This window comes from Actinoplanes sp. NPDC026619 (assembly GCF_040638295.1).
GTDB lineage: Bacteria > Actinomycetota > Actinomycetes > Mycobacteriales > Micromonosporaceae > Actinoplanes.
This window is the reverse complement of sequence record NZ_JBEZYA010000015.1, coordinates 1-53836: the sequence shown is the minus strand read 5'-3', so window position 1 is coordinate 53836 and position 53836 is coordinate 1. Positions and strand designations below refer to the sequence as shown.

The following is a 53836-nucleotide window of genomic DNA, read 5'->3' as shown; positions in this document are numbered from 1 at the left end:
CGACCGTCGCGGGCCTGGCCGGCGCCCCGCCCGGCCTCGACATGGTGGTGTCCGCCCCGCCGGCGCTCTTCGGCCCGCTGCACGACATCCTGGTGGAGCTGGACGCCTCCGGTGGCGCCTAGGCCGTGTTTCAAAAAGCCTAGGAGTTCTCGTCCTTCTTCTTGACCGCCGGCTTGATGCAGGAGCCCGGCGGCAGGGTCGGCTCGCCCACCTCGACCAGCGACTGGTTGACCTCGGTGGTGGTGGCGAGCTGCCGGAACTGGCTGCCGATCACGATGTCGATCAGCGTGCCCTTGCGCTTGGCGTTGTACTCCATCTTCGACTGGGCCAGGAAGTACGCCCGGAGCAGCTGAGCGCGGCCGACGCTGTCCGGACCGAACCGGATGAGTGCCACACCCTTGAACTTCGTCTTGCTCTCCGCCGGCTTCTGTACGGTGAAGCGCCGGTTCTTGAACTCGTTCGTGACACTGTCGGCCAGCCCGGCGGTGTTCGTGCCGTTGTACACCTTGACGGTGACCTCGGCCGGATCATCCGGCAGAGTCACGTCAGCGAGCGCGGAGCCGGCCGGGCAGTCCTCGCCGCTTGCCGCGCCACCCTGGGAGTCGCGAACCAAGGCGGTGATCACGAAGACGATTGCGGCCACGGCGAGCACGCCGACGACGACGAGCGCTCGGACGCGGGCAAAGCTCATGGGACTGGCTCCAGATCAGGTGGCGGGCTTGTCGAGAGGTTAGCGTCTGTGCGCCAGGCATGCGGAAACAGGGAATCGTTCCGGCGCGCCGACGATGATCCAGAGCGTTGTGCCCCTACCTTGATGTCGCCTCGGTCACATCGGGAACAATGGGCCGCCTGTACGCGTACAAGCATGCCGCTACGGCGGTATGGTTCCGCGCTCGCCGGGGGAGTTTCGTCAGGTCAGCACAAGTGTCAGAAATCGTCCGGCGGAAGCGGGAACCGAAACCTCGTCACAGGCGTTACTAACGCCAAGTGACTCATCGATACAGGAGAGTGAAAACCGATGGCCACCGACTACGACGCCCCGCGTCGCGATGAGGTCGACCTCGGCGAGGACAGCCTCGAGGAGCTCAAGGCCCGTCGCGCCGATTCGCAGTCGGGCTCAGTGGACGTCGACGAGGTTGAGGTGGCGGAAAGCTTCGAGCTGCCCGGCGCCGACCTGGCCGACGAGGAACTGACCGTCAAGGTGCTGCCTATGCAGTCCGACGAGTTCCGCTGCGCCCGATGCTTCCTGGTGCACCACCGCAGCCAGCTGGCTGCGGAACGCAACGGGGATCTGATCTGCCGCGAGTGTGCCTGACCGGGCGCTCGCGCGCAGATGCGCCACCACCCGGCCGCACGTGCGGTCGGGCGTGCCGGCGTTCCCTGAGTTTGGGAAGGGGACACCACCGGGCATCAGGCATCGGAATCTGATGCCCCGCACGACGGGAGGACGACAATGAGCCACCCGGACCATCTCGAGGCGGAAAACGGCGACGAGACACCCGAGCAGACCGCCGCCGACGTCGAGCTGAGCCGCACGGTCGCCGCACTGACGGCCGACGATCTGGAACCGGCCGGCCGTCGTAAGCTGCTCGGCCGGCTGGTCGGCGACATCCGCCGGCGCGGGCTCGGCCAGCTGTTCCGCCCACGTGCCGCGCTGCGCTGGATGGCGGACGTGGTCGCCGACGTGGCGCCGCACGTCCCGATCCGGGACAAGGCGACGCTGCACCGGCATTTTCCCGGCCTGGACGACGACGAGCTGGCCGAGCGCCTGATCCGCAACGCCGCCCGCTCCACTACCGGGGTCGGCGCGGTCGGCGGCAGCGTGGCCGCGGTCGAGTGGATCGCTCCGCCCACCCTGCTGTCCGCACCCATCCTGCTGGCCGCCGAGACGGTCGCGGTGGTGGCGATCGAGCTCAAGCTGGTGGGCGAGCTGCACGAGGTCTACGGGCGGCCGGTCACCGGCAGCCAGGGCCAGCGCGCCCTCGCCCTGATCCAGGCGTGGTCCGAGCAGCGCGGCATCAACCCGCTGCTGCCCGGCGTGGGCGTCGCCACGGTGCTGGGCACGGCCGCACGCCGTGACCTGCAGAAGACGCTGCTACGCCGGTTCGGCCGCAGCCTGAGCACGATGGGTCCGCTGCTGACCGGCGCCGCGGTGGCCGGTTACCTCAACCGGCGGGCCACCCGGAGCCTGGCCGAGCATGTGCGCAGGGACCTGAAGCGCTCCCGCCCCAAGGTCATCGAGGGTTAGCCGCGTCCAGCAGCGCGGTGGCCAGCTCCACCGGTCGCCGCGTGCTGATCACCCAGAACGGCGTCGGGTCGGCCGGGTCGTCGAGCACGATCTGCACCGCCGGGCCGATCCACGGCCGCTGGATGATGAAGGCGAGCGGGTGCGAGCCCACCCCGAGCGCCTCGCGCTTGCCCGCCGCGTCCAGCGCCACCACGCCGGAGATGGCCGACAGCGGCAACCGGGCGTCGTCGATCAGGAACTCGTCGGCGGTCACCGTGACCCGCATCCGGCCCGCCCAGAGCAGCACCGCGGCGGTCAGCGGCAACAGGACGGCGAACGGCAGCCAGGCCGGCATGTCGTCGACGCTCAGCAACACCTCGAAGCCCACGATCAGATCGACCGCCAGCGCGGCCGGCCACGCCCACACGGATGTCCGCAGCCACTCGGTGTAGATGGCCGGTGCCGTCGTGCGTGCGGGAGACTCCGGTGTCACCCTTGGAAGGGTACGGCGCGCCTCCGTGGCCGGGCACGGCAGGATGGCAGGGTTGGTTCCCGCCCCGCCGACGCATCAGTGAGGAAGTTCGCCTTGCCAGACGTAGTCATCCCGATCCGCCGCCTCGACCCGGACCTGCCACTCCCGGCGTACTCGCACCCCGGGGACGCGGGCGCCGACCTGGTCGCGGCCGAGGATGCCGAGCTGGTCCCGGGCGGCCGGGTCGCGGTGCGCACCGGCATCGCGGTGGCCATCCCGGACGGCTATGTCGGGCTGGTTCACCCGCGCTCCGGGCTCGCCGCTCGCCTGGGCGTGACCGTCCTGAACGCTCCCGGTACGGTCGACGCCGGCTACCGCGGCGAAATTCTGGTCATCCTGGTCAACCACGACCGGGCGAAGACCGTCAAGATCTCTCGCGGCGACCGCATCGCCCAGCTGGTGGTCCAGCGGGTGGAGCGAGCCGAGTTCCAGGTGGTCGACGAGCTCGACGACACCGCGCGCGGTGCCGGCGGGACCGGCTCGACCGGCGGGCACCACGCGCTGCCGCCGCGGCAGACGCAAGACTGAAACGGAAGGTGGCAGTGATGTTCTCCCGTAAGCGCGGCGGCCCGAAACACGTGCGAGCGACGGACGCTCCGCCGTCGGAGGCCCTCGAGCGCAGCCTCGCGGCCGACGACGAGCCCGCGGCGCCTGAGCACGGCCCGTGGGACGCCAAGCATGCCCCCGAGGGCGTGCAGCGTCTCGACCTCGGCAGCCTGCAGATCCCCGCGATCGAGGGGGTCGAGGTCCGGGTGCAGGCCAACCCCGAAGGTGGCGTCGAGCAGGTCGTGCTGGTCGACGGCGAGAGCGCGCTCCAGCTCGGCGTCTTCGCCGCCCCCCGCTCCGAGGGCATCTGGGGCGAGGTGCGCGCCGAGATCGCCGAGGCGATGACCTCCGACGGCGTGGACGCGCGCGAGGTCCAGGGGACGTACGGCATCGAGCTGATCGCGCGGGTCAACACCCCCGACGGCCCGGCCGACGTGCGGTTCGTCGGCATCGACGGCCCGCGCTGGATGGTGCGGGCGCTCTACCAGGGCGCGGCCGCGGCCGACCCGGGCCGGGAGGGCGCGCTCGGCGAGGTGCTCTCCGGTCTCGTGGTGATCCGCGACAACGAGGCCCGCCCGGTGCGGGAGGCGCTGCCGCTGCAACTGCCCAAGGAGATGACCGAGCAGGCGCAGGCGCAGGCGGAAGCCGAGGCGGAGCAGCAGCCCGGAACCAACGGCCGGTGACAGAGGTCACCACGGGCACTTCCGGCGTACCGTGGGGGGACGGCACCTGCGCACACTGTGCCGTCCATCCCGGCGGGGTCTAGGAGCAGTCATGACGACCGATGAGCACACCGGTCTTCGCAAGTTCTTCAAACAGCTGACCGCCACCGACTCCGAGCTCGACGCCGAGCACCTGCAGCGGGAGAGCGCCAAGTGCGGCGCCATGCCGGCCGGTCAGTGCAGCCGCGGTCAGGTCGTCTCGGTGTCGGGTCGGTTGCGCACGGTGGCGTACACTCCTCGAACCAACCTGCCGACGCTGGAGGCCGACCTCTACGACGGCAGCGATGTGGTCACGCTCGTCTTCCTGGGCCGCCGGTCGATCGCCGGCATCGAACCGGGGCGGCAGCTCACCGCGCGTGGCCGGATAGCGATCCGGGACGACCGCAAGGTCATCTACAACCCGTACTACGAGCTGGAGGCGCCCCGGTGACACCCGGCAATGAGCCGCGTCACGCCGCGCACGAAACCGTGGAGGAACGGCTCGCCGAGGAGGTCGTCGAAGGACTCGATCTCCACGAGGTCGAGGAACCCCTTCCCTCGATGAGCGAGCAGATCGCCGAGCAGCTCGGCGGTGTGCGCGGCCTCATCGAGTCGAGTCTGCCAGTTCTGGCGTTCGTCCTGCTCAACGTCCTGCTCGGCGATGCCGTGGCGGGCCTGGAGAAGCAGCATGCGCTCTACTGGGCGATCGCCGGCTCGGTGGCGTCCGCGATCGGCATCGGGGTCTACCGGCTGATCCGCAAGGAGCCGGTCCGGCACGCGATCAACGGACTGTTCGGCATCGCGGTCGGCGCCTACCTGGCCTGGCGCACCGGCGATGCCAAGAATTTCTATCTGCCCGGCATCCTGCTGACCTTCGGTCAGGCCGCGGTGCTGCTGGTCTCGATCTTCGTCCGCAAACCCCTGATCGGTTACGCGTGGGGGATCATGGCGAACAAGGGGCACCAGGACTGGTTCGGCAACGCGCGCCTCTTCCGCACCTTCCAGTGGCTCACGCTGGTCTGGGTGGTGTCGCTGTGCGCCCGCGCCGGGATCCAATATTATTTGTGGGCCCTCGGCGAGGCGAACGCGCTCGGCATCGTCCGCATCCTGATCAGCTGGCCGATCTACGCTGCCACGTTCGCCTACACCGCCTGGGCCATCCACCGGGTGACCAGCACCCCAGAGGCGTCAGCCGCCTAGTTCGCGGCCCTCGCTGCCGAGGATGACGGCGCGAATCTGATCTTCGACCTCGGTCGTGCAGACGAAGATCAGCTCGTCGCCGGCCTCCAGCGGGTCGTCCGGTGACGGCACCACGACCCGCTTCCCGCGCAGGATCGCCACCAGGGCGGCGTCGCGCGGCAGCGGCACGTTGCGGACCGGCTCGCCCTCGTAGGGCGCGTGCCGGGGCAGCGTGATCTCGACCAGGTTGGCCTCGCCCTGCCGGAACGTCATCAGCCGGACCAGGTCGCCGACCGTGACCGCCTCCTCGACCAGGGCGGCCATCAGGCGTGGCTTGCTGACCGCGACGTCGACGCCCCACTGCTCGGTGAACAGCCACTCGTTCTCGGCCCGGTTGACCCGGGCCACCACCCGCGCCACCGCGAACTCGGTCTTGGCGAGCAGCGACAGCACCAGGTTGGCCTTGTCGTCGCCGGTGGCGGCCACCACGACGTCGCAGCCGGCCACGTCGGCCTCCTCGAGGCTGGACAGCTCACAGGCGTCGGCGAGCACCCACTCGGCCTCCGGCACCCGCTCCGGCCGCAGCTTGCGAGGCTCCCGCTCGATCAGCATGACCCGGTGGCCGTTGCCGATCAGCTCCTGCGCGATCGACCGGCCCACGTTGCCGGCCCCGGCGATGGCGATCCGCATGGTCAGTGCCCTTCCCTCGGCTGTGAGCCCGCGGCGATGTCCAGCACATCGGACACGATGTCGTCGGAGACCAGCATGAAGACCTGGTCGCCGTCCTGGATGACGGTGGACGGCGTGCCCAGCGTCCCCATCCCGAAGCGCATCAGGTAGGCCACCCGGGCGCCGGTCTCCTCCTCGAGGGACTTGAGCGTGCGGCCCACCCAGTCGCGGTGCAGCGGCACCTCGACGATGGCGACCACGCTGGTCGGGTCGCGGAAGACCTCGACCGTGCCCTCGGGCACCAGGTGCCGGAACATCCGGTCGGCGGCCCACCGGATGGTGGCCACCGTCGGAATGCCGAGCCGCTCGTAGACCTGGGCGCGGCGGGCGTCGTAGATGCGGGCCACCACCCGGGAGACGCCGAACGTCTCGCGGGCCAGCCGGGCCGAGATGATGTTGGAGTTGTCGCCGCTGGAGACGGCCGCGAACGCGTCGGCCCGCTCGATGCCGGCGGCGCGCAACACGTCCCGGTCGAAGCCGATGCCGGTCACCGTGATGCCGCTGAAGTCGGAGCCGAGCCGGCGGAAGGCGTCCGAATTCTGGTCGATGACCGCGAGCGAATGGCCGCGTTCTTCGAGCTTCTGGGCGAGCGTGGAGCCGAGCCGGCCACACCCCATGATCACCACGTGCACGTGTCGCGCCCTTCCGGATCAATGCTCACCGGATGAGCGTGCCATGCGTCCGCGACCGGCGACGCCCGGGGCGGCATACACAACAACTGACACGCCCGTACGCTTGGCACTCGTGGCAAGTTCGACGTCCCTCGCCAAGCGGCTGCTGCTGGGCAGACCGTTCCGCTCCGACCGGTTGCAGCACACGCTGCTGCCCAAGCGGATCGCACTCCCCGTCTTCGCCAGCGACGCGCTGTCGAGCGTGGCGTACGCGCCCGATGAGATCCTTCTGACCCTCTCGATCGCCGGTGCGGGCGCCTTCGTCATCTCGCCGTGGATCACCCTCGCCGTCGCGGTCGTGATGATCACTGTGGTGGCGAGTTACCGGCAGAACGTGCACGCCTACCCGTCCGGCGGCGGCGACTACGAGGTGGCCACGGTCAACCTCGGGCCGCGGGCCGGGCTGGGGGTGGCCAGCGCGCTGCTCGTCGACTACATCCTGACCGTCGCGGTGTCGACCTCGTCCGGGGTCAACAACCTCGGCTCGGTGGTGCCGTTCGTGGCCGATCACAAGGTGCCGTTCGCGGTCGCCGCGATCGCCATCCTGACCGCGCTCAACCTGCGCGGCCTGCGGGAGTCGGGCACCGCGTTCGCGGTACCGACGTACGCGTTCATCGTGGTGATGGTCGGGATGATCCTGACCGGGCTGTTCCGGGTCTTCGTGCTCGGCCAGGACCTGCAGGCGCCGAGCGCCGGCCTGGTGATCACCGCCGAGCATGATCATCTGACCAGCTTCGCGTTCGCCTACCTGATGTTGCGGACGTTCTCCTCCGGCTGTGCGGCCCTGACCGGCGTCGAGGCCATCTCCAACGGCGTGCCCGCCTTCAAGCCGCCGAAGAGCAAGAACGCCGCCACCACGCTGATGCTGCTGGGCGGCATCGCGATCGTCATGCTGATCGGCATGGTCTGGCTGGCCCGGCTGACCCACCTGCAGTTCGTCGAGGACCAGGCCACCCAGATCGTCTCCGGGCCGCCCGGTTACGACCAGAAGACGGTCACGGCTCAGCTGGCCGAGACGGTCTTCGGGGCCGGGTCGGTGCTGCTCTACGTGACCGGCGCGGTCACCGCCCTGATCCTGTTCCTGGCCGCGAACACCGCCTTCAACGGCTTCCCGGTGCTCGGCTCGATCCTCGCCCAGGACCGCTGGCTGCCCCGCCAGCTGCACACCCGCGGCGACCGGCTGGCCTTCTCCAACGGCATCATCCTGCTGGCGTTCGCCGCGATCGTGCTGGTGGTGGCGTTCCAGGCGGAGACGACCCGGCTCATCCAGCTCTACATCGTGGGCGTGTTCGTGTCGTTCACGCTCTCCCAGGGCGGCATGATCCGGCACTGGAACCGGCTGCTGCGCACCCAGCGTGACCCGGTCCGCCGGCACCGGATGAAACGCTCCCGGGCGATCAACGCGTTCGGCATGGGCCTCACCGGCGCCGTGCTGATCGTCGTGCTGGTCACGAAGTTCCTGCTCGGAGCGTGGATCGCGATCGCCGCGATGGTGGCGCTCTACATGCTGATGCTGGGTATCCGCAAGCACTACACCCGGGTGGCGCGGGAGCTGGAGCCGACCGAGGAGCGGCCGATCCTGCCCAGCCGCAACCACGCGGTGGTGCTGGTCAGCAAGGTGCACCAGCCCACCCTGCGAGCCCTCGCCTACGCCCAGGCCACCCGGCCGGACACGCTCACCGCGGTCACCGTCAACGTCGACGACAAGGACACCCGCAACATTCAGGCCGAGTGGGAGCGCCGGCAGATCCCGGTGCAGCTCACCGTGGTCGACTCGCCCTACCGCGAGATCACCCGGCCGATCATCGACTTCGTGAAGGGCGTCCGGCGCGGCTCCCCGCGCGACGTGGTCACCGTCTTCGTGCCGGAGTACGTGGTCGGCCGCTGGTGGGAAAACCTGCTGCACAACCAGAGCGCGCTGCGGATCAAGGGCCGGTTGCTGTTCGAGCCGGGCGTGATGGTGACCAGCGTGCCGTGGCAGCTGCAGTCCAGCCAGGACCGCGACCTCGAGCGCTACGACAGCGCCCTCGCCCGGGTGCCGAGGCGCGGCCCGCGCACCCGTGCCGCCGAGGTGGAGCCGCCGCCCGCCGACGACCAGGAAGCCGGTAAATGATCTCCGACCCCAGCCTTGACCTGGTCGAGGGCGACCGCATCGAGCTGACCGTGGGCGCGCCCGCGCACGGCGGCCACTGCGTGGCGCGCCTGGACAACCGGGTCTTCTTCGTGCGGCACGCGCTGCCCGGTGAGCGGGTCACCGCCGAGATCACCGAGCGGCACAAGGCCTACCTGCGGGCCGACGCCGTCGAGATCCACGACGCTTCGCCGGACCGGGTCGAGCCACCGTGTCCCTTCGCTCACCCGGGCGGCTGCGGCGGCTGCGACCTGCAGCACGTCGCCAGCGACGCGCAGCTGCGGTGGAAAGGCGACGTCGTTCGCGAACAGCTTCGGCGGATGGCCGGCCTGCCCGATTTTCCGGTACGCGTGGAGCCGTTGCCAACCGCAGGGTCGCGAACCGAGCTTCTCGGCAACGGCGGGCTGCTCGGCTGGCGTAGCCGGGTGCGTTACGCCGTCGACGCCGCCAACCGGCCCGGCCTGCGTAAGCACCGCTCGCACGAGATCGTCCCGATCGACCGGTGCCGCATCGCCCACCCCGCCATCCAGGAGCTGGATGTGCTGAAGCTCGAGTGGCCGGACGCCGCCGCGATCGAGGCGACCGCGTCCACCGGCGGCGACGTGGCGGTGCTGGCCACCCCGACCGGCGCCGGCGTGCCCGACGACGACCCCACCGGCAACCCCGCCCCGGGTGGCCGGCAGCGGCTGTCCGGCCCGGCCGAGGTGGTCGAGGTGGCGGCGGGCCGGGAGTGGCGCGTACCGCCGGAGGGTTTCTGGCAGATCCACCCGGCCGCCGCCGAGACGCTCGCCGCAACCGTCGTCGAGCTGCTCCGACCGGCCGAAGGCGAGGTCGCCTGGGATCTTTACGGCGGCGCCGGCCTGTTCGCCGCGGCCCTCGCCATCCGCACCGGAGCCCGCACCACGGTGGTCGAGTCGGCCCCGCTGGGCTGCGCCGCGGCCCGCGCCAACCTGGCCGACCTGCCGACGGTCGAGGTCGTCGAGGCACGGGTGGAGACCGCCCTGCAACGACGCCGCGTCGCCGGCCCGGTCGACCTGGTCGTCCTCGACCCGCCACGCTCCGGCGCGGGCGCCCAGGTGGTCCGCGGCATCGCTGCCGCCCGCCCGCGAGCCGTCGCCTACGTGGCCTGCGACCCGGCCGCCCTGGCCCGCGACGTGCAGACGTTCCGCGACCTGGGCTTCCAGCTCACCACGCTGCGCGCCTTCGACTGCTTCCCGATGACCCAGCATGTCGAGTGCGTAGCCCTGCTCGAGCCGGTCTAGGGCTCGGGGTAGCGCGGGAGGCGTAGCCGCCAGGCGAAGATCGCCCAGGTGCCGCCCGCGCAGATCAGCCAGGTCAGCGCGGCGTGCGCGAGGCCGCGCCACAGGTCGCCGGGCCCGGTCGCGTCGATCACGTAGGTGCCGATCTCGCGCGCCGACCAGAACGGCATGAGCTTGGCCGCGAGCCCGGCCGGGTCGGCGAGCATCTGCACCGCGCACACGCTGAGCAGGGCCAGCGCGCCCTCCAACTCGCGCGGCAGGAGCGCGGCGACCAGGCCGCCGAGCGGGGCCGCCACGGCCGCGGTGAGCGCCATCATCAGCGCCGCCGCGCCCGGCCGGTCCAGGCCCTGGTCGAGGACGGCGAGCACCCAGTAGCCGCCGGCGAGCGCGACCCCGCCGGCCGTCATGGCGAGCAGCCGGCCGCCGATCACCTCGGCCGTGGAGGCGCCGCTGAGCCGCAGGCGGGGGTCGACGCCGCGGGAGGCGTTCACCACGAAGAGGGTGAGCGTGGAGACCGCCCAGCCGATGCCGAGCGTCAGCATCCGCACCGACTGCCCGGAGAGGTCGCGCCGCACCAGGTAGAACCAGAGCGGCAGGGTGATCACCAGGACCAGGGCGGTGCGCCGCCGGCTGACCTCGCGGGCCGAGAGCGCCGCGATGACCAGGGCGGTCATGCTGTGCCTCCCTTTGGCATGCCCTTCTGGCCCTCGCCTGCGGACTTGGCGCGCAGCTTGCGGCAGTGCCGCTCGGTGCAGGCGGTCATGCCCTGGCTCCGAGGTCGAAGACCTGGTCGACGTGCTGCAGGTCGTGCAGCAGGTGGGTGACCACCACGATCGCGCGGCCGGCGTCGCGCCAGGCTCGCACCTGCTGCCAGAAGTCCAGGTAGGTGCCTTGGTCGAAGCCCTGGTAGGGCTCGTCGAGCAACAGCAGGTCAGGGGAGTGCAGCTCGCCGAGCACCAGGTTGAGCTTCTGCCGGGTGCCGCCGGAGAGGTGCTGGGTGAGCTGCTCGCCGCCGGGCCGCCAGGCGAGGCGGGACGCCAGGTGCTCGCCGGTCGAGCGGGCCCGCCGCGGCGCCATCCCGGCCGCCGCGCCGAACAGCGTGAAGTGCTCGTCGGCGGTGAGCCAACCGGCCGTCCCGGCGTCCTGCGGCACGAAGCCGACCCGGCGGACCCGCTGGACGGTGCCGTGGCTGGGCCGGGTGAGGCCGGCGCAGATGCGCAGCAGGGTCGACTTGCCGCAGCCGTTCGCGCCGACGATCGCGGCGACCTCGCCGCTCCGGACGGTCAGGTCGACGTGATCGAAGACGGTGCGGCGCCGGTAGCGTTTGCCGACTCCGGCGAGGCGTAGTCGTACCGGCCCGGTCGTCTGTTCGAGCGGCAGCGAGGGGGTCTTGAGCTCGGAGAGCAAGTGCCGGGCGTAGAGATGGGCCGGGCCGAAGAGGTGGTCCGGCTCGGCCGAGCATTCGGCCGCCTGCTGGGCGGTCTCATCGGTGAGCTGCCGCGCCCGGCCCGGCTGCACGCCGAGCCTGACCAGCTCGGCCTCGAACCTCCCGGTCCATCCGCTCATCGCGCGACACCCGCCGCGACCAGCAAGTCGACGCCGTCGCGGAATCGCTGCCAGCCGGCCACCTGGGCGTCCAGCTCGGCCCGGCCGATGTCGGTGATCGCGTAGTACTTGCGGCGCGGGCCGGACTCGGACGGACCCCAGCTGGGCGAGGCCAGGCCCTGCTGCTCGAGACGCAGCAGGGCCGGGTAGAGCGTGCCGCCCGGAACGTCCGCGACACCCGCCGTGGCCAGGCGCTGGGCCAGGCCGTACCCGTAATCGGGTCGTTCTCTCAGCAGTGCGAGCAGGCACAGATCGAGGAAGCCATGCAACATGGCTAGGTAGATTACCTACTAACTAGGCTCTCTGACTAGTTGGCTCGCTCGGCCGCCTCGATCACGTTGCGGAAGAGCATCGCGACCGTGGTCGGGCCGACGCCGCCGACCCGCGGGGTGATCGCGCCGGCCACCTCGGCGCAGGACTCGTCGACGTCGGGAAGCAGGCGGCGGCCCTCGTAACGGACGCCCGCGCCGATCACCACGCCGCCCGGCCGGACGTGTTCGGGCTGGATGATGCCGGGAACGCCGGCCGCGGCGATCAGGATCTCGGCGCGCTGGGTGTAGCGCGCCCAGTCCTTGACGCCGGTGTGCACCACCGTGACGGCCGCGTTCGCGGTCGGGCGCTTCTGGGCCAGCAGCATGGCCAGCGGGCGGCCCAGCGTGGCGCCGCGGCCCAGGATGACCACCTCCCGGCCGGAGACCGGGATCTCGTGGTGGGCGAGCAGCGCCTCGATGCCGGCCGGGGTGCAGGGCAGTGGGCCGGGCATGCCGACCGCGAGCCGGCCCATGTTCAGCGGGTGCATGCCGTCGACGTCCTTGTCGGGGTCGAGGGTCTGCAGCGCGGCGTCGTAGTCGAGGTGGCCGGGGATCGGATATTGGATCAGGACGCCGTGCACGGACTTGTCCGCGTTGAAGTCGGCGATCACCGCGTGCAACTGCTCCTGCGTGATGTCCGCGGGCAAGTGCTGGTGCGGCGAGTCGAAGCCGAGCTCGGTGGCCTGCTTCTGCTTGATCCGGATGTAGCCGGCGCTGGCGTCGTCGTCGCCGACCAGGATGGTGGCGAGGCTCGGCGTGACGCCGCGCTCGCGGAGCCGGGTGGCACGGGCGGTGACGTCGGCGAGCACGGCCGCGGCGACCGGGGCGCCGGGAAGAAGACGAGCGGTCATAGCCGCAAGGATGCCTTACGGTCCGGTCTCAGCCTTGTGCAGGTTGTGTGTAGGAGGTCGCACTGGCCGTTCGCGTGGCATGCGCCCTGCTGCCGCGCCGATAGACTTCGTATTCATGAGCGAAAGCCTGCTGGCGTCCATCACCTGTCCGGGTGACCTCAAGCGCCTCACCACCGAACAGTTGACCCAGCTGGCCGCCGAGATCCGCGATTTCCTGGTGGCCAAGGTGTCGCGCACCGGCGGCCACCTCGGGCCCAACCTCGGCGTCGTGGAGACCACCCTGGCCCTGCACCGGGTGTTCGAGTCGCCCCGGGACCGGATCCTGTTCGACACCGGCCACCAGGCGTACGTGCACAAGATCGTGACCGGCCGCCAGGACGGCTTCGACCTGCTCCGCCAGCGTGGCGGCCTCTCCGGTTACCCGTCCCGGGCGGAGAGCGAGCACGACCTGATCGAGAACTCGCACGCGTCCACCGCCCTGTCGTATGCGGACGGCCTGTCCAAGGCGTTCGCGCTGCGTGGTGAGGACCGCCACACGGTGGCCGTGGTCGGCGACGGCGCGCTCACCGGCGGCATGTGCTGGGAGGCGCTCAACAACATCGCCGCGGCGAAGAACCGCCTGGTCATCGTCGTGAACGACAACGGCCGGTCCTATGCGCCGACCATCGGCGGCCTGGCCGACCACCTGTCGACGCTGCGCCTCAACCCGGGCTACGAGCGGGTGCTCGACCTGGTGAAAAATGCGCTCGGCTCGACCCCGCTGGTGGGCAAGCCGGCCTACGAGGTGCTGCACGCGGTCAAGAAGGGCATCAAGGACGCGGTCAGCCCGCAGCCGATGTTCGAAGACCTCGGCATCAAATACATCGGCCCGATCGACGGCCACGACCTCGTCGCCATGGAGTCGGCGCTGCGCCGGGCCAAGGGCTACAACGCGCCGGTCATCGTGCACGCGGTGACCCGCAAGGGCTTCGGTTACAGCCCGGCCGAGCAGGATGACGCCGACCGCTTCCATGGCCCGGGCGCGTTCGATGCGCAGACCGGAAAGCTGCTGGCCAAGCCGTCGGTGAAGTGGACGCACGTCTTCGCCGACGAGCTCGTGAAGATCGCCGACGAGCGGGTCGACGTGGTCGGCATCACCGCGGCGATGGCTGAGCCGACCGGCATCGCGGAACTCGCCAAGAAATACCCGGCGCGCGCCTACGACGTCGGCATCGCCGAGCAGCACGCCGCCACCAGCGCGGCCGGCCTCGCGATGGGTGGCCTGCACCCGGTGGTGGCGGTCTACGCCACGTTCCTCAACCGCGCGTTCGACCAGGTGCTGCTCGACGTCGCGATGCACGAGCTGCCGGTCACGTTCGTGCTCGACCGGGCCGGCATCACCGGCCCGGACGGCCCGAGCCATTACGGCATCTGGGACATGAGCGTCTTCGGCGTGGTGCCGGGCCTGCGGATCGCCGCGCCGCGTGACGCGGCCACCCTGCGCGAGGAGCTGCGCGAGGCGATCGCGGTCGACGACGGCCCGACGATCGTGCGGTTCCCGACCGGCTCGGTCGCGCCGGACACCCCGGCCGTGCGCCGCCTCGGCCAGGTCGACGTGCTGCGCGACGGCGCGAGCCGGGACGTGCTGCTGGTGGCGATCGGCTCGTTCGCCGGGCTCGGCCTCGACGTGGCCGACCGGCTGGCCGAGCAGGGTTACGGCGTCACCGTGGTCGACCCCCGCTGGGTGCGCCCGGTGCCGATCGAGCTGATCGGCCTGGCCGGCCAGCATCGCATGGTGGTGACCCTGGAGGACGGGGTGCGGGCCGGTGGGGTCGGCGACGCGATCGCGAGCGCGCTGCGCGACTCGGCAGTCAACGTCCCGCTGCGCGACTTCGGCGTGCCGGCCGGCTTCCACCCGCACGGCAGCCGCGCCGAGATCCTGGCCGCGCTCGGCCTGACGGCGCAGGACATCGCCCGGGACGTGACCGAGTGGGTGTCCCGAGTGGACGAAGTCACGTTAGAACGGCTAAAAGGCTAGAAAGCTGCTATAAGGGGCAGCCGAGGGGCAGCGTCGTTATCTACTCGTTACCTTTGGGTCATGGGCGACAACGGCGGCATGGTTGTTATCGACCTCGGTTACGAGCGTGGCGAGCCGCCCTCGTACGGGGCACCCGGGCGATCCACGTTCCCGTCCTGGTTTCCGGTGGCGCTGCTCGGGGCGCTCGTGCTGCTGTTCGCGGGCGCCTCGGCCGCACCGGCGAAACCCCCGCTGACCCCGCTCTTCCGGCTGCAGATCGGCCCGGCCGACACGTACGCGGTGACCGCCGACGGCCAACTGCTCGCCCAGACCTTCGGCCTGCTCACCTCGTACGGCCTGGGTGACGGTCAGCTGCGCTGGCAGGCCGGGCAGTCGACACCGGCCTACCGGTTGCGGCTCGGCGGCGGGCTGGTGCTGATGCGGCCCTGGATCGTCGGCGCGGGCGATCCGTCCACCACCGCCGTCTCCGCCTCCACCGGCGCCTCCGAGTGGGAGCGGTCCGGCGACGTCGTGACGGTGGCCGGCTCCGAGACCCTGCTCGCCATCAACTCGGTGCGCAGCCTCACCGGCACCGGCCGCCGGGTGCAGGGGTCGATCGAGGCGATCGACCCGCTCACCGGCGACACCAGGTGGACCGTGCCGGTGCCGTCCACGGCCGTGCTGCTCGGCGTGCCCGGCGCCGCCGACGAGGGGTCGCGCATGCTGCTCGTGCACGACGACCGCACGCTCGCCGTGCACGACCTGGACACCGGGCGGCGGCTGGCCTCGACCACGGTGCCGGCCGCCGACTACAACCCCGGCAACCCGGTCGTCGTCGGCGGGCTGGTCCTGCTGCGGCACCCCGGCACGGTCGGGCCGGAGATCTCCGCGTACGACCCGGTGACGCTGCGGCAGCTGTGGGCCGAGCCGGCCGGCAACGCCTACCAGGTCGAGCCGTGCGGCCTGCTGGCCTGCCTGGCCGGGCCGGACGGGGTGCGGGCCATCGACCCGGCCACCGGCGACCAGCGCTGGTCGCATCGTGGGTGGCAGAGTGTCGTCGCGTTCGGGAAGATGCTCGTCGCGTACGGCGGATCCGACGACACCGACCCGGTCGGGGTCATCGACCCGGCGACCGGCGCGGTCCGAGTGGCGCTCGACGGCTGGCGCCCGGTCGCCGGCACCGGTTCGGACGGCTGGCTGCTGCTGATCCGGTCGGTCGACGACGGAGCCCGTAGCATGGTCGCGGTCGCCCAGCCGGGCGACCTGCGACCGCGCCTGCTTGCCGCGCTGCCATCCGGCACCGGCGACTGCCAGGCGGCGCCGACCCGGTTGATCTGCCGGACGATGTACGGCGAGCTGGTGGTCTGGGCGTACCAGGAAGGGTAGGGCTTTGGCGCTGATCGAGCTGGACCTGACCGCCCGGCCCGACCAGACGCCCACCGCGCCCCCGCCCGCCTACCGTTACCGGCTCGCCGGCCTGATTCTCGCCGTGGTGCTCGTGTGCGCCCTCGGCGGCGCGGCGCCGGGCGGCTCCACCCTCTGGCGTTACCTGGGCGCGGTGCCGCCGCCCGGCGGGGCCGAGACCCAGTCCCGGCTGGTCGGCGACCGCATCTACACGATCTCGGGGTCCGGCGGCGAGCGGGTCACCACCGCCTTCGCGCTGGAGCCGAAGCCGCACGAGCTGTGGACGGTGCGCTACCCGGGCCGGGTGATCGGGCCGGACGACGTCGGCTTCGGTGGGGTGGACGCCCGGCAGTCCGGCGGCACCGTGCTGCTCAGCGACGGGCCGGCCACCACCGTCGTGGACGCGGCGACCGGGCGGATCCGCTGGCAGTCCGAGGTCGCCATCACCCCGCTGCCCGGCGGGCACGTCGGCATCGCGCAGAACCAGGTGTTCCGCGACGGCACTCTTTACGACCAGGACTCCGGCGACCCGGGTCTGCTCTATTTCTCATCCACCGGCCAGCCGCACGTCGAGCCGCCGGTCCGCACCGAGGTGCGCGGCATCGACCTGGTCAGCGGCGACACCCGGTGGACGACCGCGCTGCCCGGCTCGGTCAACGTGCTGACCAGCGGGGCCGACCTGATCGTGGTGGCCTCCGACCGGCTGGAGCGGATCGACGGCGGCACCGGCGCGATCCGGCGTCAGATCACCCTGCCGAAGATCGGCGCGGACCGCCCGGTCGGCGGCGAGCTCGTCGAGGGCATGGTCCTCATCTATTACGGCCAGTCCGGCTCGGCCGATCTGGACGTCGTCTACGCGCCCGACACCTTCGCCCGGCTCTGGCAGCGCGCCACCCCCGAGGTGCTGCTCGACCCGCCGGTCTGCGGCAAGGTGCTCTGCTCGGGGCCACGCGCGGCGCTCGACGTGCTCGACCCGGCTACCGGCCGCACGCGGTGGCGGGCGCCCGCCACCGCCGACCTCGACCTGGTCGGCGGCTACGTGATCGAGTCGCACGCCAACGCCCTCGCGCCGATCCGGCTCGCCGATCCGGTCACCGGCGCCGTCCGGGTCGACCTGGCCGGCTGGAACGCCGAGATCACCGGCGCCACCGGCTCGCCGATCATGCTGCGCAAGGCGCTGTCCGCCGGCCGCAGCGCGTTCGGGGTGGTGCTCGCCGACCGCGACAAGGTGCAGGTGCTCGGGGCCAGCGCGGGACCGGTCAGCGAGTGCAGCTCCAACCACGCGTACGTGCTGTGCCGGGGCAACGACGGCCTGGAGATCTGGGCGTACCGTCCCTGACGATCGGCGGCGCAGAATGATGTAGATGGCGCTGATCGATCTCGGTGAGGTGCCCGAGCAGGCGGAGACACCGGTTCGGAAGCGGCCGGTGCCCTACCGCGCCGTGCTCGGCGCCGTTTCCCTCGTCCTGGTCGCGCTGCCGGCCGGGGCCGCACATCACCCGCCGCCACGGCCGCCCGCGATCATCCCGGCCCGGCTCGGCGACACCACCTACCTCGACGGCGATCGGCTGTTCCTGGTCGGCTCGGGCGCGCAGGAGACCGGCCCGCAGGAGACCGTGCAGAACCGGGTGGTCAGCAGCTACCGGCTGCCCGAGGCCCGGCTGACCGGCCGCACCACCATCGCGGTGGCCGGCGCCGTCACCGGAGTCACCCAGGTGGGCGACGTGATCGTGGTCGGCTACCAGTTCGACGCGGACGGCAGCCAGGGCGTGGTGGCGCAGACCGCCGGTGCGAGCAGCGCGCTGTGGCGGCGCACCGCCCGGCTCGTCGCCACCTCACCGGCCGACGGAATCGCGCTGCTCGCCGATGCCACCGGGGAGCTCGCCGTCGACCTGCGAACCGGGGCGCTGCGCTGGCAGGTGCCGAACTCGGCGGACGGGGTGCTCACCGAGGCCGGCAGCCAAGCCGGGAGCTATCCGCGCTGGCTGATGCTGATCACCGACTCCGGGCAGCTGCGGACCTGGGACGCGCACACCGGGCGGCCGATCGCGTCCGTCGTCGTGCCCGCGGTCGCCGGCCGCGCCACCGGGCTGATCTGGCCGATCGGCGACCTGATCCTGGTGGACGTGGGCGCCGGTTACGACGCGTACCGGCTGCCCGGCCTGGACCGGCTCTGGCACACCGCCGCCGACCTGTCGCAGAGCTGGATGGAGATCGACTGCGGGCCGGTGATCTGCACGTTCCAGCAGCAGCAGGGAATGACCGCCCTCGACCCGGCCACCGGCGCCGAGGTGTGGCGGTCCGACCGGTGGGCGTACGCCGAGCCGTACGGGCCCTACCTGCTGTCCGGGGCCGGCGCCGAGGACCCCTCCCTCTTCGTGATCGACCCGGCCACCGGCCGGGCGCTCGGCAACTTCGGCGACTGGCAGGGGCTCGGCCCGGCCGGCGACGGGCTGCTCTACGGCAAGACCGACGAGCACGGCACCTACCGGATCTACTACGGGCTGCTCGACCCGGCCACCCGCCGGATCGACTACCTGGGCCGTGCCGACCGGGTCTCCGGCGACTGCGCTTCCACCGGCGAAACGGCGCCGGTGCTCGTCTGCCGGCTGATCGACGCCTCGTACGCGGTGTGGCCCCTTCGGTAACCTTCGCTTACGGCCTCTTCACACCTGGTCGGGGAGGCTTGGGTGCCCGGGTCGGCGACGGAGGGTCTGCGGTGCGCGTGCTGGTGGTGGAAGACGAGCGGAACCTCTGCGACGCGATCGCACGAGGTCTGCGACGCAAGGGGATGGCGGTCGACGTCGCCTACGACGGCCTGCAGGGCCATGAGATGGCATATGTGACGCGGTATGACGTGGTCGTCCTCGACCGCGACCTGCCCGGCATGCATGGCGACGAGATCTGCGCGGCCCTGGTCGAGTCGGGCGCGCTCACCCGGGTGCTGATGCTGACCGCCAGCGTCACGGTCGCCGACCGGGTCGAGGGCCTGCAGCTCGGCGCCGACGACTACCTCCCGAAACCGTTCGCTTTCGAGGAGCTGGTGGCCCGGGTGCAGGCGCTCGGCCGCCGCGCCACCCCGGTCGCCCCGCCCGTGCTCACCGTCGGCAACCTGGTGCTCGACCAGACCCGCCGGGTCGTCACCCGCGGCGGGGTGCCGCTCGAGCTCACCAACAAGGAGTTCGGCGTGCTCGAGGAGCTGCTCAAGGCGCGTGGCGGCGTGGTCTCCAGCGAGGAGCTGCTGGAACGGGTGTGGGATGCGAACACCGACCCGTTCACCACGACGGTCCGGGTGACCGTGATGACCCTGCGCAAGAAGGTCGGCGATCCGCCACTGATCGAGACCGTCGTCGGCGCGGGCTACCGAGTGCCCGAACCGGTCGGACTCTCATGACCGTCTATCTCGGGCGCAGCAACCGCAAGCTGTCGCTCAGTTTGCGACCCACCCTGCGACTGCGGCTCACCCTGCTCAACGGCATCCTGCTGGTCGGCGCGGGCGCCATCCTGGTGCTGCTCGCCTGGCTGCTCGTCAGCGACGCCATGCACCCGGTCAACGAGCTCCAGGCCGACTCGACGGTCACCTTGCGCAACGGCGTCACCCAGGACGCGCTGGCCTGGCAGACCGCCCTCGTCCAGCGCGCCTCCCGCGAGGTGCTGGTCAAGGGCCTGGTGGCGCTGTTCGCGATCGGCATCATCGGCATCGCCGGGGCCTACGCGGTGGCCGGCCGGGCCCTGCGCCCGCTGCACAAGGTCACCCAGACCGCCCGGCGGCTCGGCGAAGAGACGCTCGACCAGCGCATCCGCTACTCCGGCGCCGACGACGAGGTGGCCGAGCTGGCCCGCACCTTCGACGCGATGCTCGACCGGCTGGCCGGCGCGTTCGAGTCACAGAAACGCTTCGTGGCCAACGCCTCGCACGAACTGCGCACCCCACTCGCCGTGATGCGCACCGAGATCGACGTGACGCTCAGCGACGACGAGGCCGACGTGGCCGAGTACCGGCGCATGGCCAAGGTCGTGCGCAACGCCTCCGAGCGCGCGAACGGCCTGGTCGACGCGCTGCTGGTGCTGGCCCGGTCGGAGGCGCAGTCCGGCCGCCGGTTGGCCCGCAAGGTCCCGGCCGACCTGTCGATGAGCGTGACCAACGCGCTGTCCGCGGTGAAGCCCGAGGCCGAACGCCTCAAGCTCGAGGTCACCACGGATCTCCAGCCGGCCCCCGTCGTCGGCGACCCGTCCCTGCTCGACCGCCTGGCCGGCAACCTGATCGAGAACGCGATCCGCTACAACCACCTGCTCGGCAAGCTGTGGCTGCGCACCGACATGGTCGACGGCCAGGCCCGCCTGGTGGTCGGCAACACGGGTTACGAGGTCGAGCCGCCTGACGTCCCCGGCCTGTTCGAGCCGTTCCGCCGCGGCGGCTGGGAACGCACCGGCTCCCGCGGCTCCGGCCTGGGCCTGTCGATCGTCCGAGCCGTCTGCGACGCCCACGGCGGCACGGTCTCCGCGGTAGCCCAGCCCGGCGGCGGCCTGGAGGTCACCGTCTCCCTGCCCACCGCTGACGCCACCCCGGTGGTAGCCGCCACCGCCTCGGTCCCCCGAGGCAAGAACTTAGGCCTCGCGACGTAGCGCCGGCCCGCCCCGGACCCCATGCGCGAGGCGAGAGGTCACGCTCTCCAAGATCGCGGCGAGTGAGGGCATTCGACGGTGAGCCCGGACGGGTAGAGGTGGGAGTCAGGCGGCGAGGGTGTGGTCGCCGGCCTGCGCCTCGCGCCGGACGGCGCGCAGGCGCGAGGTAGTGATGCCCAGTTCGGCGGCGATCTCGGCGTCGGTGAGGGCCGGGCGATCCGCTTTCAGCCGGGCGGCAATGGCCACCGTTTCGGTCGGGCTGCGTCGGGCTTTTTCTTTCTTTTCGATACGCGGTGGGCCGTCCCCGCCGGAACGGCCGTTGCCGCCGCCACGTCCGGCGCCGGCTTTCACGGTGGCCGAGCCGCGTTGCGCGGCCGCGGCGTCGGCCTTGACGGTGGCCGAGGTGCGTTGCGCGGGAATCGCAGCGGCCTTGACGGCCGCCGAGCCACGCTGGGCGGGAACGGCACGACCGGAGGTAACCGGTGGCCGGGCCTGCCGGGTCAGCGCCGGGTTGAACCCGGTGGTGTCGGCGCCGTTGGCGCGAGGCAGCGCGGCCGCCGCCTCTTCCAGCGCCCGGCGGCGAAGAGGCGACCCTGAGCGGGCCCCGGTTGCCGGGGCGCCAGCTGTGGCGGCCTGGTGCGTGGCCCAGGACGGGTCCGGGGCGGCGGGGGCAATGGTCGGGGTGGGGATCAGGCCGGGGATGGCCGGCTCCGCGACCGCGGCGGCTGGAGTGGCGTCGTCGCGTTCCAGGGTGGTTATCCGGCCGCCCAGTTCGACCAGGCAGATGCTGGCCACGACGATCAGGCCGTCGACCGACAGCGGGAGCAGGTAGGGGGAGGCGCCGGTCTCGCCGTAGCGGGCGGCCACGCCGACCATGTGCCAGTAGGAGACCCAGGCGGCGATGCCGGCGATCGTGGCGGTGGCGATCAGGCGGGCCGCGGCCAGCCAGCGGCGGTGCACCGGGACGCGGGAGATCAGCTCGACGGTGAGCAGCAGGGCGAGCGGTGGCCAGGCGGCGATGGCCTGGCTGATCGGGTTGTCCAGGGCGTGCAGGACGTTGGCGACGACAGATGCGGCCACGCCCAGGATCAACGTGGCGCGCACCGCCCATCGGACGCGGCGCAGGTGCTGCAGGACAACCACCGGTATCGCTCCTCAGCCAGTCGGGGGGTCGGGCTCGGGACCGAGTCATCCTGACTGCTGTGGATTACGAGAACGCCCCCGGCCCGGAACCGTGACAGGTCCGTGCCGGAGGCGTTGTGATCTCGTGACCGCCGCGAACGGCGTGTCGATTTGACGCGTCTAGCTCTTCTTTTCGATCTGGGCCCTCAGCTTGGGGAACTCGACCTTGGCCTTGCTCACCGACTTGAAGTACCACATGACCATGCCGAGGCTGCCGTCGTCGGCCCAGGAGCAGATCGCCATGTTGATGCCGGAGGTCTCGGCGCTGCCGCATTTCGCGGTGCCACCCAGTGAGCCGGTCGGGGCGTCGCTGATGTTGGTGATTTTCAGGCCGCCGACGCCGGCGCCCATGAAGGTCTGGTTGAGCTCGGTGGCCGGGTCGTCGATCGGGGCCTCGGCGGCCACCACGATGACGATGTCCTGCTTCTCGACCGTGCCGTAGAGCGAGCCGACCGTGTTGGTGGCCGACGGGACCGACGCGAGGCCGTCCTTCAGCTCCTTGGCGACGGCGGCGAACTGCGGGTCGGTCAGCTTCGGGCGACCGCCCAGCGTGGCCGGCTCGACGATCTTGATGGTCGAGGCCGCCTTGGTGGGCCCGGTCGTGCTGCCGGCCGTCGCGGTCGGGTTGGCCGTCGCGTCGGCAAGCTGGTCGTTGATGTCGTCGACCTTGTCCTTGCCGACCATGAAGACCGCCACCACGCCACCGATGCAGAGCACCAGCACGATCGCGACCGACACCAGGACGATCGGCAGCGCCTTGGACTTCTTCTTCGGCGGCGTGGGCGGCGGGAAGCCGGGCTGACCGAACTGGCCCGGGGTGCCGTACTGAGGCGGCTGCTGGCCGTACTCGCCCTGGCCGTAGGCCGGCTGCTGAGGCTGACCGTACGCCGGGGGCTGCTGGCCGTAATCCGGCTGGCCCGACGTCGGGTACGACTGGGTCGGCGGGTACGACGGCTGCGGCGGCACCGAGGTGGGCACGTCAGGGTTGGGCTGGCCCCCGTACTGTGGCTGCCCGTACTGCGGCTGGCCGTATTGGGGCTGCCCGTACTGCGGCGGCTGCGGCTGCTGGCCGCCCTGGTAGGGCTGACCGGAAGAAGGCTGGCCGTTGTAGGGCTGTCCGGAGGACGGCTGACCGTAGTTCGGTGGCTGCGGAGGCTGCGACATCAAAGCTCCATCGATCGGGTTTCCCGTCCGGCAGCCTATCGGCCCTGCGCCAGCCGGGCAGGCCCCCTATCCGGGTTGGTGATCACACCCGACCGGACAAACCCGCAGCGATTACGACAACGCCCCGCACCGAGCGGTGCGGGGCGTCGTCGATCCGACTCGAACGTGAAGGGGATCTCAGGCGGGCAGGCTGCCGACGCCCTTGGGCAGGAAGCGCTTGCCGGTCACCTTCTCGGCGATGCCGCTGCGGTCCAGGTACGGCGTGACCCCACCCAGGTGCATCGGCCAGCCGGCGCCGAGCACCATGCACAGGTCGATGTCCTGCGCCTCGGCGACCACACCCTCGTCGAGCATGAGGCGGATCTCTTCGGCCAGGGCTTCGAGTGCTTTACCGCGTACCTCATCGGCAGTCAGCGGAGCGGAACCGCCCCCGACCAGCTTGGCCACCTCGGGGTTGATCTCGTCGTCGTCCATCAGCGGGAGGCCGGCGTCGACGATCTTCTTGAGATTCGGCGAGTCGACGAACCGAGAAGGGAACGCCTCGTGCAGCGTCTCGCCCACGTGGTAGGCGACGGCCGGGCCGACCAGCTGGAGCAGCGCGATCGGCCGCATCGGCAGGCCCAGCGGGTCGAACGCGGAGTCGACCACGTCGAGCGGGGTGCCGGCGTCGACCGCCTTGAAGACCTCGCTGGTGAAGCGGGTGAGCACCCGGTTGACCACGAACGCGGGCGCGTCCTTGACCAGCACCGACGACTTCTTCAGCTCGCGGCCCACGGCGAACGCGGTGGCCAGCGTCGCGTCGTCGGTCTTCTCGCCCTTGATGATCTCGAGGAGCGGGAGGACCGCGACCGGGTTGAAGAAGTGGAAGCCGACGAGCCGCTCGGGGTGCTCGAGGTCGGCGGCCATCTCGGTGATCGACAGCGACGACGTGTTGGTGGCGAGGATCGCCTCCGGCGTCACGATCTTTTCCAGCTCGGCCCAGATCTGCTTCTTGAGGTCGAGGTTCTCGAAGACCGCCTCGATCACGAAGTCAGCATCCGCGAAGACCGACTTGTCGACCGAACCGGAGACCAGGCCGCGCAGCTTGGCCGCGGTGCCCTCGTCCATCCGCCCCTTCGACACGGTCTTGTCGATCTGGCCGAGGACGTAGCCGACGCCCTTGTCCACCCGCTCCTGGTCGAGGTCGGTCAGCACGACCGGCACCTGGAGGCGGCGGGCGAAGAGCAGGGCGAGCTGGGAGGCCATCAGGCCGGCGCCGATGATGCCGACCTTGGTGACCTTGCGGGCGAGCGACTTGTCGGGCACGCCGACCGGCCGCTTGGCCCGCCGCTGCACCAGGTCGAACGCGTAGAGCGAGGCGCGGGACTCGTCACCCATGATCAGGTCGGCGAGGGCCTGGGTCTCGGCCGCGGTGCCGTCCTCGAACGTCGCGTCCTTGGCCAGCGCGAGCAGCTCGAGGGCCTGGTTGGCGGACGGGACCGCGCCGTGCAGCCGCGCGTCGAGCTGCTGCTTGGCGAAGAACAGCACGCCGTCCCACATGTCCTTGTCGACCTCGGGCCGCTCGACCGTCTGCCGGCCGCTCACGACCGCCGCCGCCCACAGGAGCGACGACTCCAGGAAGTCGGCCGCCTCGAAGAGCTCGTCGGCCACGCCCAGCTCGCGGGCCTGCTTGGGCCGGAGCACCTTCTGGGTGAGCGGGTTCTGCAGGATCACCTGGGCGGCACCGGGGGCGCCGATCAGGTTGGGGAGCAGCTGTGAACCGCCCCAGCCCGGGACCAGGCCGATCGCGACCTCGGGCAGGCCGAGGGCGGCCGCGCCGGTGGAGACCGTGCGGTAGTGGCAGTGCAGCGCCACCTCGAGGCCGCCACCGAGAGCAGCGCCGTTGATAAACGCAAAAGTCGGAATCGCGGAGTTCTTCAGCCGGGCGAAAACGCGGTGCCCGAGCTCGCCGAGCTCGAGGGCCTGCTCCCGCGAGGTGAGGAACGGAATGCCGGTGATGTCGGCGCCGACGCAGAAGATGTACGGCTTGCCGGTGATCGCGATGAAGGCCGGGTCCTCCGCCGCGGCCGCGGTGATGGCGGCATCCAGCGACGCCAGCCCACCTGGGCCGAAGCTGTTCGGCTTCTTGTAGTCGAACCCATTGTCCAGCGTGATCAGCGCGGCCTGCTTCGCCAGACCAGGAACGCTGACAAACCGAACGATTGCCTTGGTTACTACCTCATTCGGGTGCTCGATCGTCACTTGTCGGCGCCTTCCCAGTTCGGGTTCTCCCAGATAACGGTGCCGCCCATGCCGATGCCGATGCACATGGCGTTGAGGCCGTAACGGACCTCCGGGTGCTCGGCGAAGTGCCGCGCGAGCTGGGTCATCAGCCGCACGCCCGAGGAGGCGAGCGGGTGACCGATGGCGATCGCGCCGCCCCACGGGTTGACCCGCGGGTCGTCCTCGGCGATGCCGTAGTGGTCGAGGAACGCGAGCACCTGCACCGCGAACGCCTCGTTCAGCTCGAACAGGCCGATGTCGTCGATCGTCAGGCCGGCCTTCTTGAGGGCCTTCTCGGTGGACGGGATCGGGCCGTAACCCATGATCTCCGGCTCGACGCCCACGAAGCCGAACGACACCATCCGCATGGCGACCGGCAGGCCCAGCTCACGGGCGGTGGCCTCGTCGGCCAGCAGCGCCGCGGTCGCGCCGTCGTTGAGGCCGGCCGCGTTGCCCGCGGTGACCCGGCCGTGCGGGCGGAACGGCGTCTTCAGCGTGGCGAGCTTCTCCATCGAGGTCTCGCGGGGCGCCTCGTCGACGGTCGCGAGGCCCCAGCCCTGCTCGACGCTGCGGATCGCGACCGGCACCAGGTCGCCCTGGAGCTTGCCATCGGCGTACGCCTTGGCCGTCTTGATCTGGCTGTTGAGGCCGTAGCGGTCGACCCGCTCCTTGGTGATCGCCGGCAGGCGGTCGTGCAGATTTTCCGCCGTCGAGCCCATCACCAGCGCGGACGGGTCGACCAGCTTCTCGGCGAGGATGCGCGGGTTGGGGTCGACGCCTTCACCCATCGGGTGCCGGCCCATGTGCTCGACACCGCCCGCGATCGCGATGTCGTAGGCGCCCATCGCGATGCCGCCGGCCACGTTGGTCACCGCGGTCATCGCGCCCGCGCACATGCGGTCGATCGAGTAGCCGGGGACGGTCTTGGGCAGGCCGGAAAGCAGCGCGGCCGTGCGGCCGATCGTCAGGCCCTGGTCGCCGATCTGCGTGGTGGCCGCGATCGCGACCTCGTCCACCCGCTCGGGCGGAAGCTGGGGGTTGCGCCGCATCAGCTCGCGGATGCAGCGAATGACCAGGTCATCGGCGCGGGTCTCGGCATACATGCCACCCGCCTTGCCGAACGGGGTGCGGACGCCGTCGACGAAGACGACCTCACGTACTTCACGGGGCACGAGAGTCTCCTTGGGCATTTTTTCTGGTGCAGAGAATGCTACTCGTCGGTAACTAACGGGTGCCAGAGGACCCTTGCAATGTCACAGCGATGTTTCCGGGCCGATCGAAAACAAGATCAAATTCAGGATGTCGTGCCTTGGTGGTGGGTGCGGACCGCAGCTCCCGCCGAGGCCGGGCGGGGCCCAGCTGCGCTGGCCCTGCCCTTCATTCTGCGTGAGTGGTCGCCCTCAACCCACAAAACCGAACGGCTGAGGCTATCGATCTTTATGGGGCATAGCGTCATCCCATGGGCAAGCCGATCAGTTGCCGTCTCGGGTGGCATCGGTGGGTTCGGCGGACCACCGAAGACGGCGCTTTCTACCAACAGTGCGCACGATGCGGCAAGGACAGCTCCGGCGGGCGGATGGTCTGGCTCGGCGGCTCGAATTGACCGGTTCCGGCCGGGCGGTTCCACGCCCGGCCGGTCTCTCAGGTCGTCGGTGCCGGCTCCGGGAGGGCGTCGGCGAGCTGGTCGGCCAGCAGGCCTACCTGCCAGTTGCGGGCGCCGAAGCCGCGCAGGGTGTCGCCCACCGTCTGCGAGCTGACCTCGTCCGGGGGTGACCAGGCCAGCCGGCGGATGTAATCCGGGCTGATCAGGTTTTCCGGGGGGAGGTTGTTGGCCTCGGCCGTGCCGACCACCACCTGGCGGCAGCGGGCCAGGCGGGCGGCCGCGACCGGGTCGCGCTCCGCCCAGCGATGCGGTGGCGGCGGGCCGTCCATCGGCTGATTGATCGGCAGGGCGTCGTCCGGCAGGGACCGGGCCTCGTCGAGGGCGTCCAGCCAGACCCGGGCCAGGCGGCGGACCGAACGGCCACCGAAGCCCGGAATGGCGAGCAGGGCGCGCTCGTCCTTCGGGTCCTGCTCGGCCGCGGCCACGATCGCCGAGTCGGGCAGCACCCGGCCGGGGGCCGAGTCGCGGCGGCTGGCCACGCCGTCCCGGGCGTACCACAGAGCGCGGACCCGCGACTGGGCGCGAGCGCCACGCACTCGGTGTATTCCCGACGTGCGGCGCCAGGGGTCGGGCCGCACCTTGGGCGGCCGGTCGGCGCTCGCCACCAGGGCCGCGAACTCCTCGGCCGCCCACGCCGACTTGCCCTGCCGCTCCAGCTCGGCGGCCAGCAGGTCACGCAGGTCGGTGAGCAGTTCGACATCGAGCGCCGCGTAGGTCAGCCACGACTCGGGCAGCGGCCGGGTCGACCAGTCCGCCGCCGAGTGGTGTTTCTCCAGCGAGAAGCCGAGCAACTGCTCGGTGAGCGCGGCCAGGCCGACCCGCTCGAAGCCGGCCAGCCGGGCGGCCAGCTCGGTGTCGAACAGCCGGCGCGGTTTGAGGTTGAGCTCGGCCAGACAGGCGAGGTCCTGGCTGGCGGCATGCAGCACCCACTCGCTCTCGGCCAGCGCGGCGTCGAGGGTGCGCAGGTCGTCGAGCGGCATTGGGTCGATCAACACGGTGCCGGCGCCGGCCCGGCGCAACTGCACCAGGTAGGCGCGCTGGGTGTAGCGGTAGCCGGAAGCCCGCTCGGCGTCCACCGCGACGGGGCCGGTGCCGGCCGCCATCCGGGCCACCACCTCGGCCATCTCGGTGTCGGTTTCGACAGGCCGGGGGGTGCCCTCGCGAGGGGCGGTCAGCGGAACGGCGGCGGGCAGGGGCGCGGGACCGCCAGACGTCGGGTCGGGCGGCTCGGGGAGCGGTCGTCCGTCCCCTGCAGGCTCTGGCTCGTCCCGACGGCGCAGGGGTGCTTCGTCGGTCACATCCGTAACCGTACGGGTGCACCACCCCGGCGACATGCAGCCGGGTACCGGCGCGTCGGTTCTCGATCGAACCGGACTCATCCGCAACGACGTTTTCTGCGTACTACTCCCCGCAGCGCCGAGACCCGGGAGGCCGTGCCGGATGACCACGACGTACGACCCGTTCATCCCTGCCGACGGCACGGACCAGCACCGATACGACGGTCGGCGCCGCGCCGAGGAGCCGGCCTGGTCCTCCGACGGGTGGGAACGCGAGCCGCGCCGGTATGCCGAGCCCACATATCAGGAACCGCAATTTCAGCAGCAACAATATTCGGCGCCGGCCTGGCCGGACCCGGTGGCGCAACATCAGCCGGGAGTGCCCGAGCAGCAACGCTGGGTGGACGAGGCGCCTCCGCCGGCCCCTCGATCGGGTGCCCGGGGCAGGGCGAAACCGCTGGTGGCGGGGGCAGTGGGCATCCTGCTCGGCGTCGCCGGCTGGCAGGCGTACCGGATCGAGACGATGAATCACGACAACGCCTCGCTGCATTCGGTCATCGCCGCCGAGCAGACCCGTACCGACAAGCTGGAGAAGGAACTGGCCGGGGTGTTCGACCCGGAGGCGGTTTCCTCGAAGGTGCTGCCCAGCGTGTTCCGGGTGCGGGCCGGCGATTTCACCGGCACCGCGTTCTCGGTCGGCTCGAAGGCGCAGAACGGCCAGTCGAACCTGTTCACGAACTATCACGTGGTCGCCGAGCTCTACACCGGCGGCGGCCGGTCGGTCACGCTGGAACGCGGCAGCACGAAGATCAACGCCAAGATCGTGAAGGTCAACAAGGGCAAGGACCTGGCCCTGCTGAGCGCCGACCAGGACATTGCCGGCCTGACCACGGCGGCCGCGCAGGTCAAGCCGGGTCAGCAGGTGGTGGTCGTGGGCGCGCCGCTCGGCCTCGACGACACCGTCACGACCGGCGTGATCAGCGCCTATCGCCCGTCCGACCCGGACGGGCCGACGATCCAGTTCGACGCCCCGATCAATCCGGGCAACTCGGGTGGCCCGGTGGTCAACGCGAGCAATCAGGTGGTCGGACTGGCCACGGCGAAGGCCAAGGACGCCGAGGGTATCGGCCTGGCCATCCCGATCAAGACGGCCTGCACGACGTTCACGAACATCTGCTGAGGTTTCAGCCGACCCGGTGGCGTTCCGAGAGGGACGTCACCCCGGGCGGCGGGAGCCCCACGGTCGACGCCAGCATCGCGCACCAGCCGAGCAGGTGTGCCGACGTGTCCTGCGAGGTCGGCGTCCACGAGGCACGCACCTCGAGGTCGGCGGTCGGCACCGGGCCGGCCAGCTCGCCGAACCGGGTCGACGCGGTCTGCGTGATCGTGCCGCCGATCGCGGTGTAGGCGGCGTCGTGCTGGTCGAGCGCGTCGGTCAGCCAGGTCCAGGCCACCGCGGGCAGCAGTGGGTCGCCCGCCATGTCGGACTCGAGCTCGACCGTGACCAGGGTGACCAGACGAAGGTCGCCGCGCCACGAATCGTGCCCGGCCGGCTCGTGCAGCAGGATCAGCCGGCCACTGGCCACTTCGTCGCCGTCGCGGAGCACCGTGGCGCTGACCGCGAACGCGTACGCCGCGAGCCGCTGCGGCGCGGCGATCTCCTCGAGGAGGATCTCCGGCCGGGGCGCGGCCGCCCGCAACCCGGCGACGGCGCGGGTGAACGCCTCGGGGGGAGCGGAGGGAGTCGCCATGCCCGAAGCCTATGCCGATCACCGGTGTCCGTCGTCGATCGCCGCGCCGCAATCCGTCGGCCACCCCGCCACCGCCCTCGAGCGGACCAACGGCGATGATTGATCGGTGACCCTGAACGATTCGCCTTTCGTGCGGGCCTGTCGCGGCCAAGAGGTGCCGCACACCCCGGTCTGGTTCATGCGGCAGGCCGGGCGTTCGCTGCCCGAGTACCACAAGATCCGCGAGGGCATCGCGATGCTCGATTCCTGTCGCCGGCCGGATCTGGTCACCGAGATCACCCTGCAGCCGGTCCGCCGGCACCACGTCGACGCCGCCGTCCTCTACAGCGACATCGTGGTGCCGCTGGCCGCGGCCGGCGTCGATCTGGACATCGTGCCCGGCACCGGCCCGGTGATGGCCGAGCCGATCCGCACCGAGACCGACCTCGCCCGGCTGCGTCCGCTCACTCCGCCGGACGTCGACTTCGTCGCCGAGTCGGTGCGCCTGCTCGTCGGCGAGCTCGGGAGCACCCCGCTGATCGGTTTCGCCGGGGCGCCCTTCACCCTGGCCAGCTACCTGATCGAGGGCGGCCCGTCGCGGACCTACCTCAAGACCAAGGCGATGATGTACGGCGATCCGCAGCTCTGGCACGCGCTGCTGGCCCGTCTCGCCGAGAGCACCCTGACCTTCCTGCAGGTCCAGATCGACGCCGGGGTCAGCGCGGTCCAGCTGTTCGACTCGTGGGCCGGCGCGCTGTCCGAGGCCGACTACCGCGAGTTCGTGATGCCGCACTCGGCCCGGGTGCTGGCCGGCCTGGCCGGCGCGGGCGTGCCGCGCATCCACTTCGGCGTCGGCACCGGCGTGCTGCTCGGCGCGATCGGCGAGGCCGGCGCGGACGTCGTCGGCGTCGACTGGCGCACCCCGCTCGACCAGGCCACCAAGCTCATCGGCCCGGACCGTTCGGTGCAGGGCAACCTCGACCCGGCCGTCCTCTTCGCGCCGTGGGAGGTCGTCGCGCGGGAGGCCCGCCGGGTGCTCGACGAGGGCCGGGCCGCTCCCGGCCACGTCTTCAACCTCGGCCACGGCGTCATGCCGGAGACGAATCCCGACATGCTGACCCGGCTGGTCGAGTTGGTGCACCGAGTTTCGGCACGCTGAGCGGGACTTTCGGCCCTCCCGCGGCGGCCTTTTCCCGAACAGGGTGGGCCGGCGTGGGAGACACAACGACCGACCCCGGTGGCCACCGCGGTGCGCGACCTGGGAGGGTTGACAACGTGCGTAAGCGGGTTGCGGTCATCGGCGGCGGCATCGCCGGGCTCGCCGCCGCGGTGCGCCTGCGGGATCTGACCCCGCCGGGCACCGAGATCATTGTGTACGAGCAGGGTGGCGTCCTCGGTGGCAAGCTGCGCACCGGCGAGCTGGCCGGCCTGCCGGTCGAGCGTGGCGCCGAATCCTTCCTGACCTCCGGTCCCGGTGGCGACTCGCCGGCTGTCGCCTTCGCGCGGCACCTCGGCCTCGGCGACGCCCTGGTGCACCCGGCCACCGTGCCGGCCGCGCTGTCCATCACCGGCCGGCTCACCCCGATCCCCGCCGGCACGCTCGTCGGCGTGCCCGGCGACCTCACCAAGCTCGGCGACGTCGCCCATGTGACCGGCGCCGACCGCGACGAGGGCCGCCCGCTGCTGGCCGCCGGCGCGGACATCGCGGTGGGCGAGCTGGTCCGCGCGCGCTACGGCGAAGAGGTCGTCGACCGCCTGGTCGACCCGATGCTCGGCGGCGTCTACGCCGGTCGCGCCGATCGGCTGTCCCTCGAGGTCACGATGCCGCAGCTGGCCGCGACCGCCCGGGTCGAGCACACCCTGCAGGCCGCGGTGCGGGCCGCGCAGTCGGCCCGCACCCGGCCGGCCGCCCCGGTGTTCACCGCCGTCGACGGGGGCATGAGCCGGCTCGTCGCCGCGGCCGCCGCCGCCAGTGGCGCCCGGATCAGCCTGGGCCTGCCGGTGCGCGATCTGTCCCGCACCACGCACGGCTGGCGGTTGCTGCTCGGCCCGGTTCCGGCGCCGCAGACCGACGACGTCGACGCGGTCGTCCTGGCGGTGCCGGCCAAGCCCGCGTCCCGCCTGCTCGCCGCGGTGTCCGCGGAGGCGGCCGAGGCGGTCGGCGTGCTCGACTACGCGAGCGTGGCCCTGGCCGCGATGGCCCTGCCGCCCGGCACGCCGCTGCCGGAGCTGTCCGGCTTCCTGGTCCCCCCGAGCGAGGGGACCCTGGTCAAGGCGGCCACGTTCTTCACCCGCAAGTGGCCGCACCTGGGCGGCGAGAAAGACGCGGTGATCGTGCGCGCCTCGCTGGGCCGGCACGGCGAGCAGGACCGCCTGCAGCTGACCGACGACGACCTGCTCGACCGGGCCCGGCACGAGCTCGGCGAGCTGATCGGCGCCGACCTGCCGGCGCCGGTCGCGTCCTGGATCCAGCGGTGGGGCGGCGGCCTCCCGCAGTACACCCCCGGCCACCGCGACCGGGTGGCCTTCGCCCGGCAGCAACTGCCGCCCGGCCTGGCCCTGGCCGGCGCCGCCTTCGACGGCGTCGGCATCCCCGCCTGCGTGGCGAGCGGCGAGCGGGCCGCCGAAGACGTCAGCAAGTCCCTGGAGGAATAGAAGATGAGCGACGAGACCCAGTCGAACGCCACCCGGATCAACGAGCTGAACGCGACGATCCGCTACACGATGTGGTCGGTGTTCAAGGCGGAAACCCCGCTGCCGGCGATGCGCGAGGACCTGGCCACCGAGGTGGACACCCTCTTCGAGCAGCTGGCCGGCAAGGACGTGACGATCCGCGGGACGTACGACGTCTCCGGCCTGCGTGCCGACGCCGACGTGCTGGTCTGGTGGCACTCGGCCTCGTCGGACGCCCTGCAGGACGCGTACGGCTTGTTCCGCCGCACGGCTTTCGGCCGGCACCTGAGCCCGGTCTGGTCGCAGATGGGCCTGCACCGCCCGGCCGAGTTCAACAAGAGCCACCTGCCGGCCTTCCTGTCCGGCGAGGAGGCGCACAAGTACCTCTGCGTCTATCCGTTCGTGCGCTCCTACGAGTGGTACCTCCTGCCCGACGCGGAGCGCCGGCAGATGCTGGCCGAGCACGGCCGGATGGCCCGCCCGTTCCCCGACGTCCGGGCGAACACGGTCTCGTCCTTCGCGCTGGGCGACTACGAGTGGCTGCTGGCCTTCGAGGCCGACGAGCTGCACCGCATCGTCGACCTGATGCGCGAGCTGCGTGCCGCCGAGGCCCGCCGGCACACCCGTGAGGAGGTCCCGTTCTACACGGGCCGCCGCCGCTCGCTCAGCGAGATCGTCGCCGCCCTGCCGTAAGGCCGCGTTTCAGTCGGCCGGCCGGCTCATCGGGATGTGCGGGATGCCGTCCTCGATGAATTCCGGGCCGGTCGGCTGGTAGCCGAACTTCGCGTAGAACTCCGCCAGGTAGGCCTGGGCGTCGAGGACGCTCGGCCGCTTCCCGATGATCGTCAGCGCCTCCTCGACCAGCCGCCCGGCCAGTCCCAGGCCCCGGGCCTTGGGCGCGGTCACGACCCGCCCGATCCGCATGCCCTCGCCGTCGTGCAGGATCCGCAGGTAGGCCCGGATCTCGCCGTCCCGCTCGAACCAGACATGCCGCGTCCCCGGCTCGTTGTCGCGCCCGTCGAGGTCGGGATAGACGCACTCCTGCTCGACCACGAACACCTCGCTGCGCAGCCTCAGGATGCCGTAGAGGGTCGTCGTGTCGAGATCGATGAACGAGGCGGAGCGAAGATCGTCGCGCGGCTCAGGGTGCATGTAACGAATGGTATTCGGCGCGTTGTCGCCCGCGCCGCGGCCGGACGTTGTACGGATGAAGACCTGATCTGTGGAGGTCGTCATGATCAAGAAGAGCAGGCTGTTCGGCAACAAGACGCGGGTGACCTTCTGCCTGCCCGGCGACGTGCCGGCCGGGCGGGTCAGTGTGGTGGGCACGTTCAACGGCTGGGAGCCCGGCACACACGAGCTCAAGCAGCGCCGCGACGGCACCCGTACGGTGAGCGTCCCGCTGGGTCCGGGGCAGTACTCGTTCCGCTACCTGGCCGAGGACGGCGTGTGGCTGGACGACGAGCACGCGGACGCGGTCGGCCCGCACGGCAGCGAGCTTCGGCTGTAGCGGGTTTGCTCGTCGACAAAAGCGAAAAAGCCGGAGAAAGTCTCACTTATGGCTAATCTGGCAGCATGACCATGTACGAAACCTCGGACCTGCACAAGCGTGTCGCGCGGTACGAGGCGGCGGTGGATGAGCTTCGGGCGGCGCATCAGGACATTCGGGCCGTTCTGATCGACCAGGTGCTCTACGAGCGCTGGCAGCAGATCGGCGCCGAGCTCGGGTTCACCGTCGCCACGCCGGCCAGCGCGACCGCGACCGCGCAGCAGGATCTCAACGCGATGAACCAGCAGATCCCGCAGATGGCCGAGTCCTGGGCCAGCTGAACAGGAAGACACTCCGCCGCCGTCGCCTCCTTGCCACCGGGGCGGCGCCGGCGGAGCCCAGGCCCTCGTCGTGGGCTATTTTGGCTGCCATGGCTGTCGACACCCAGTACGAGGACCTGCTGCGCCGCGTCCTGAACACCGGAACCCCGAAGAGCGACCGCACCGGCACCGGGACGGTGAGCCTGTTCGGTGAGCGGCTGCGCTACGACCTCTCGCAGGGCTTCCCGCTGGTCACCACGAAGCGGGTGCACTTCAAGTCGGTGGCCGTCGAGCTGCTCTGGTTCCTGCGTGGCGACAGCAACGTCGGCTGGATGCGCGACCAGGGCGTCACCATCTGGGACGAGTGGGCCGACGCACAGGGTGAGCTCGGCCCCGTCTACGGCGTCCAGTGGCGGTCGTGGCCGACCCCGGACGGCGGGCACGCCGACCAGATCACCTCGGTGCTGGAGACGCTGCGCAAAGACCCCGACTCCCGCCGCATGATCGTCTCGGCGTGGAACGTGGCCGACCTGCCGGCGATGGCCCTCGCGCCGTGCCACGCGATGTTCCAGTTCTACGTGGCCGACGGCAAGCTGAGCTGCCAGCTCTACCAGCGCAGCGCCGACCTGTTCCTCGGCGTGCCGTTCAACATCGCCAGCTACGCGCTGCTCACCCGCATGGTGGCGGCGCAGGTGGGGCTCACGCCGGGCGACTTCGTCTGGGTCGGCGGCGACTGCCACATCTACTCGAACCACGTCGAGCAGGTGAACGAGCAGCTGTCCCGGAAGGCGTACGAATTCCCGCAGCTGGAGATCGCCCCGGCCGGCTCGCTCTTCGACTACAAGTACGAGGACTTCACCGTCGTCGGCTACCAGCATCACCCGGCGCTGCGGGCCCCGGTGGCGGTATGACCGCCTGCACCGAGCGGCACTCGGCCGCACCGGCGGACGGCGTTGCAGGCGAGGGCCAGAAGGGCAGGCCAGAGGTGGGCACACCGTGACGGTCCACATGATCTGGGCCGAGGCCCGGGATCGGGTGATCGGCGCCGGTGGCGGCATCCCCTGGCAGCTGCCGGGGGAGCAGGCCATGTTCAAGCAGCGCACGATGGGCGCGACCGTGGTCATGGGCCGCGCCACCTGGGATTCGCTGCCCGAGCGGGTGCGGCCGCTACCCGGTCGCCGCAATGTCGTGCTGACGCGTGACCCGCAGTGGACGGCGCCGGGGGCCGACGTGGCGCACGCCGTGCACGCCGTCGACCTGAGCGGCGAGGTGTGGGTGATGGGTGGCGCGGCGGTCTACGAGGCATTCCTGCCGGTCGCGACGCACATCCTGCGCACTCGCATAGACCTCGAGGTGGCCGGCGACACGCGGGCGCCGGCCCTGGGCGACAGCTGGGTGGTGACGTCCGAGTCGGGGTGGCAGACGGCTTCCAACGGCCTGCGCTACGTGGTCGAGGATGTGGAGCGCGCGGTCTGACTCCGTACCCAAGCAAAAATGCAGCAGCCCGGCGGAAAGTCGCCGGGCTGCCTCGTTTCTCAGGCCTTCGGGTCCAGCCGGATCGAGAGGCTGTTCACGCAGTGCCGGGTGTTCTTGTCGGTCATGTGCTCGCCGCGGAAGACGTGGCCGAGGTGCGAGTCGCACTTGGCGCAGCGGATCTCGACACGGAGCATGCCGAGGCTGCGGTCCTCGATCTCCTTGACCGCGCCGGGGATGGCGTCGTCGAACGACGGCCAGCCGCAGTGCGAGTCGAACTTGTAGTCGCTGGGGTACAGCTCGGCGCCGCAGGCGCGACACGCGTACATACCCTCGGTCTTTGTCTCTACATACTCCCCCGACCAGGGGGCCTCGGTGCCGGCCTGGCGCAGCACCCGGAACTCGTCGGGGCTGAGCCGGACCCGCCACTCGTCCTCGGTGGTGGGCAGGGTGGTTTCGTTCGGTGCCATGACACCAACGGTACGTCTGACGCACGTGTGGTGCGGCACACGTTTGGACTCGCGCGTTGCACCTTGCATGGAAGATGCATCGCCCGCGACGTTCCGTCCCACGTGGCAGCAGGCCCTCGGCCGTGGTTTGTATGTAGGCGCGCTGAGCGCGGTGGTGGGAATCACATTCGCCCTGTTCATCGCGCTCTTTCGAGCCGAGCCGCCGGCCTGGTTCTGGCCGCTGATGGTGGTGCTTCCGTGCTCGGCGGGGGCGATCGTCGGGCTGCTCGTGGGTCGTTTCACCGGGACCGAGCTGGGTGCCGGCGGGATCCGGACGCGGTCGGTCTTCGACCGGGGCACGGCGCCGTGGAGTCGGGTGGTGGACATGCGAGCCGAGCGCCGGGGCGGCCGGACGGTGGTGTCGGTCTATCTGGACTCGGGGGCGAGCGTGCAGCTCAACGCCCCGTACAGCGGCGGTCTGTTCGCCGCCGACCCGCGTTTCGAAGTCAAGATGTTCGCTTTGTCCCATATGTGGCGGAGTAACCGTTTCGGTGGTCTTCCGGGTTGTTGACCCGCCGAGGGGTGTTAACGGGTAAATCGGGCAATTGCGGCTAAGCTGCCCCTCGGACCCTGGAAATACCGCAACAGAACGGAAAAACTCCTCATGAGTGCAACTCGCCGAATTCTTATCGCCGGCCTGCCGTCCGTGGCGGTTGCTGCGGCCCTGGCCTTCGCTGCCGCGCCCGCGCCGGCCATGGCCGACACCGCCGTCCGCCCCGTCGTCATGGCGACGCCCAGCAGCGACGACGACAGCCGCACCAAGACTCATTACGGGACGGTCAGCCCGACCCACACCCGCGGTCACGGTGGCTACGGCTCGGCCGCGCCGACCACCACGCCGGCCGTACACCCGAGCACCACCGCGCCGTCCGGCAACGTCGACACCGTCCCGCCGACCACGGCCACCACCACGCCGGGCGTGCAGGACACCGGCACGCCCACGCCGACCAGCAGCTACGGCGGCGGCGTCAGCGCCGGTCACGCGCTTCCGGTCACCGGCGCGCCGACCGGGTTGATCGTCTCGCTGGGCGCCCTGATGGTGGCCGGCGGTGCCGCCTCCGTCTGGTACACCCGGCGGCGTCGCAGCGCCTGACGGCGCCAGCTCGATCCCTCGGCCTGAGTCGGTCCGCTCACGCAGCTTCTTGCGTACGCGGCGGCCCGGGCCGTCTGCACGACGTGCTTCGGAGGCCGTCCGGTAACCGCCGGACGGCCTCGGCATTTCATCGGTTCGCCGGGCATTTGATCGCCCCGCCGGGCGGACCTGCGGGGCCGCGGCGGCATAGGGTCGGTGGCATGCCGAAAGCCGCAGCGGAAGAGCACGAGATCGCCGGCCACATCGTCCGGCTGAGCAGTCCTGACAAGATCTGCTTCCCGCGCCCGGGCTACACCAAGCGTGACGTCTTTGAGTATTACCTCGCTGTGGGTGACGGCATCCTGCGCGCGCTGCGTGACCGGCCCACGACGCTGCAACGCTTCCCGGACGGCATCGAGGGCGAGATGTTCTTCCAGAAGCGCATCCCGACCCGCGGCGTGCCGCCCTGGGTGCAGACCGCGAAGATCAGCTTCCCGAGCGGCCGCACCGCCGACGAGCTCTGCCCGGCCGACCTCGCCCACGTGCTCTGGGCCGCGCAGATGGGCACGGTCGTGTTCCACCCGTGGCCGGTGCGGTCGGCCGCCGCGGACAACCCCGACGAGCTGCGCATCGACATCGACCCGCACGACGGCACCAACTTCGGCGACGTGGTCGCGGCCGCCGGCGTGATCCGCGAGGTGCTCGCCGACCTGGGCTTCACCGGCTACCCGAAGACCTCCGGCGGCCGCGGCGTGCACGTCTACGTGCGGATCGCGCCGCGATGGTCGTTCGTGGAGGTGCGGCGGGCGGTGATCGCGCTGGCCCGGGAGGTCGAGCGGCGCAGTCCCGACCGGATCACCACCTCCTGGTGGAAGGAGGAGCGCGGCGAGAAGGTCTTCCTCGACTTCAACCAGATGGCCCGGGACCGCACCATCGCCTGCGCCTATTCACTGCGCGCCAACGCCCGTGCCACCGTGTCCACGCCGGTGACCTGGGACGAGCTGACCGAGGTGGAGCCGGACGACTTCGACCTGCGCACGGTGCCGGCCCGCTTCGCCAAGATCGGCGACCCGCACGCCGGGATCGACGACGTGCTGCACGACATCACGCCGCTGCTGGAGTGGTCGGCACGCGACGAGAAGGCCGGCCAGGGCGACATGCCTTACCCACCGGACCACCCGAAGATGCCGGGCGAGCCGCCCCGGGTGCAGCCGAGCAAGATCAACAAGGCGAACTGGTCCTAGAGGGGCAGCTTCATGCCCTCGTGCGAGGCGGTGAAGCCCAGGGACTCGTAGAAGCGGCGGGCCTCGGTGCGGCGCTTGTCGGTGGTCAGCTGGACGATCCGGCAGTTGCGGTCGCGGGCGCGCTCCACGGCGTACGCCATCAATTGGCGGCCGAAGCCGCCGCCGCGCCGGTCGGCCCGGACCCGCACCGCCTCGATCGTCATTCGCCAGGCGCCGCCGCGGCTCAGGCCGGGGGTGAAGGTGAGCTGGCAGGTCGCGACCACCTCGGCGCCGTCCACTCCGACGATCAGCTCGTTGCCCGGGTCGTCGGCGATCGCCTCGAACGCCGCCCAGGTCGCCGCGTCAACCTGCTCCGGCACCGTGCCGTGGCCGCGCTGCCGGCTGATCTCGTCATCGGCCAGCAGTTCCAGAATTGTGGGCACGTCTGCCCGTTCGGCCAGCCGAAACTCGAGCTTCGCCGGTGCACGATGGTCGCCATGCATGTGCTGCTCACGCCCTTCCGGCGGGTCTATCGTGCGATCGTCTGGCTGGCGAACTCGCCGCGCACCCTGATCCTCTCCTACGCGCTGCTGATCATCGTCTGCAGCCTGCTCTACCACGCCTTCGAAGGCAGCGCGTCCTTCGGTGACTCGCTGTGGTGGGCGATCGTGACCGCCTCCACCGTCGGTTACGGCGACATCTCCCCGACGAGCTGGGAGGGCCGGGTGATCGCCGGGGTTCTCATCTCGGTCATGGTGCTGCTGGTGATCCCGCTGATCACCGCGCACTTCGCCAGCAAGCTGATCGTCGACCACGACGCCTTCCGGCACGAGGAGCAGGAGGAGCTCAAGCACAACCTGCGCCGCGTGAAGGTGCTCCTCGAAGCCCTGGCCGAGCGGGAGGGCGTCACTTTGCCGGACAGCGCAGGCCCTCCTGCGGCACCTGGAGACTGATCAGATAGTTGTCGACCGCCTTCACGATGCAGGTCGTGCTCGGGTAGGCGGTGTGGCCCTCGCCCTCCCAGGTCAGCACGTGCCCGACACCGAGCATGCTGGCCAGGTCGGCGGTGTTCTCATAAGGAGTCGCCGGGTCGCCGGTGGTGCCGACCACCACGATCGGCGGGGCGCCGGTGGCCGCGCCGGCCGGGTAGGGGTCGCGGGCGCCCGGCCAGAACGTGCAGGGCAGCATGCCGACCGCGAGCGCCGCTCCGAACAGCGGATATTTCGCTCGCCACTCGCCCTGCAGCTTGCGGATCTCGTCGACGCTCGGCGCATCCTTGGTGTCGGCGCAGTTGACCGCGAGGTTCGCGTCGAACAGGTTGCTGTAGCTGCCGTCGGCCTTCCGCTCCGCATATTGATCGGCCAGGGTGAATATGCCCTTGGCGTTGCCCTGCTGGAGGTTGGCCACGGCCTGGGCGAGGGTGGTCCAGCCCGACTCCGAGTAGAGCGACGAGATCACCGCGACGAAGATCCAGCCGGAGGTCGCCTTGCGGCCGTCGGTGTAAGCCACCGGATTCTTCGCGGCCGCCGCCAGCGCGCTGGTCACCGCCTTGCGTGCGTCCGGCGCGATCGGGCACTTGGCCGGCGTCGCCTTGCACCAGGCACTGAAGTTGGTGAACGCCCGCTCGAAGCCCTTGGCCTGCGACTCCGACCCCTGCACATAGGTCTGCTTCGGGTCGATCGCGCCGTCGAGCACCAGCGCCCGCACGTTCTGCGGGAACTGCTGGGCGTAGGTGGCGCCGAGCAGCGTGCCGTAGGACCAGCCCAGGTAGGACATCTTCGGGTCGCCGACCGCCTCGCGGATCGCGTCCATGTCCTTGGCGGCCTGCTCGGTGGAGAAGTTGACCAGCTGATCGCCGTACTTGTCGCCGCAGCTCTGGGCGATCTTCTTGTTCAGCGCCACCAGGCTGTCGAAATCGGCCTGGCTGGACGGGTCGGGCGGCGCGGCGAAGCTCGCGTCCTGGTCGGTGTTGCTGATGCACTTGATCGGGTCGGAGCGGCCGACCCCCCGGGGGTCGAAGCCGATGATGTCGAACTGGTTGGTGATCTCGGTGGGCAGGCCGCCGAGCGCCTCGCCGTAGGACAGGTAGACCGCGGTGTCGACACCGGAGCCACCCGGGCCACCCGGGTTGATCAGCAGCGAGCCGATGCGATTTTTCTGCGCCTCGGAGCGGATGCGGATGACCGAGACGGCATAGGTCTCGCCGCTCTTCGGGTCGCTCCAGTTGCGCGGGACGGCGATCTCGGCGCAGTCGTACGTCATCCCGGTCGCGCCCCGGCCGACCAGCTCTTTCGGCACGTCGTCGCAGTTGCGCCAGTCGGGCGTGGTGCCCGGGATCGCGGCCGACGTCGTGCTGCCGGCGACCGGACTGTCCTCGCCCGAGCCGTCCGGAGCGAACGTGGGCAGGGTGCATCCGGCGGTGGCGATCACCATCGCGGCGAGGAGTCCGACGACCAGACGGGAGCGACGCGGCACTGTTTGCCCTTTCGTGTGGCTTTCGCACGAGGCTAGCTCAACGGCTGGTCAAGACCTCAGCCAGGTTGAAGTGGACCGGACGCTCCAACTGCTCATATGTGCAGCTCCGCGGCTCGCGATCGGGTCGCCACCGCTCGAACTGGGCGGTGTGCCGGAATCGGACCCCCTCCATGTAGTCGTAGCGCACCTCGACCACCCGCTCCGGCCGCAACGGCGTGAACGAGAGATCCTTGCCGTTGTTCCACCGGCTGCCCTCGTTTTTCCGCGGGGTCCGCTCGCCCTGCTCCTGCGCGGCCCAATCCCACGGATGGCCCTCGAACGTCGTGACCAGCGGCTGCATCTCGCGGAACAGCTCCTCGCGGACGGCCATCGGGAACGCGCCGATCACCCCGACCGAGGCCAGCACGCCGCGCTCGTCGTAGAGGCCGAGCAGCAGCGACCCGACCCGGTCCTCGGCGGACTTGTGCACCCGGTAACCGGCCACCACGCAATCGGCCGTCCGCTTGTGCTTGATCTTGGTCATCACCCGCTTGTCGGGCTGGTAGGTCAGGTCGTGCGCCTTGGCGATCAACCCGTCCAGCCCGGCGCCCTCGAACTCCGCGAACCACCGCTGCGCGGTGGGAAGATCGTCGGTGGCCGGGGTGATGTGCACCGGCGGCTGCGCATCCTTGAGTACGTCTTTCAGGCGCGCCCGGCGTTCCGCGAAGGGCCTTTCGGTGAGGTCCTCGTCGCCGATCGCCAGCAGATCGAACGCCACGAAGCTGGCCGGGGTCTGCTCGCTCAGCAGCTTGACCCGGCTGGCGGCCGGATGGATGCGCTGCTGGAGCGCCTCGAAGTCGAGGGTGTTGCGCGCGGTGTCGGCCACGATCACCTCGCCGTCGATCACCGCCCGCTCCGGGAAGTTGGCCAGCACCGCCGCGACGACCTCGGGGAAATATCTGGTCATCGGCTTCTCGTTGCGGCTGCCGATCTCGACCTCGTCGCCGTCGCGGAAGATGATCGAGCGGAAGCCGTCCCACTTCGGCTCGTAGACCTGGCCCGGGGGGATCTCCGCGACCGGCTTGGCGAGCATCGGCTTGACCGGCGGATTGATCGGCAGCTGCATGGCACCCAGTCTGCCGCTTCCGGCGTCATCCGGAAGCCCCTCGGTTTTTTGGCCTTTACCTTCCCCCATGGGGAGACTCCAGACTCGTTGGCATGAACACCGCGACCGGCTCGACCGGCTCGATTCTCTCGATCGGGGAGTTCGCTCGGCGGGCCGGGCTCTCGACGAAGATCCTTCGTGCCTGGGGTGACTCGGGCCTGTTGCCGCCCGACTCGGTCGACCCGCTGACCGGTTATCGGTATTACCGGCTCGACCAGGTGGAGCGGGCTCGCCGCATCAGCGTGCTCCGCCGGCTGCGGATGCCGTCGGCGGTCATCGCCGAGATCGTCGGCGCCCCCGACGAGGATGCACTGATCCGCCTCGACCGCTGGTGGGCCGCCGAGGAAGCGGCCGTGCAGGCCCGGCGGGGCAGCTTCGGCTGGCTGCGCGGTCAGTTGGCCAACGGGGTGAGCTCGATCGAGGCCAACTACCAGGTGAGCATTCGTGACGTCCCGGCGACCAAGATCGCCTCGATCCGCACCGAAGTCGACCAGAACGGTCTGGTCGAGGTCATCGGCGGCTGCGAGTGGGCGATCCGCTCCCATTTGGGTGAGGCCGAGGGCGTCGAGCACTGGGTGATCTTCCACGGCCCGGTCACGCCCGACAGCGAGGCGACCATCGAGGTCTGCGTCCCGTTCACCGGCACGGTCGAGCCGTTCGACGAGATCGCCATCCGGATCGAGCCGGCCCATCGAGAGGTGTTCACGACCGTGGCCCGCGACGACTGCTTCTATCCGCGCATCATGCGGGCCTACGAAGCAGTCGACGGCTACACCGACGCGCACGGCCTGACCCGCGGCGGTCCCGAGCGTGAGATCTATCTGGGCGAGTGGCACCGGCTCGCCGCCACCGACCCGTTCGTGCACGTCGCTCAACCCATCAAGGAGTAAGCGTCATGGATTACACGCGACAGACCAGGTTCTCCGACCCCCGCCAGCACGCGGCGCTGTTCGATCCGCTGCCCGCCGACCCCGCGGGCATCGGCGAGGTGGTGCGCAATCTCGCGGTGCACTACCGCGCGTCCGGCATCGAGTTCCCGCCCGACCGTCTCGCCGAGATCGACAGCCGCTGGGTCGACCGCATGCTCGACGTCGATCAGCGGCGACATGCGACACCGCTCGCCGAGCCGCGCCCGCCCGAGGAGCGCGTGGTGGGTTGCTGCCGCGACTTCACGCTGCTGACGGTGGCCGCCCTGCGGCACAAGGGCGTGCCCGCGCGCAGCCGGATCGGCTTCGCCGACTACCTCGACCCGTCGTTCCACCACGACCACGTGATCGCCGAGTATTGGGACGGCGCTCGCTGGATCGCCACCGACTCCCAGTTCGACATGCCCGACGTGCGGCTGACGACGGGCGGGCTGCGCACGGCGGCGCAGGTCTGGTCGGCATATCGGCGGGGCGAGATCGACGTGGAGACGTTCGGTGTCGGTGGTGATCTGCCGTTCCGCGGCAACTGGTTCGTCCGCAACTACGTGATCTACGAGGTGGCGCACCGCCTCGGCGACGAGCTGTTGCTCTGGGACGTCTGGGGCGACGTGAGCCTCGGCCTGGGTGACGATCTCGCTCTGATCGACGAGGTGGCCGACCTGCTGCAGTCCGCCGATGCCGGCGACCGCAGCGCCGAGCGCAAGCTGGCCGAGCGTTATGCGGGCGACCCGCGGCTGCAGCCGGGCGGCGAGATCCTGTGTGCGAGCCCGCGCACGGGCGAGCCGTTCCCGGTCAGCCTGCTCCGGTCTACCTGACGAGCAGGTCGAGCAGGCGGTCCAGTTCGGCCTCGGGGTCGACGGCCAGGCCCATGTGCACCGGCCCGGCCCGCAGGATGGTGCTGCGCGGGGCCGCCAGCCAGCGGAAACGCTCGCCCTGCTTCATCGCGGCGGCGGCGCCCGCGCCGGTGCAGGTGACCTCCCACGAGGCCAGGGCGGCGGCCACGGCCGGCACGTCGGCCTGCGGGTCGAGGCAGCGCAGGCGCTCCTCGTGCAGGTGGGTGCGGGCGGCCAGGAAGTCGAGCCGTTGGCTGTAGAGCAGGACGCCCACGTTGATCAGCTCGCCGCGCTCGATGCGGGGGACGGCCTGGATGATGGCGTACTCGTAGGGGAGTCTCACGGCAGCCACGCCTCCGGCTGCTCGGCGCGTGCGGCGAGGTGGTTGAGGTAGGCGTCGCGGTCCACGTCGTCCAGCCACTCGTCCGGCACCAGGGTCAGCGCCTCGGTGATCAGCTCCGGGGTCAGCCGGGCAGCCAGGGCCGGCCCTTCGGTGGCCAGCGCGGTGGCGTAGGGCGTGAGCACGTGGTCGTCCCACTTGTACGCACGATGCACCACGGCCTCGGCCCGGGGCCAGTTGTGGTGGAAATAGAGAGTGGCGCCGTGGTCGATCAGCCACAGCGCGTTGTGCCACATCAGGAGGTTCGGGTTGCGCCAGCTGCGGTCCACGTTCTCCACGAAGGCGTCGAAGGCGATCACCTGCGACGCCAGCGCCGGGTCGACCGGGTGCACGACGGGGTCGTACCCGAGCGAGCCCGGCAGGAAGTCCATCCCGAGGTTGGCCCCGGCGCTCGCCTTGATCAGTTCCTGGACCTCTTCGTCCGGCTCGGCCCGCGCCACGATCGGATCGAGGTGCACCACGGCCAGGTCAGGCACGGGCAGGCCGAGCCGGCGGGCCAGTTCGCCCGAGATCACCTCGGCGACCAGCGCTTTCGGTCCCTGCCCGGCGCCGCGAAACTTCACCACGTACGTCCCCAGGTCGTCGGCCTCGACGACGCCGGGCAGCGAACCACCCTCACGTAAGGGAGTGACATATCGGAGGGCGGTGACTTGACGCAGCACGCCGCCCACCCTAACTGCCGTCTTTCAGGTCGTAGCGGGACCCTGACGACGCAACTCGTCGACCTTCGTCATGGCTTCACGCAGGTCGGCCAGCCAATCCTCGGTGTGCTGCCCGACCAGCTTCACGCACCAGGCGAGCGCCTCCGACCGGGAGCGCGCCACGCCGGCGTCGACCAGCGTGTCCAGGATCTGCCGCTCGGGCTGGCGCAGCCGGGTCATCACCGGAGCGGCCAGATGGGTGAACAGTTCATCGGTGTCGCCGGAGCGGATGCCCCAGGCGACCTTGCGCTGGTAACGGTGCTCGACCTGGCGGGCGACCCGGATCCGGTCCTCCCGGGTGTCCTCCCGGAACTGGTTGATCCGGCCGGCCTGGGCGGCTGCCCGGTCGGCGTCGGTGGCGTCGGTGCCGAGGTCGGGCTCGGCCACCCGGCCCCAAATGATGATCTCGTCACGGTCGACCACGATCTCGGGTCGTTCGGTGAACCACCCGTCCGGGATTGCCCCGGTGACCCAGGCGGCCGCATCGTCGGCGGCCGGGGGCTCGGTGCGGGCCCCCGGCGGAGCGGGACGGTAACGCATATCCAACCTCCCCTAACGAACGTGATTACAGGATTACACCGTTACAGCGCTTGCTGCCATCACGTTCGCCAGGGGCTTATTTCAATGCCGGATGGCCGCCAACTGGGTTGCCTGGGCCACGAGGTTGTCCTTCGCGTCCCAGACGAACGCGATCTCGTCCATCCGGCCCGCGGTGATCTCGTTGGCGTGCATGGCCACCCGCACCGGCCCGGGCGCCGGCAGCCGCCGGAGGTAAGCGGTGAGGGTGATCGTCGGCGCCCACCCGGTCACGCCCATGGTCAGCGAGATGGGCGGCACCGGGTCCAGGGCGATCAGCAGGCTCAGCGGGTCCCAGTCCGCGCCGCCGGCCAGGCGCAGCCACGAGGCGGTGCGCCCGGTGGTGGACGGCTGCCCGATCGCGAAGCCCAGGTCGGCCGGGCTGAGCCGGTGCTCGACCACGTCCAGCAGGTGCACCGGGAACTGCGCGCCCGGCGGGTTCGACGGCAGCAGCACGCAGTCGTCCTCGGCCGGCAGCTCGGGCGGGGTGACGCCGCTCCACCAGGCGTCCGACTCGTCCAACGTGCCCTGCGTGACGAGGGCCTCGGCGCAGGGCGTGCCGTCCTGCTCGAGCCGCGCGCGGTACTGCGCCGAGCCGCGGCCGGCGCGCAGCAGCTCGACGACGACCGTGGCCCGCCCCGCGACCGGCGGCCGCAGGAACGAGGTGGTGACCGCGACGAGGTGCGGGTGCTCGGCGGCGGCGCCGACGGCCCGGCACAGAACCGCCATCAGGTAACCGCCGTGCATCTTGTCGCCGACCGCCCACTGCGGGTCGAGCTCGGCCTCGTAGGTGCCGTTTGCGCCGCTCACCGCGGTCGCTTCGGCGAAGCTCTTCATTTGATCAAGTTGGCACGACGAACTTGACGCCGTCAATTTCCGCAGCCCCGGCGCGACCAACTCCACAAGACCCTAGAGAACGAACGCGTCCGTCCAGAGTTGGCGGGAGCGGCCGGAGAGCGCGTCCATCAGGCCTACCGCCTGGTTGTCGGTCAGGCCGGCTACGAAATCGATCACGCCGCGGCCGCGGGCCAGGGCCACCCGGTCGGTGGTGCCGGCGGGGAGTTCCGTCTCGGCCAGCTCGACCAGGTCGCGCAGGCGGCTGGGGATGCGCTGCTCCTCGTCGGGGTCGGTGATCCAGGCCAGCAGGGCCTCCACCAGCGACGCGAGCAGGCGCCCCTGGCCGCGCTGATGCAGGGCCAGGTCGGGGCGGGCCAGCACGAACCGGTTCTGGACGAACTTCAGGATCTGGACCTCGTGCCACTGGGCGGTGGCGAGCTGGACATGCCCGGAGCGGACGGCGGGCTGACCGGTCAGCTCGATCGACTCGACCAGCCGTCGCGTCCAGGTCGCGGAGAACGCCGCCACCTGGGCCTCCGTCTCGAGGGAGCCGTCGAACGGGCGGGCCAGCAGGCCGTCCACCAGTTCGGCGCGCACCAGCTCGACCGCCGCGGCGAAGGCGTCGTCGTTGGCCATCCAGCCGTCCTTGCGGTGCAGTTGGCGGCGCAGCGACTCGATCGCGCCGCCCGCGCGGGTCGGATCCGAGTCCGGGCCCCAGCGCTGCCAGGCCATCAGCTCGGCGGCGACCGCGCCCTGCTGGAGCACGCCGACCCGGTAGACATCCTCCAGGTCGTGGATGGCGTAGGCGATGTCGTCGGCGGTGTCCATGACCGAGGCCTCGATCGTTTGCTGCCAGTCGGCGACCCGGCCGGCGAACGGGGCCCGGGCGGCGATCATGTCGTCGACCTCGGTGCCGTAGGCGCCGAACTTGAGCGAGCCGCCGTCCGGGTCGTCGGGCAGCGGGGCCGCGCCGCGCGGCGCGGGATCCATGTAACGGGCGGTGCCGTGCCGGGTCCACGGGTATTTGAGGATGGCGGCGCGGACGGCGTTCGTCAGGTTGAGGCCGATCGTGGCCTGGCCGCGAATCTCGGTGCTGGTGACGATCCGGTAGGACTGGGCGTTGCCCTCGAAACCGTCCGGGATGCGCAGCCGCTGGCGGGCGACCTGGTCGAGCACCCGCTCGCCGAGGTGACCGAAGGGTGGGTGGCCGAGATCGTGGGCGAGCGCGGCGGCCTCCACGACATCCGGGTCGCAGCCGCCCAGCTTCTCGCACAGATCGGACTTGTCGCTCGAAACCACCCGTTCGGCGATGGCCCGTGCCACCTGGGCGACCTTCAGGCTGTGCGTCATCCGGTTGTGCACGAGCAGGCCGGCCCCACCCGGGCTGATCACCTGGGTGACGCCGGCCAGCCTCGCGAAGAAGGGGGAACTGACGATCCGGTCCCGGTCGACCCGGAACGGGCTGGCCGCGAGATCACCCGGTGCGACCAGGCTGTCTCCGAATAACCGCTGGCTACGTGGATCGTCCATACCCCGCAACGCTACCGGGACTGTTTTTCCGAACTGCCTAGCGGGACTGCAGAGCGTCCAGCGCAACCGCCATTGCCGACACGAGACGGCGGTCCAGCTGCGGGTCGTGGATCGTCACCACGTAGCGGTCGCGCAGGCCCCACTTCTTGATTACCGAGAACGCCGGCCGGTCGCCGATCAGGAACTCGAAGTGGTACGGCAGCCAGGACAGCGAGTCGACGAAGCGACGCAGGATCGCAACAGTCAGGTTGCTCTCCCGGCCGATCATCTCGCCGTGGCCGGGCTGCTCCAGGTGCCAGGTGGAGCGCAGCAGCGACTCCTTGAAGTTCTTCCGGAACAGGCCGATGGGCGCGCCGTTCGCGTCGGTGACGTCATAGGTGGCGCCCAGGTCGATCACCTGGCGGGCCTTGAAGCCCAGCACCGGGGTCGTCTTGGTGTCGTCGGTATAGAGGGTGACCTGCTCTTTGAAGGCCATCCGCTTCTGCTGGGCGAAGGCGAGAATGCCCGCCTCCTTGCCGTCCGGAGAGACGGCGTGGATCTCATATTGGTTGACCATCAGGCGAATGCGCTGCCGGACGATCAGTTGTTGCTGGACCTGAAGGGTGTCAACAGTCACGGCCGCGCAGTCTAGAACCTTTGCGCTGTGGTGGCGGGGACGCCTTCCAGCCCGTCAGACTGGGAGGATGACCAAGCGGGGACGTACCGGATCATTGATCGCTCTGGCACTGGGTGCCGCGGCCGTGTGGGTAGCGAAGGACATTCCGCGTCAAATGGGCGCCAAGGCCAAGGGTGACCGGTTGGCCCGCGTCCAGGCTTCCCCGCAGTTCGCCGACGGCAAGTTCCGCAACTCGGTGCCGGCCAGCCAGTTCACCGCCGCCGACATGCCCCGGATGCTCGCCGCTGTGCTGCGCGACCGCGAGGTCCGTCGGCCGCACCAGCCGATCCCGATCGTGCCTCCGGTCCCCGGCCTCGACGCCGAGGGCCTGCACGTCACGTGGTACGGCCACTCCTCGGCACTGGTCGAGATCGAGGGCCGCCGGGTGCTGCTCGACCCGGTCTGGAGTGAGCGCTGCTCGCCGTCCCAGCTCTCCGGGCCGAAGCGCCTGCACGAGCCGCCGGTGGCGCTGCGCGACCTGCCGCCGCTCGACGCCGTGCTGATCTCCCACGATCACTACGACCACCTCGACATGGACACCATCCAAAATCTGGTCGACCTGCAGGCTGCGCCGTTCCTGGTGCCGCTCGGCGTGGGCGCCCACCTCGAGCGCTGGGGCGTGCCCGCCACCCGCATCATCGAGCTGGACTGGAACGACCGGGCCAAGGTCGCCGGCCTCGAGTTCGTCGCGACCGCGGCCCGGCACTTCTCCGGCCGGGGCTTCAGCCGTGACGAGACCCTCTGGACCAGCTGGGTGATCAACGGCCCGACCCGCAAGGTCTTCTACTCCGGCGACACCGGCTATTTCCCCGGCTTCGCCGAGATCGGCGCGGAGCACGGCCCGTTCGACGTCACGCTGGTGCAGATCGGGGCGTACGGCGATCAGTGGCCGGACATCCACATGATCCCCGAGGACGGCGTGGCCACCCATGTCGACGTCCGCGGCGGCCTGATGATCCCGGTGCACTGGGCGACGTTCAACCTGGCCCTGCACGACTGGCCGGAGCCGGCCGACCGCGCCTGGCGCGAGGCGAAGGCGCGCGACGTCCGGCTGGCGATCCCGCGGCCGGGCGAGCGGGTCGACGTCGACAACCCGCCCGCGGTCGACGGCTGGTGGCAGCAGATCGCCTGACCTGGGGTGGCCCGGGAATCCCCGTTGATTCCCGGGCGCCTTCCTGGTCAGCGGGCTGCGTTGAAAGCGGCCGCGAAGAGCGTGGCCAGGATGATCACCGAGGCGCTGATGAACTGGACCGTCTGGGCCAGCGCGTCTCGACGGGTGCTGCGGAGTGCGCGGCGGGCGTTGTGCACGTCCCGCCAGGCGGAGTGCGTGCGACCGAGCCGGTAACCGACGACGATGACGGTGGCCGCGGTCAGCACTGCGGCGACGCTCACTGCGGAACTCGGGTGGTACGTCATGCCGAACCCCCTGAAGATGCGTAGTGGTGCCGGATTGAAGGCCAGTCTGCGGTCTCTCCGGCCACTCGATCCAGGGGATTGATAGGCAAATAAACCCATAAAAACCCCAGGTGTGTACGAAGGTTTTGTCGCAAATTTGTCATTTGTCGCGAGGATCTTCGGGCCGCGAGGTCAGTTCGGCCGAGACCGAAGGTTCCCGCCGTTAGCGTCCGGGAATGCAGGAGCTCCGAGGCGAGGCCGCCCTGACCGTTCTGACCGACCCCACGTTCGTAGTCCCACCGGTCCCATCGCTCCCACCGCTTCCGGCCGGCGCGCGTGGCATCGCCTGGCTGCGGGCCTCGGTCGGCCGCTTCAGCACCGGCCCCGACCATGAACGCCGCCGAGCTCTCGCGGTGAAGATCATTGACCGGGTCCCGCCGGCCGAGTTGCGCCGTTCCAACGACGAACATCCGGTGGCGGCGCTGGCTCGCGCCATGGGGATCGGAGCGGTGGTGGACCTGGTGCGTGAGATCGCTCAGGCCTATCGTCCCGGGACCGGCGACGAGCCGCGTGCTGACGCGGCGGTCGAGAGCCTGATCGTGGCCCTGTCCGGCGGCCACGACGAGGAGACCGCGGCCCGGATCGGCGTCCTGGTCCAGGCCTGCGATGCCACCGCCGCTCTGATCGACCGCCTGCGGGACCGCCCGCTGGCCGAGGTCCTACGCGACGACCCGCCGGTGCCGTTCACCAAACGCCAGGCCACGGTCGCAACCACATTCGCCGGTGGCGCCGTCGTCGGGGCCGGCGAGGAGGTGGCGGTCGCGCTCAACGGTGAGCTGGCGTTTGGCGCCGGCCCTCGACGGTGCCCGGGCCGCGCCCACGCCATGGCCCTGGCCGGCCTGACACCGACTCACCCACTGCCGGCTACCTCGCCAAGCGGGCCCTGACACCGACTCACCCGTTACCAGCTACCTCGCCAAGCGAGCCCCGGCCGTTGAGCTCTGACGGCTTGGTGCCGCCTACGCGGCTTCGGCCTCGGGGGAGGTACGGGGCACGCAGACCTTCACCGCGCCCGGGGAGACCGAGGCGGAGAAGCTCTTGGTCTTGGTGCGGGCGCCGCCGTCGAGCTCGTACTCCATCTTCGACTTGAGCTTGACGTCGATCCGGCGGGCGCGGGTGGTGCGGACGAACGGCGACCGGTCGGAGCGGCCCACCGCCATCGTGCCGAGTGCGCGCGCCCACTCGATTGCCCCGTGCGCGGTGGCGACGCCGACGTCAAGCCAGCCGTCGTCCGGCTTCGCGTCGTCGAAGGCGTTGATGCCGCCGGTGATCGTGCCGACGTTGCCGATCAGCACGCAGCTGGCCTCGTCGTCGAACCACTTCACCCCGTCGATCAGGATGCGGGCGGTGGTCGGCTCGCCGTTGACGTGGCGAAGACCGGTCCACACGTAGGCGAGCTTGCCCAGCCGGTCCTTCATCTTCCGGTCCGCATCCTGGATCATCGCGCCGTCGAACCCCACGCCGGCCATCACGCCGAAGTGCTCGCCGCCGAGCTTGCCCAGGTCGATGCGATGCCGCCGGCCGTGCAGGGCAATGTCGACGGCCTTCTCCAGGTCGTGCGGAATGCCCAGGTTGGTGGCGAGCAGGTTACCGGTGCCGGCCGGAATGATCGCCAGCGGAACCTTCGACCCGCCCTTCTCCCGTGCCAGCACGTCGAGCGACCGCTGCACGATGCCGTCGCCGCCCCACACGACCAGCAGGTCGACGCCCGCGGCGAGCGCCTTGCGCACCTGCTTGGGCGCCTTGCGACTCTTCGGGACCTCGGCCCAGATCAGCTTGTCGACGCCACCATCAGTGATGCGGCGCCGCAGCTCATCCAACCCACCATCGAGTTTCTTACGCTGATGGGCGACGACGGCGATGGTTCGGGGGGTGCGCATGGTCGCGCACTACCCGATTTCCCCAACCGATAATCAGCTCCCTCGATCTGGCCCCTCGGGCTGGTGATCAGCTCACGGTCTCGCGCATGCGCTGCTCGGCGGCGGCGCTGCGAATCACCATGAGCCGCAGTTCCAGTTCGTCGGCGACCACCGAGGCCAGGTGCTGGAGCGCGCGCAGCTGACGCGTGGAGGCCTCTCGCGGCCGGTTGTCGATGACGTTGACGGTGCCGAGGCGGTACCCGTCGTGGGTGCGGATCGGTGCGGCGGCGTAGAAACGCAGGCCCAGCTCGCCCCGGACCAGCGGGTGCTCCAGCGTGCGCGGGTCGACCGCCGCGTTGTTGATCACATAGATGTCGTCCTGGGCGATCACCGACGCGCACAGGCCAGGCTCCTTGCCCACCTCGCGCACCCCGCCGAGGCCCTCGCAGGCGGCCAGCCACACCCGGTCCTGCTCGACCAGCGACACCGTCGCGATCGGAGTGTCGAAGATGGTCGCCGCGACGAACGCGATCCGCTCATACGCGTCCTCCACCGGCTGATCGACCATCCGGTAGCGGCGGACCGCCTCGAGTCGCGCCTGTTCCTCGGGACCGACGTTGTCCAAGTACTCGTACGCGTTCGACGACACCGGATTGCTGTTGGTCATGGCATAAGCCCCTCACGTGATCGCGGTCACGCCGAGCCTAGAAACCACCCAGGTGTCCCGCAACGGCATCGATGGGTTGATTTGGTGCCAGCCTGCCTCTTCGAACATGAAAATCGCACACGGTGTGCGGCTCTCCGAGATGATGGAGTTGATCTATGGCACCTCCTCTAAGGCATCTCGGGAAGGGAACGACGGTCGATGACGGTGTGGATCGCGCTGCTGCGGGCGGTCAATCTCGGCGCCCGCAACAAGGTCCCGATGGCCGCGCTGCGTGAACGGCTGGCCGAGGCCGGCCTCCCCGGCGCCCGCACCCTTCTGCAGAGCGGCAACGTCGTCCTCCGCTCTGATGATGAGATCGGGCCGGTCATACGCGACGTGCTGCGCGCCGGCTTCGGACTCGACGAGCCCGTCATGGTCCGCAGCCGGGATCGCCTCCGCGAGATCCTCGCCGCCAACCCGTTCCCCGAGGCCGCCGCGGAGCGTCCCGTCCTGATGCGCGTCGTCTTCCTCGCCGAGCACCCGTCGCCCGACCGGGTCAAGCGGCTCGAGGAGCACGACGACATCCGGGTGCGGGACCGGGAGGTCTACATCGATTACCGCACCGGGGTGCACGGCAACCCGCTGAACGCCGCCATGATCTCCCGCCGGCTCGCCCTGCACGGCACGGAACGCAACTGGGCCACGCTGACCAAGCTGGCCGAGTTGGCGGAGACGCTCTGACACCCGTACACCTCAATGGGCCGAAATGGCCCCCTGCCGCATCACGGCGGTCTGGCCTTCGGACCGCCTGGCTGTGCCGGGTAGTTGGTTTCTCGAACCGTGCCGGTTCCTCGTGAAGATGCGTCCCGCAAGCTCATGCCGACGAGTCTGAACCCTGCCCTAGCGGGAGTTTCGCGGCTAGGTGCTCGTCCGGCGTGTAATCCGTTGCGGTGCTTGGATTTTAGGCCTGGATCGTGTATTACCCACATATGGC

Annotated in this window: 60 protein-coding genes (1 of these 60 cut by a window edge); 32 read left to right on the top strand and 28 right to left on the bottom strand. The window is 70.7% G+C overall.

Going from position 1 to position 53836, the window contains the following annotated elements; genetic code table 11:
- Positions 1 to 122 carry the end of an inositol monophosphatase family protein gene (locus tag AB0E90_RS29420; protein WP_360412745.1) on the top strand. 700 nt of this gene lie to the left of the window's left edge, so the window shows 122 of its 822 coding nt (coding positions 701–822); its start codon lies off the left edge, out of view; the stop codon is at positions 120 to 122.
- A 17-nt stretch (positions 123 to 139) separates the two neighbouring features.
- Here AB0E90_RS29420 and AB0E90_RS29415 read toward each other — a convergent pair whose 3' ends face one another.
- A complete protein-coding gene (locus tag AB0E90_RS29415) occupies positions 140 to 691 on the bottom strand; it encodes a LytR C-terminal domain-containing protein (RefSeq protein WP_360412742.1) in 552 nt (183 codons plus the stop codon).
- Positions 692 to 1018: 327 nt separating this feature from the next.
- Between AB0E90_RS29415 and AB0E90_RS29410 the strand changes: the two genes are divergently transcribed.
- Together AB0E90_RS29410 and AB0E90_RS29405 are read left to right on the top strand one after the other, a co-directional pair.
- Positions 1019 to 1315: a DUF4193 domain-containing protein gene (locus AB0E90_RS29410; RefSeq protein ID WP_360412739.1), complete on the top strand. Its 297-nt coding sequence runs from the start codon at positions 1019 to 1021 to the stop codon at positions 1313 to 1315.
- Positions 1316 to 1453: 138 nt separating this feature from the next.
- Positions 1454 to 2248, top strand: coding sequence for a hypothetical protein (locus AB0E90_RS29405; protein WP_360412736.1), 795 nt, complete (start codon positions 1454 to 1456; stop codon positions 2246 to 2248).
- Here AB0E90_RS29405 and AB0E90_RS29400 read toward each other — a convergent pair.
- Positions 2235 to 2720, bottom strand: coding sequence for a DUF3093 domain-containing protein (locus tag AB0E90_RS29400; protein WP_360412733.1), 486 nt, complete (start codon positions 2718 to 2720; stop codon positions 2235 to 2237). The two genes, AB0E90_RS29405 and AB0E90_RS29400, sit on opposite strands and share 14 nt — an antisense overlap.
- 93 nt (positions 2721 to 2813) lie before the next feature.
- Between AB0E90_RS29400 and dut the strand changes: the two genes are divergently transcribed.
- The 4 genes from dut (at position 2814) to AB0E90_RS29380 (ending at position 5206) form a co-directional block, all read left to right on the top strand.
- Positions 2814 to 3287, top strand: coding sequence for a dUTP diphosphatase (dut, locus tag AB0E90_RS29395; RefSeq protein WP_360412730.1), 474 nt, complete (start codon positions 2814 to 2816; stop codon positions 3285 to 3287).
- Between the two features lie 17 nt (positions 3288 to 3304).
- Positions 3305 to 3988 carry a DUF3710 domain-containing protein gene (locus AB0E90_RS29390; RefSeq protein ID WP_360412727.1) on the top strand — a complete coding sequence of 228 codons (684 nt, stop codon included), beginning with the start codon at positions 3305 to 3307 and terminating at the stop codon, positions 3986 to 3988.
- Positions 3989 to 4079: 91 nt separating this feature from the next.
- Positions 4080 to 4457: an OB-fold nucleic acid binding domain-containing protein gene (locus tag AB0E90_RS29385; protein WP_360412724.1), complete on the top strand. Its 378-nt coding sequence runs from the start codon at positions 4080 to 4082 to the stop codon at positions 4455 to 4457.
- Complete coding sequence (locus tag AB0E90_RS29380; RefSeq protein ID WP_360412721.1) at positions 4454 to 5206, top strand: DUF3159 domain-containing protein; 753 nt, start codon at positions 4454 to 4456, stop codon at positions 5204 to 5206. Before AB0E90_RS29385 ends, AB0E90_RS29380 begins: the two co-directional genes overlap by 4 nt.
- Here AB0E90_RS29380 and AB0E90_RS29375 read toward each other — a convergent pair.
- Together AB0E90_RS29375 and AB0E90_RS29370 are read right to left on the bottom strand one after the other, a co-directional pair.
- Positions 5195 to 5881 (bottom strand): TrkA family potassium uptake protein, encoded by a 687-nt coding sequence (locus AB0E90_RS29375; RefSeq protein ID WP_360413360.1) that lies wholly within the window; start codon positions 5879 to 5881, stop codon positions 5195 to 5197. The two genes, AB0E90_RS29380 and AB0E90_RS29375, sit on opposite strands and share 12 nt — an antisense overlap.
- Positions 5878 to 6540 (bottom strand): TrkA family potassium uptake protein, encoded by a 663-nt coding sequence (locus AB0E90_RS29370; protein WP_360413357.1) that lies wholly within the window; start codon positions 6538 to 6540, stop codon positions 5878 to 5880. Before AB0E90_RS29370 ends, AB0E90_RS29375 begins: the two co-directional genes overlap by 4 nt.
- A gap of 118 nt (positions 6541 to 6658) precedes the next feature.
- Here AB0E90_RS29370 and AB0E90_RS29365 point away from each other — a divergent pair, with 118 nt between their 5' ends.
- Positions 6659 to 8698: an APC family permease gene (locus AB0E90_RS29365; protein ID WP_360412718.1), complete on the top strand. Its 2040-nt coding sequence runs from the start codon at positions 6659 to 6661 to the stop codon at positions 8696 to 8698.
- Positions 8695 to 9978 carry a TRAM domain-containing protein gene (locus tag AB0E90_RS29360; RefSeq protein WP_360412715.1) on the top strand — a complete coding sequence of 428 codons (1284 nt, stop codon included), beginning with the start codon at positions 8695 to 8697 and terminating at the stop codon, positions 9976 to 9978. The genes AB0E90_RS29365 and AB0E90_RS29360 overlap by 4 nt, the downstream gene beginning before the upstream one ends.
- Here the strand turns inward: AB0E90_RS29360 and AB0E90_RS29355 are convergent.
- The 4 genes from AB0E90_RS29355 to AB0E90_RS29340 form a co-directional block, all read right to left on the bottom strand.
- Positions 9975 to 10649, bottom strand: a complete 675-nt coding sequence (locus AB0E90_RS29355) for a hypothetical protein (protein ID WP_360412712.1) — start codon at positions 10647 to 10649, stop codon at positions 9975 to 9977. The genes AB0E90_RS29360 and AB0E90_RS29355 overlap by 4 nt on opposite strands.
- Positions 10650 to 10734: 85 nt before the next feature.
- Positions 10735 to 11541, bottom strand: coding sequence for an ATP-binding cassette domain-containing protein (locus AB0E90_RS29350; RefSeq protein WP_360412709.1), 807 nt, complete (start codon positions 11539 to 11541; stop codon positions 10735 to 10737).
- Positions 11538 to 11852: a PadR family transcriptional regulator gene (locus AB0E90_RS29345; protein WP_360412706.1), complete on the bottom strand. Its 315-nt coding sequence runs from the start codon at positions 11850 to 11852 to the stop codon at positions 11538 to 11540. The genes AB0E90_RS29350 and AB0E90_RS29345 overlap by 4 nt, the downstream gene beginning before the upstream one ends.
- A 35-nt stretch (positions 11853 to 11887) precedes the next feature.
- Positions 11888 to 12742, bottom strand: a complete 855-nt coding sequence (locus tag AB0E90_RS29340; protein WP_360412703.1) for a tetrahydrofolate dehydrogenase/cyclohydrolase catalytic domain-containing protein — start codon at positions 12740 to 12742, stop codon at positions 11888 to 11890.
- Positions 12743 to 12857: 115 nt separating this feature from the next.
- Between AB0E90_RS29340 and dxs the strand changes: the two genes are divergently transcribed.
- From dxs to AB0E90_RS29310, 6 genes are all read left to right on the top strand, one after another.
- Positions 12858 to 14759 (top strand): 1-deoxy-D-xylulose-5-phosphate synthase, encoded by a 1902-nt coding sequence (gene dxs / locus AB0E90_RS29335; RefSeq protein WP_360412700.1) that lies wholly within the window; start codon positions 12858 to 12860, stop codon positions 14757 to 14759.
- 60 nt (positions 14760 to 14819) lie between these two features.
- Positions 14820 to 16124, top strand: coding sequence for a PQQ-binding-like beta-propeller repeat protein (locus tag AB0E90_RS29330; RefSeq protein ID WP_360412697.1), 1305 nt, complete (start codon positions 14820 to 14822; stop codon positions 16122 to 16124).
- Positions 16125 to 16128: 4 nt separating this feature from the next.
- Positions 16129 to 17481, top strand: a complete 1353-nt coding sequence (locus AB0E90_RS29325; protein WP_360412694.1) for a PQQ-binding-like beta-propeller repeat protein — start codon at positions 16129 to 16131, stop codon at positions 17479 to 17481.
- A 25-nt stretch (positions 17482 to 17506) separates the two neighbouring features.
- Positions 17507 to 18790 (top strand): hypothetical protein, encoded by a 1284-nt coding sequence (locus tag AB0E90_RS29320; protein ID WP_360412691.1) that lies wholly within the window; start codon positions 17507 to 17509, stop codon positions 18788 to 18790.
- A gap of 71 nt (positions 18791 to 18861) precedes the next feature.
- A complete protein-coding gene (locus AB0E90_RS29315; protein ID WP_360412687.1) occupies positions 18862 to 19536 on the top strand; it encodes a response regulator transcription factor in 675 nt (224 codons plus the stop codon).
- The gene (locus AB0E90_RS29310; RefSeq protein WP_360412684.1) at positions 19533 to 20768 is read left to right on the top strand and encodes a HAMP domain-containing sensor histidine kinase; all 1236 of its coding nucleotides are present in this window, start codon (positions 19533 to 19535) and stop codon (positions 20766 to 20768) included. Before AB0E90_RS29315 ends, AB0E90_RS29310 begins: the two co-directional genes overlap by 4 nt.
- Positions 20769 to 20873: 105 nt before the next feature.
- On the opposite strand, the gene AB0E90_RS29305 is transcribed toward AB0E90_RS29310, so the two are convergent.
- The 5 genes from AB0E90_RS29305 to AB0E90_RS29285 all read right to left on the bottom strand — a co-directional run bounded on the left by AB0E90_RS29305 (position 20874) and on the right by AB0E90_RS29285 (position 28232).
- Positions 20874 to 21911, bottom strand: coding sequence for a DUF2637 domain-containing protein (locus tag AB0E90_RS29305; protein ID WP_360412681.1), 1038 nt, complete (start codon positions 21909 to 21911; stop codon positions 20874 to 20876).
- Positions 21912 to 22070: 159 nt separating this feature from the next.
- Positions 22071 to 23114, bottom strand: a complete 1044-nt coding sequence (locus AB0E90_RS29300) for a hypothetical protein (RefSeq protein WP_360412678.1) — start codon at positions 23112 to 23114, stop codon at positions 22071 to 22073.
- A gap of 177 nt (positions 23115 to 23291) precedes the next feature.
- The gene (locus tag AB0E90_RS29295; protein ID WP_360412675.1) at positions 23292 to 25355 is read right to left on the bottom strand and encodes a 3-hydroxyacyl-CoA dehydrogenase NAD-binding domain-containing protein; all 2064 of its coding nucleotides are present in this window, start codon (positions 25353 to 25355) and stop codon (positions 23292 to 23294) included.
- Entirely contained in the window at positions 25352 to 26548 is a 1197-nt protein-coding gene (locus AB0E90_RS29290) for a thiolase family protein (RefSeq protein ID WP_360412672.1), read from the bottom strand. Before AB0E90_RS29290 ends, AB0E90_RS29295 begins: the two co-directional genes overlap by 4 nt.
- A gap of 469 nt (positions 26549 to 27017) precedes the next feature.
- Complete coding sequence (locus AB0E90_RS29285; RefSeq protein ID WP_360413354.1) at positions 27018 to 28232, bottom strand: ribonuclease D; 1215 nt, start codon at positions 28230 to 28232, stop codon at positions 27018 to 27020.
- 247 nt (positions 28233 to 28479) lie between these two features.
- Here AB0E90_RS29285 and AB0E90_RS29280 point away from each other — a divergent pair, with 247 nt between their 5' ends.
- Positions 28480 to 29496: a trypsin-like peptidase domain-containing protein gene (locus tag AB0E90_RS29280; RefSeq protein ID WP_360412669.1), complete on the top strand. Its 1017-nt coding sequence runs from the start codon at positions 28480 to 28482 to the stop codon at positions 29494 to 29496.
- 4 nt (positions 29497 to 29500) lie between these two features.
- On the opposite strand, the gene AB0E90_RS29275 is transcribed toward AB0E90_RS29280, so the two are convergent.
- A complete protein-coding gene (locus tag AB0E90_RS29275; RefSeq protein WP_360412666.1) occupies positions 29501 to 30067 on the bottom strand; it encodes a DUF3000 domain-containing protein in 567 nt (188 codons plus the stop codon).
- 106 nt (positions 30068 to 30173) lie between these two features.
- On the opposite strand from AB0E90_RS29275, the gene hemE reads away from it, so the two are divergent.
- The 3 genes from hemE (at position 30174) to hemQ (ending at position 33412) form a co-directional block, all read left to right on the top strand.
- Positions 30174 to 31205, top strand: a complete 1032-nt coding sequence (gene hemE / locus AB0E90_RS29270) for a uroporphyrinogen decarboxylase (RefSeq protein WP_360412663.1) — start codon at positions 30174 to 30176, stop codon at positions 31203 to 31205.
- 116 nt (positions 31206 to 31321) lie between these two features.
- A complete protein-coding gene (gene hemG / locus AB0E90_RS29265; RefSeq protein ID WP_360412660.1) occupies positions 31322 to 32701 on the top strand; it encodes a protoporphyrinogen oxidase in 1380 nt (459 codons plus the stop codon).
- Between the two features lie 3 nt (positions 32702 to 32704).
- Positions 32705 to 33412 carry a hydrogen peroxide-dependent heme synthase gene (gene hemQ, locus AB0E90_RS29260; RefSeq protein WP_360412657.1) on the top strand — a complete coding sequence of 236 codons (708 nt, stop codon included), beginning with the start codon at positions 32705 to 32707 and terminating at the stop codon, positions 33410 to 33412.
- A 9-nt stretch (positions 33413 to 33421) separates the two neighbouring features.
- Here the strand turns inward: hemQ and AB0E90_RS29255 are convergent, their stop codons facing one another.
- The gene (locus tag AB0E90_RS29255; protein ID WP_360412654.1) at positions 33422 to 33871 is read right to left on the bottom strand and encodes a GNAT family N-acetyltransferase; all 450 of its coding nucleotides are present in this window, start codon (positions 33869 to 33871) and stop codon (positions 33422 to 33424) included.
- Between the two features lie 82 nt (positions 33872 to 33953).
- Between AB0E90_RS29255 and AB0E90_RS29250 the strand changes: the two genes are divergently transcribed.
- The 4 genes from AB0E90_RS29250 to AB0E90_RS29235 all read left to right on the top strand — a co-directional run bounded on the left by AB0E90_RS29250 (position 33954) and on the right by AB0E90_RS29235 (position 36004).
- The gene (locus AB0E90_RS29250) at positions 33954 to 34229 is read left to right on the top strand and encodes an isoamylase early set domain-containing protein (protein ID WP_360412651.1); all 276 of its coding nucleotides are present in this window, start codon (positions 33954 to 33956) and stop codon (positions 34227 to 34229) included.
- Positions 34230 to 34294: 65 nt separating this feature from the next.
- Complete coding sequence (locus AB0E90_RS29245) at positions 34295 to 34549, top strand: hypothetical protein (RefSeq protein ID WP_360412648.1); 255 nt, start codon at positions 34295 to 34297, stop codon at positions 34547 to 34549.
- 89 nt (positions 34550 to 34638) lie between these two features.
- On the top strand, positions 34639 to 35439 hold the full coding sequence (locus tag AB0E90_RS29240; protein WP_360412645.1) for a thymidylate synthase: 801 nt from the start codon (positions 34639 to 34641) through the stop codon (positions 35437 to 35439).
- An 85-nt stretch (positions 35440 to 35524) separates the two neighbouring features.
- Positions 35525 to 36004: a dihydrofolate reductase gene (locus AB0E90_RS29235; RefSeq protein WP_360412642.1), complete on the top strand. Its 480-nt coding sequence runs from the start codon at positions 35525 to 35527 to the stop codon at positions 36002 to 36004.
- 59 nt (positions 36005 to 36063) lie between these two features.
- Here AB0E90_RS29235 and msrB read toward each other — a convergent pair whose 3' ends face one another.
- A complete protein-coding gene (gene msrB, locus AB0E90_RS29230; RefSeq protein WP_360412639.1) occupies positions 36064 to 36471 on the bottom strand; it encodes a peptide-methionine (R)-S-oxide reductase MsrB in 408 nt (135 codons plus the stop codon).
- A 67-nt stretch (positions 36472 to 36538) separates the two neighbouring features.
- On the opposite strand from msrB, the gene AB0E90_RS29225 reads away from it, so the two are divergent.
- From AB0E90_RS29225 to ligD, 3 genes are all read left to right on the top strand, one after another.
- The gene (locus AB0E90_RS29225) at positions 36539 to 37021 is read left to right on the top strand and encodes a hypothetical protein (protein WP_360412636.1); all 483 of its coding nucleotides are present in this window, start codon (positions 36539 to 36541) and stop codon (positions 37019 to 37021) included.
- A gap of 93 nt (positions 37022 to 37114) precedes the next feature.
- Complete coding sequence (locus AB0E90_RS29220) at positions 37115 to 37603, top strand: LPXTG cell wall anchor domain-containing protein (protein ID WP_360412633.1); 489 nt, start codon at positions 37115 to 37117, stop codon at positions 37601 to 37603.
- A 200-nt stretch (positions 37604 to 37803) separates the two neighbouring features.
- On the top strand, positions 37804 to 38826 hold the full coding sequence (gene ligD / locus AB0E90_RS29215; RefSeq protein ID WP_360412630.1) for a non-homologous end-joining DNA ligase: 1023 nt from the start codon (positions 37804 to 37806) through the stop codon (positions 38824 to 38826).
- Here ligD and AB0E90_RS29210 read toward each other — a convergent pair.
- Positions 38823 to 39308 carry a GNAT family N-acetyltransferase gene (locus AB0E90_RS29210; protein ID WP_360412627.1) on the bottom strand — a complete coding sequence of 162 codons (486 nt, stop codon included), beginning with the start codon at positions 39306 to 39308 and terminating at the stop codon, positions 38823 to 38825. The two genes, ligD and AB0E90_RS29210, sit on opposite strands and share 4 nt — an antisense overlap.
- Between AB0E90_RS29210 and AB0E90_RS29205 the strand changes: the two genes are divergently transcribed.
- Positions 39303 to 39758: a potassium channel family protein gene (locus AB0E90_RS29205; protein ID WP_360412624.1), complete on the top strand. Its 456-nt coding sequence runs from the start codon at positions 39303 to 39305 to the stop codon at positions 39756 to 39758. The two genes, AB0E90_RS29210 and AB0E90_RS29205, sit on opposite strands and share 6 nt — an antisense overlap.
- Here AB0E90_RS29205 and AB0E90_RS29200 read toward each other — a convergent pair.
- Both AB0E90_RS29200 and AB0E90_RS29195 read right to left on the bottom strand, forming a co-directional pair.
- The gene (locus AB0E90_RS29200) at positions 39712 to 41238 is read right to left on the bottom strand and encodes an alpha/beta hydrolase (RefSeq protein ID WP_360413351.1); all 1527 of its coding nucleotides are present in this window, start codon (positions 41236 to 41238) and stop codon (positions 39712 to 39714) included. The genes AB0E90_RS29205 and AB0E90_RS29200 overlap by 47 nt on opposite strands.
- Positions 41239 to 41317: 79 nt before the next feature.
- Positions 41318 to 42385, bottom strand: a complete 1068-nt coding sequence (locus AB0E90_RS29195) for an ATP-dependent DNA ligase (RefSeq protein ID WP_360412621.1) — start codon at positions 42383 to 42385, stop codon at positions 41318 to 41320.
- Between the two features lie 92 nt (positions 42386 to 42477).
- On the opposite strand from AB0E90_RS29195, the gene AB0E90_RS29190 reads away from it, so the two are divergent.
- Both AB0E90_RS29190 and AB0E90_RS29185 read left to right on the top strand, forming a co-directional pair.
- Positions 42478 to 43314 carry a MerR family transcriptional regulator gene (locus tag AB0E90_RS29190; protein ID WP_360412618.1) on the top strand — a complete coding sequence of 279 codons (837 nt, stop codon included), beginning with the start codon at positions 42478 to 42480 and terminating at the stop codon, positions 43312 to 43314.
- Between the two features lie 5 nt (positions 43315 to 43319).
- The gene (locus tag AB0E90_RS29185) at positions 43320 to 44165 is read left to right on the top strand and encodes a transglutaminase domain-containing protein (protein WP_360412615.1); all 846 of its coding nucleotides are present in this window, start codon (positions 43320 to 43322) and stop codon (positions 44163 to 44165) included.
- On the opposite strand, the gene AB0E90_RS29180 is transcribed toward AB0E90_RS29185, so the two are convergent.
- From AB0E90_RS29180 to AB0E90_RS29155, 6 genes are all read right to left on the bottom strand, one after another.
- The gene (locus tag AB0E90_RS29180; protein ID WP_360412612.1) at positions 44158 to 44526 is read right to left on the bottom strand and encodes a DUF3037 domain-containing protein; all 369 of its coding nucleotides are present in this window, start codon (positions 44524 to 44526) and stop codon (positions 44158 to 44160) included. The two genes, AB0E90_RS29185 and AB0E90_RS29180, sit on opposite strands and share 8 nt — an antisense overlap.
- A complete protein-coding gene (locus tag AB0E90_RS29175; protein WP_360412609.1) occupies positions 44523 to 45245 on the bottom strand; it encodes a HipA family kinase in 723 nt (240 codons plus the stop codon). Before AB0E90_RS29175 ends, AB0E90_RS29180 begins: the two co-directional genes overlap by 4 nt.
- Before the next feature lie 24 nt (positions 45246 to 45269).
- Positions 45270 to 45824: a hypothetical protein gene (locus AB0E90_RS29170; RefSeq protein WP_360412607.1), complete on the bottom strand. Its 555-nt coding sequence runs from the start codon at positions 45822 to 45824 to the stop codon at positions 45270 to 45272.
- Between the two features lie 81 nt (positions 45825 to 45905).
- Positions 45906 to 46697 carry a thioesterase family protein gene (locus AB0E90_RS29165; RefSeq protein ID WP_360412604.1) on the bottom strand — a complete coding sequence of 264 codons (792 nt, stop codon included), beginning with the start codon at positions 46695 to 46697 and terminating at the stop codon, positions 45906 to 45908.
- A 72-nt stretch (positions 46698 to 46769) separates the two neighbouring features.
- Positions 46770 to 48227, bottom strand: coding sequence for a dGTP triphosphohydrolase (gene dgt, locus AB0E90_RS29160; protein ID WP_360412601.1), 1458 nt, complete (start codon positions 48225 to 48227; stop codon positions 46770 to 46772).
- 37 nt (positions 48228 to 48264) lie between these two features.
- Complete coding sequence (locus AB0E90_RS29155; protein WP_360412598.1) at positions 48265 to 48843, bottom strand: hypothetical protein; 579 nt, start codon at positions 48841 to 48843, stop codon at positions 48265 to 48267.
- Positions 48844 to 48910: 67 nt separating this feature from the next.
- Here AB0E90_RS29155 and AB0E90_RS29150 point away from each other — a divergent pair, with 67 nt between their 5' ends.
- Positions 48911 to 50014, top strand: a complete 1104-nt coding sequence (locus AB0E90_RS29150; protein ID WP_360412595.1) for an MBL fold metallo-hydrolase — start codon at positions 48911 to 48913, stop codon at positions 50012 to 50014.
- 47 nt (positions 50015 to 50061) lie between these two features.
- Here AB0E90_RS29150 and AB0E90_RS29145 read toward each other — a convergent pair whose 3' ends face one another.
- Entirely contained in the window at positions 50062 to 50298 is a 237-nt protein-coding gene (locus AB0E90_RS29145; RefSeq protein WP_360412592.1) for a hypothetical protein, read from the bottom strand.
- 215 nt (positions 50299 to 50513) lie between these two features.
- Here AB0E90_RS29145 and AB0E90_RS29140 point away from each other — a divergent pair, with 215 nt between their 5' ends.
- Positions 50514 to 51224, top strand: coding sequence for a hypothetical protein (locus AB0E90_RS29140; RefSeq protein ID WP_360412589.1), 711 nt, complete (start codon positions 50514 to 50516; stop codon positions 51222 to 51224).
- Between the two features lie 72 nt (positions 51225 to 51296).
- On the opposite strand, the gene AB0E90_RS29135 is transcribed toward AB0E90_RS29140, so the two are convergent.
- Positions 51297 to 52217, bottom strand: coding sequence for a YegS/Rv2252/BmrU family lipid kinase (locus AB0E90_RS29135; protein ID WP_360412586.1), 921 nt, complete (start codon positions 52215 to 52217; stop codon positions 51297 to 51299).
- Positions 52218 to 52284: 67 nt separating this feature from the next.
- Entirely contained in the window at positions 52285 to 52863 is a 579-nt protein-coding gene (locus tag AB0E90_RS29130; protein WP_360412583.1) for a GAF domain-containing protein, read from the bottom strand.
- Between the two features lie 198 nt (positions 52864 to 53061).
- Here AB0E90_RS29130 and AB0E90_RS29125 point away from each other — a divergent pair, with 198 nt between their 5' ends.
- Positions 53062 to 53583 carry a DUF1697 domain-containing protein gene (locus AB0E90_RS29125; RefSeq protein WP_360412580.1) on the top strand — a complete coding sequence of 174 codons (522 nt, stop codon included), beginning with the start codon at positions 53062 to 53064 and terminating at the stop codon, positions 53581 to 53583.
- Positions 53584 to 53836: the final 253 nt, after the last annotated feature.

What these genes read in the sequence shown, in the direction of transcription:
- AB0E90_RS29415 (WP_360412742.1), bottom strand. Translation starts at nt 691, where the DNA reads ATGAGCTTTGCCCGCGTCCGAGCGCTCGTCGTCGTCGGCGTGCTCGCC.
- AB0E90_RS29410 (WP_360412739.1), top strand. Translation starts at nt 1,019, where the DNA reads ATGGCCACCGACTACGACGCCCCGCGTCGCGATGAGGTCGACCTCGGC.
- AB0E90_RS29405 (WP_360412736.1), top strand. Translation starts at nt 1,454, where the DNA reads ATGAGCCACCCGGACCATCTCGAGGCGGAAAACGGCGACGAGACACCC.
- AB0E90_RS29390 (WP_360412727.1), top strand. Translation starts at nt 3,305, where the DNA reads ATGTTCTCCCGTAAGCGCGGCGGCCCGAAACACGTGCGAGCGACGGAC.
- AB0E90_RS29385 (WP_360412724.1), top strand. Translation starts at nt 4,080, where the DNA reads ATGACGACCGATGAGCACACCGGTCTTCGCAAGTTCTTCAAACAGCTG.
- AB0E90_RS29360 (WP_360412715.1), top strand. Translation starts at nt 8,695, where the DNA reads ATGATCTCCGACCCCAGCCTTGACCTGGTCGAGGGCGACCGCATCGAG.
- AB0E90_RS29355 (WP_360412712.1), bottom strand. Translation starts at nt 10,649, where the DNA reads ATGACCGCCCTGGTCATCGCGGCGCTCTCGGCCCGCGAGGTCAGCCGG.
- AB0E90_RS29350 (WP_360412709.1), bottom strand. Translation starts at nt 11,541, where the DNA reads ATGAGCGGATGGACCGGGAGGTTCGAGGCCGAGCTGGTCAGGCTCGGC.
- AB0E90_RS29345 (WP_360412706.1), bottom strand. Translation starts at nt 11,852, where the DNA reads ATGTTGCATGGCTTCCTCGATCTGTGCCTGCTCGCACTGCTGAGAGAA.
- AB0E90_RS29340 (WP_360412703.1), bottom strand. Translation starts at nt 12,742, where the DNA reads ATGACCGCTCGTCTTCTTCCCGGCGCCCCGGTCGCCGCGGCCGTGCTC.
- dxs (WP_360412700.1), top strand. Translation starts at nt 12,858, where the DNA reads ATGAGCGAAAGCCTGCTGGCGTCCATCACCTGTCCGGGTGACCTCAAG.
- AB0E90_RS29330 (WP_360412697.1), top strand. Translation starts at nt 14,820, where the DNA reads ATGGGCGACAACGGCGGCATGGTTGTTATCGACCTCGGTTACGAGCGT.
- AB0E90_RS29320 (WP_360412691.1), top strand. Translation starts at nt 17,507, where the DNA reads ATGGCGCTGATCGATCTCGGTGAGGTGCCCGAGCAGGCGGAGACACCG.
- AB0E90_RS29310 (WP_360412684.1), top strand. Translation starts at nt 19,533, where the DNA reads ATGACCGTCTATCTCGGGCGCAGCAACCGCAAGCTGTCGCTCAGTTTG.
- AB0E90_RS29300 (WP_360412678.1), bottom strand. Translation starts at nt 23,114, where the DNA reads ATGTCGCAGCCTCCGCAGCCACCGAACTACGGTCAGCCGTCCTCCGGA.
- AB0E90_RS29280 (WP_360412669.1), top strand. Translation starts at nt 28,480, where the DNA reads ATGACCACGACGTACGACCCGTTCATCCCTGCCGACGGCACGGACCAG.
- AB0E90_RS29275 (WP_360412666.1), bottom strand. Translation starts at nt 30,067, where the DNA reads ATGGCGACTCCCTCCGCTCCCCCCGAGGCGTTCACCCGCGCCGTCGCC.
- hemQ (WP_360412657.1), top strand. Translation starts at nt 32,705, where the DNA reads ATGAGCGACGAGACCCAGTCGAACGCCACCCGGATCAACGAGCTGAAC.
- AB0E90_RS29255 (WP_360412654.1), bottom strand. Translation starts at nt 33,871, where the DNA reads ATGCACCCTGAGCCGCGCGACGATCTTCGCTCCGCCTCGTTCATCGAT.
- AB0E90_RS29250 (WP_360412651.1), top strand. Translation starts at nt 33,954, where the DNA reads ATGATCAAGAAGAGCAGGCTGTTCGGCAACAAGACGCGGGTGACCTTC.
- AB0E90_RS29245 (WP_360412648.1), top strand. Translation starts at nt 34,295, where the DNA reads ATGACCATGTACGAAACCTCGGACCTGCACAAGCGTGTCGCGCGGTAC.
- AB0E90_RS29240 (WP_360412645.1), top strand. Translation starts at nt 34,639, where the DNA reads ATGGCTGTCGACACCCAGTACGAGGACCTGCTGCGCCGCGTCCTGAAC.
- msrB (WP_360412639.1), bottom strand. Translation starts at nt 36,471, where the DNA reads ATGGCACCGAACGAAACCACCCTGCCCACCACCGAGGACGAGTGGCGG.
- AB0E90_RS29225 (WP_360412636.1), top strand. Translation starts at nt 36,539, where the DNA reads ATGGAAGATGCATCGCCCGCGACGTTCCGTCCCACGTGGCAGCAGGCC.
- AB0E90_RS29220 (WP_360412633.1), top strand. Translation starts at nt 37,115, where the DNA reads ATGAGTGCAACTCGCCGAATTCTTATCGCCGGCCTGCCGTCCGTGGCG.
- ligD (WP_360412630.1), top strand. Translation starts at nt 37,804, where the DNA reads ATGCCGAAAGCCGCAGCGGAAGAGCACGAGATCGCCGGCCACATCGTC.
- AB0E90_RS29205 (WP_360412624.1), top strand. Translation starts at nt 39,303, where the DNA reads ATGCATGTGCTGCTCACGCCCTTCCGGCGGGTCTATCGTGCGATCGTC.
- AB0E90_RS29210 (WP_360412627.1), bottom strand. Translation starts at nt 39,308, where the DNA reads ATGCATGGCGACCATCGTGCACCGGCGAAGCTCGAGTTTCGGCTGGCC.
- AB0E90_RS29200 (WP_360413351.1), bottom strand. Translation starts at nt 41,238, where the DNA reads ATGGTGATCGCCACCGCCGGATGCACCCTGCCCACGTTCGCTCCGGAC.
- AB0E90_RS29195 (WP_360412621.1), bottom strand. Translation starts at nt 42,385, where the DNA reads ATGCAGCTGCCGATCAATCCGCCGGTCAAGCCGATGCTCGCCAAGCCG.
- AB0E90_RS29190 (WP_360412618.1), top strand. Translation starts at nt 42,478, where the DNA reads ATGAACACCGCGACCGGCTCGACCGGCTCGATTCTCTCGATCGGGGAG.
- AB0E90_RS29185 (WP_360412615.1), top strand. Translation starts at nt 43,320, where the DNA reads ATGGATTACACGCGACAGACCAGGTTCTCCGACCCCCGCCAGCACGCG.
- AB0E90_RS29170 (WP_360412607.1), bottom strand. Translation starts at nt 45,824, where the DNA reads ATGCGTTACCGTCCCGCTCCGCCGGGGGCCCGCACCGAGCCCCCGGCC.
- AB0E90_RS29165 (WP_360412604.1), bottom strand. Translation starts at nt 46,697, where the DNA reads ATGAAGAGCTTCGCCGAAGCGACCGCGGTGAGCGGCGCAAACGGCACC.
- dgt (WP_360412601.1), bottom strand. Translation starts at nt 48,227, where the DNA reads ATGGACGATCCACGTAGCCAGCGGTTATTCGGAGACAGCCTGGTCGCA.
- AB0E90_RS29150 (WP_360412595.1), top strand. Translation starts at nt 48,911, where the DNA reads ATGACCAAGCGGGGACGTACCGGATCATTGATCGCTCTGGCACTGGGT.
- AB0E90_RS29145 (WP_360412592.1), bottom strand. Translation starts at nt 50,298, where the DNA reads ATGACGTACCACCCGAGTTCCGCAGTGAGCGTCGCCGCAGTGCTGACC.
- AB0E90_RS29140 (WP_360412589.1), top strand. Translation starts at nt 50,514, where the DNA reads ATGCAGGAGCTCCGAGGCGAGGCCGCCCTGACCGTTCTGACCGACCCC.
- AB0E90_RS29135 (WP_360412586.1), bottom strand. Translation starts at nt 52,217, where the DNA reads ATGCGCACCCCCCGAACCATCGCCGTCGTCGCCCATCAGCGTAAGAAA.
- AB0E90_RS29130 (WP_360412583.1), bottom strand. Translation starts at nt 52,863, where the DNA reads ATGACCAACAGCAATCCGGTGTCGTCGAACGCGTACGAGTACTTGGAC.
- AB0E90_RS29125 (WP_360412580.1), top strand. Translation starts at nt 53,062, where the DNA reads ATGACGGTGTGGATCGCGCTGCTGCGGGCGGTCAATCTCGGCGCCCGC.